Source organism: Actinoplanes sp. NPDC049118, assembly GCF_040648555.1.
Taxonomy (GTDB): Bacteria; Actinomycetota; Actinomycetes; order Mycobacteriales; family Micromonosporaceae; genus Actinoplanes.
In genome coordinates, this window is sequence record NZ_JBEZDY010000030.1 from 57,672 (window position 1) to 114,483 (window position 56,812).

General features: G+C 72.2%; 48 protein-coding genes and 1 pseudogene (2 of these 49 only partly in view). 12 read left to right on the plus strand and 37 right to left on the minus strand.

Features of this window, described 5'->3' with window-relative positions:
* On the minus strand, positions 1-207 hold the 5' portion of the coding sequence (locus AB0B58_RS34995; protein ID WP_360232914.1) for a class I SAM-dependent methyltransferase. Its footprint begins 591 nt before the window's first position; 207 of the gene's 798 nt are visible here — the first part of the coding sequence; the start codon lies at positions 205-207; the stop codon falls past the left edge of the window.
* A 160-nt stretch (positions 208-367) separates the two neighbouring features.
* Between AB0B58_RS34995 and AB0B58_RS35000 the strand changes: the two genes are divergently transcribed.
* A complete protein-coding gene (locus tag AB0B58_RS35000) occupies positions 368-1,894 on the plus strand; it encodes a serine/threonine-protein kinase (protein WP_360232917.1) in 1,527 nt (508 codons plus the stop codon).
* An 89-nt stretch (positions 1,895-1,983) separates the two neighbouring features.
* Here the strand turns inward: AB0B58_RS35000 and AB0B58_RS35005 are convergent, their stop codons facing one another.
* From AB0B58_RS35005 to AB0B58_RS35020, 4 genes are all read right to left on the minus strand, one after another.
* Positions 1,984-2,961: a LacI family DNA-binding transcriptional regulator gene (locus tag AB0B58_RS35005; protein ID WP_360233053.1), complete on the minus strand. Its 978-nt coding sequence runs from the start codon at positions 2,959-2,961 to the stop codon at positions 1,984-1,986.
* Between the two features lie 82 nt (positions 2,962-3,043).
* Complete coding sequence (locus AB0B58_RS35010) at positions 3,044-3,943, minus strand: carbohydrate ABC transporter permease (protein ID WP_360232920.1); 900 nt, start codon at positions 3,941-3,943, stop codon at positions 3,044-3,046.
* A complete protein-coding gene (locus AB0B58_RS35015) occupies positions 3,940-4,875 on the minus strand; it encodes a sugar ABC transporter permease (RefSeq protein ID WP_360232923.1) in 936 nt (311 codons plus the stop codon). Before AB0B58_RS35015 ends, AB0B58_RS35010 begins: the two co-directional genes overlap by 4 nt.
* 11 nt (positions 4,876-4,886) lie before the next feature.
* The gene (locus AB0B58_RS35020) at positions 4,887-6,197 is read right to left on the minus strand and encodes an extracellular solute-binding protein (protein ID WP_360232926.1); all 1,311 of its coding nucleotides are present in this window, start codon (positions 6,195-6,197) and stop codon (positions 4,887-4,889) included.
* Positions 6,198-6,360: 163 nt separating this feature from the next.
* On the opposite strand from AB0B58_RS35020, the gene AB0B58_RS35025 reads away from it, so the two are divergent.
* Together AB0B58_RS35025 and AB0B58_RS35030 are read left to right on the plus strand one after the other, a co-directional pair.
* Entirely contained in the window at positions 6,361-8,340 is a 1,980-nt protein-coding gene (locus AB0B58_RS35025; RefSeq protein WP_360232929.1) for a beta-galactosidase, read from the plus strand.
* A gap of 8 nt (positions 8,341-8,348) precedes the next feature.
* Positions 8,349-9,896, plus strand: coding sequence for an arabinogalactan endo-1,4-beta-galactosidase (locus tag AB0B58_RS35030; RefSeq protein WP_360232932.1), 1,548 nt, complete (start codon positions 8,349-8,351; stop codon positions 9,894-9,896).
* Between the two features lie 61 nt (positions 9,897-9,957).
* On the opposite strand, the gene AB0B58_RS35035 is transcribed toward AB0B58_RS35030, so the two are convergent.
* The 4 genes from AB0B58_RS35035 to AB0B58_RS35050 all read right to left on the minus strand — a co-directional run bounded on the left by AB0B58_RS35035 (position 9,958) and on the right by AB0B58_RS35050 (position 11,906).
* The gene (locus AB0B58_RS35035; RefSeq protein ID WP_360232935.1) at positions 9,958-10,401 is read right to left on the minus strand and encodes an SRPBCC domain-containing protein; all 444 of its coding nucleotides are present in this window, start codon (positions 10,399-10,401) and stop codon (positions 9,958-9,960) included.
* Positions 10,402-10,439: 38 nt separating this feature from the next.
* Positions 10,440-10,793: a metalloregulator ArsR/SmtB family transcription factor gene (locus tag AB0B58_RS35040; RefSeq protein ID WP_360232938.1), complete on the minus strand. Its 354-nt coding sequence runs from the start codon at positions 10,791-10,793 to the stop codon at positions 10,440-10,442.
* Positions 10,790-11,239, minus strand: coding sequence for an SRPBCC family protein (locus tag AB0B58_RS35045; RefSeq protein ID WP_360232941.1), 450 nt, complete (start codon positions 11,237-11,239; stop codon positions 10,790-10,792). The genes AB0B58_RS35040 and AB0B58_RS35045 overlap by 4 nt, the downstream gene beginning before the upstream one ends.
* 100 nt (positions 11,240-11,339) lie before the next feature.
* A complete protein-coding gene (locus AB0B58_RS35050; RefSeq protein WP_360232944.1) occupies positions 11,340-11,906 on the minus strand; it encodes a TetR/AcrR family transcriptional regulator in 567 nt (188 codons plus the stop codon).
* A 78-nt stretch (positions 11,907-11,984) separates the two neighbouring features.
* Between AB0B58_RS35050 and AB0B58_RS35055 the strand changes: the two genes are divergently transcribed.
* A complete protein-coding gene (locus AB0B58_RS35055; protein ID WP_360232947.1) occupies positions 11,985-12,566 on the plus strand; it encodes a dihydrofolate reductase family protein in 582 nt (193 codons plus the stop codon).
* Positions 12,567-12,605: 39 nt separating this feature from the next.
* Here the strand turns inward: AB0B58_RS35055 and AB0B58_RS35060 are convergent, their stop codons facing one another.
* The 15 genes and pseudogenes from AB0B58_RS35060 to AB0B58_RS35130 all read right to left on the minus strand — a co-directional run bounded on the left by AB0B58_RS35060 (position 12,606) and on the right by AB0B58_RS35130 (position 28,003).
* On the minus strand, positions 12,606-13,106 hold the full coding sequence (locus AB0B58_RS35060; protein ID WP_360232950.1) for a DUF4265 domain-containing protein: 501 nt from the start codon (positions 13,104-13,106) through the stop codon (positions 12,606-12,608).
* Positions 13,107-14,477, minus strand: a complete 1,371-nt coding sequence (locus AB0B58_RS35065) for a glycosyltransferase (RefSeq protein ID WP_360232953.1) — start codon at positions 14,475-14,477, stop codon at positions 13,107-13,109.
* On the minus strand, positions 14,470-14,652 hold the full coding sequence (locus AB0B58_RS35070; protein WP_360232956.1) for a hypothetical protein: 183 nt from the start codon (positions 14,650-14,652) through the stop codon (positions 14,470-14,472). The genes AB0B58_RS35065 and AB0B58_RS35070 overlap by 8 nt, the downstream gene beginning before the upstream one ends.
* Positions 14,653-14,742: 90 nt before the next feature.
* A complete protein-coding gene (locus AB0B58_RS35075) occupies positions 14,743-15,327 on the minus strand; it encodes a TetR/AcrR family transcriptional regulator (RefSeq protein WP_360232959.1) in 585 nt (194 codons plus the stop codon).
* Positions 15,328-15,379: 52 nt separating this feature from the next.
* On the minus strand, positions 15,380-16,435 hold the full coding sequence (locus AB0B58_RS35080) for an aldo/keto reductase (RefSeq protein WP_360232962.1): 1,056 nt from the start codon (positions 16,433-16,435) through the stop codon (positions 15,380-15,382).
* Positions 16,436-16,472: 37 nt separating this feature from the next.
* Complete coding sequence (locus tag AB0B58_RS35085) at positions 16,473-16,718, minus strand: SulP family inorganic anion transporter (RefSeq protein WP_360232965.1); 246 nt, start codon at positions 16,716-16,718, stop codon at positions 16,473-16,475.
* Positions 16,719-16,965: 247 nt separating this feature from the next.
* Positions 16,966-19,116 (minus strand): NAD-dependent DNA ligase LigA, encoded by a 2,151-nt coding sequence (gene ligA, locus AB0B58_RS35090; RefSeq protein WP_360232968.1) that lies wholly within the window; start codon positions 19,114-19,116, stop codon positions 16,966-16,968.
* A gap of 215 nt (positions 19,117-19,331) precedes the next feature.
* Complete coding sequence (locus AB0B58_RS35095) at positions 19,332-20,666, minus strand: tannase/feruloyl esterase family alpha/beta hydrolase (protein ID WP_360232971.1); 1,335 nt, start codon at positions 20,664-20,666, stop codon at positions 19,332-19,334.
* 4 nt (positions 20,667-20,670) lie between these two features.
* Positions 20,671-22,605: a GAF domain-containing protein gene (locus AB0B58_RS35100; RefSeq protein ID WP_360232974.1), complete on the minus strand. Its 1,935-nt coding sequence runs from the start codon at positions 22,603-22,605 to the stop codon at positions 20,671-20,673.
* A complete protein-coding gene (locus AB0B58_RS35105; RefSeq protein ID WP_360232976.1) occupies positions 22,590-23,354 on the minus strand; it encodes a 3-hydroxybutyrate dehydrogenase in 765 nt (254 codons plus the stop codon). Before AB0B58_RS35105 ends, AB0B58_RS35100 begins: the two co-directional genes overlap by 16 nt.
* Before the next feature lie 125 nt (positions 23,355-23,479).
* Positions 23,480-24,415 (minus strand): annotated as a pseudogene (locus AB0B58_RS35110) (branched-chain amino acid ABC transporter permease); the annotation flags it as partial.
* Positions 24,412-25,284 carry a branched-chain amino acid ABC transporter permease gene (locus AB0B58_RS35115; RefSeq protein WP_360232978.1) on the minus strand — a complete coding sequence of 291 codons (873 nt, stop codon included), beginning with the start codon at positions 25,282-25,284 and terminating at the stop codon, positions 24,412-24,414. The gene AB0B58_RS35115 and the pseudogene AB0B58_RS35110, both read right to left, overlap by 4 nt.
* Complete coding sequence (locus AB0B58_RS35120; RefSeq protein WP_360232981.1) at positions 25,281-26,534, minus strand: ABC transporter substrate-binding protein; 1,254 nt, start codon at positions 26,532-26,534, stop codon at positions 25,281-25,283. The genes AB0B58_RS35115 and AB0B58_RS35120 overlap by 4 nt, the downstream gene beginning before the upstream one ends.
* 31 nt (positions 26,535-26,565) lie before the next feature.
* Complete coding sequence (locus tag AB0B58_RS35125; protein ID WP_360232984.1) at positions 26,566-27,261, minus strand: ABC transporter ATP-binding protein; 696 nt, start codon at positions 27,259-27,261, stop codon at positions 26,566-26,568.
* Complete coding sequence (locus AB0B58_RS35130; protein ID WP_360232987.1) at positions 27,248-28,003, minus strand: ABC transporter ATP-binding protein; 756 nt, start codon at positions 28,001-28,003, stop codon at positions 27,248-27,250. Before AB0B58_RS35130 ends, AB0B58_RS35125 begins: the two co-directional genes overlap by 14 nt.
* Before the next feature lie 288 nt (positions 28,004-28,291).
* Here AB0B58_RS35130 and AB0B58_RS35135 point away from each other — a divergent pair, with 288 nt between their 5' ends.
* Complete coding sequence (locus tag AB0B58_RS35135; RefSeq protein ID WP_360232990.1) at positions 28,292-30,040, plus strand: VWA domain-containing protein; 1,749 nt, start codon at positions 28,292-28,294, stop codon at positions 30,038-30,040.
* A gap of 75 nt (positions 30,041-30,115) precedes the next feature.
* Here AB0B58_RS35135 and AB0B58_RS35140 read toward each other — a convergent pair whose 3' ends face one another.
* The 6 genes from AB0B58_RS35140 to AB0B58_RS35165 form a co-directional block, all read right to left on the minus strand.
* On the minus strand, positions 30,116-31,426 hold the full coding sequence (locus tag AB0B58_RS35140; RefSeq protein WP_360232993.1) for a PHB depolymerase family esterase: 1,311 nt from the start codon (positions 31,424-31,426) through the stop codon (positions 30,116-30,118).
* A gap of 68 nt (positions 31,427-31,494) precedes the next feature.
* Positions 31,495-32,919, minus strand: a complete 1,425-nt coding sequence (locus AB0B58_RS35145; RefSeq protein ID WP_360232996.1) for an endo-1,4-beta-xylanase — start codon at positions 32,917-32,919, stop codon at positions 31,495-31,497.
* Between the two features lie 71 nt (positions 32,920-32,990).
* Positions 32,991-33,503 carry a DJ-1/PfpI family protein gene (locus tag AB0B58_RS35150; RefSeq protein WP_360232999.1) on the minus strand — a complete coding sequence of 171 codons (513 nt, stop codon included), beginning with the start codon at positions 33,501-33,503 and terminating at the stop codon, positions 32,991-32,993.
* Positions 33,500-34,738: an SGNH/GDSL hydrolase family protein gene (locus AB0B58_RS35155; RefSeq protein WP_360233002.1), complete on the minus strand. Its 1,239-nt coding sequence runs from the start codon at positions 34,736-34,738 to the stop codon at positions 33,500-33,502. The genes AB0B58_RS35150 and AB0B58_RS35155 overlap by 4 nt, the downstream gene beginning before the upstream one ends.
* Complete coding sequence (locus AB0B58_RS35160) at positions 34,735-37,707, minus strand: glycosyl hydrolase 115 family protein (RefSeq protein ID WP_360233005.1); 2,973 nt, start codon at positions 37,705-37,707, stop codon at positions 34,735-34,737. Before AB0B58_RS35160 ends, AB0B58_RS35155 begins: the two co-directional genes overlap by 4 nt.
* A gap of 13 nt (positions 37,708-37,720) precedes the next feature.
* The gene (locus AB0B58_RS35165) at positions 37,721-38,992 is read right to left on the minus strand and encodes an SGNH/GDSL hydrolase family protein (RefSeq protein WP_360233008.1); all 1,272 of its coding nucleotides are present in this window, start codon (positions 38,990-38,992) and stop codon (positions 37,721-37,723) included.
* A gap of 302 nt (positions 38,993-39,294) precedes the next feature.
* Between AB0B58_RS35165 and AB0B58_RS35170 the strand changes: the two genes are divergently transcribed.
* On the plus strand, positions 39,295-40,392 hold the full coding sequence (locus AB0B58_RS35170) for an endo-1,4-beta-xylanase (RefSeq protein ID WP_360233011.1): 1,098 nt from the start codon (positions 39,295-39,297) through the stop codon (positions 40,390-40,392).
* Between the two features lie 79 nt (positions 40,393-40,471).
* Positions 40,472-41,515 (plus strand): LacI family DNA-binding transcriptional regulator, encoded by a 1,044-nt coding sequence (locus tag AB0B58_RS35175; protein WP_360233056.1) that lies wholly within the window; start codon positions 40,472-40,474, stop codon positions 41,513-41,515.
* On the opposite strand, the gene AB0B58_RS35180 is transcribed toward AB0B58_RS35175, so the two are convergent.
* The 3 genes from AB0B58_RS35180 to AB0B58_RS35190 form a co-directional block, all read right to left on the minus strand.
* Complete coding sequence (locus AB0B58_RS35180) at positions 41,493-42,401, minus strand: carbohydrate ABC transporter permease (RefSeq protein ID WP_360233014.1); 909 nt, start codon at positions 42,399-42,401, stop codon at positions 41,493-41,495. The two genes, AB0B58_RS35175 and AB0B58_RS35180, sit on opposite strands and share 23 nt — an antisense overlap.
* On the minus strand, positions 42,401-43,246 hold the full coding sequence (locus AB0B58_RS35185; RefSeq protein ID WP_360233059.1) for a sugar ABC transporter permease: 846 nt from the start codon (positions 43,244-43,246) through the stop codon (positions 42,401-42,403). Before AB0B58_RS35185 ends, AB0B58_RS35180 begins: the two co-directional genes overlap by 1 nt.
* A gap of 74 nt (positions 43,247-43,320) precedes the next feature.
* A complete protein-coding gene (locus AB0B58_RS35190) occupies positions 43,321-44,661 on the minus strand; it encodes an extracellular solute-binding protein (RefSeq protein WP_360233017.1) in 1,341 nt (446 codons plus the stop codon).
* Positions 44,662-44,981: 320 nt separating this feature from the next.
* On the opposite strand from AB0B58_RS35190, the gene AB0B58_RS35195 reads away from it, so the two are divergent.
* The gene (locus AB0B58_RS35195; RefSeq protein ID WP_360233020.1) at positions 44,982-47,357 is read left to right on the plus strand and encodes a glycoside hydrolase family 3 N-terminal domain-containing protein; all 2,376 of its coding nucleotides are present in this window, start codon (positions 44,982-44,984) and stop codon (positions 47,355-47,357) included.
* A 48-nt stretch (positions 47,358-47,405) separates the two neighbouring features.
* On the opposite strand, the gene AB0B58_RS35200 is transcribed toward AB0B58_RS35195, so the two are convergent.
* The gene (locus AB0B58_RS35200; protein WP_360233023.1) at positions 47,406-47,972 is read right to left on the minus strand and encodes a DUF2087 domain-containing protein; all 567 of its coding nucleotides are present in this window, start codon (positions 47,970-47,972) and stop codon (positions 47,406-47,408) included.
* A 50-nt stretch (positions 47,973-48,022) separates the two neighbouring features.
* Positions 48,023-48,319 carry an SCO0607 family lipoprotein gene (locus tag AB0B58_RS35205; RefSeq protein WP_360233026.1) on the minus strand — a complete coding sequence of 99 codons (297 nt, stop codon included), beginning with the start codon at positions 48,317-48,319 and terminating at the stop codon, positions 48,023-48,025.
* A gap of 597 nt (positions 48,320-48,916) precedes the next feature.
* Here AB0B58_RS35205 and AB0B58_RS35210 point away from each other — a divergent pair.
* From AB0B58_RS35210 to AB0B58_RS35220, 3 genes are read left to right on the plus strand one after another with little or no spacing between them, the layout of a single operon-like run.
* Positions 48,917-50,710: a stealth family protein gene (locus tag AB0B58_RS35210; RefSeq protein ID WP_360233029.1), complete on the plus strand. Its 1,794-nt coding sequence runs from the start codon at positions 48,917-48,919 to the stop codon at positions 50,708-50,710.
* Positions 50,703-52,247, plus strand: coding sequence for a stealth family protein (locus AB0B58_RS35215; RefSeq protein ID WP_360233032.1), 1,545 nt, complete (start codon positions 50,703-50,705; stop codon positions 52,245-52,247). The genes AB0B58_RS35210 and AB0B58_RS35215 overlap by 8 nt, the downstream gene beginning before the upstream one ends.
* A gap of 1 nt (position 52,248) precedes the next feature.
* Positions 52,249-54,354: a glycosyltransferase family 4 protein gene (locus tag AB0B58_RS35220; RefSeq protein ID WP_360233035.1), complete on the plus strand. Its 2,106-nt coding sequence runs from the start codon at positions 52,249-52,251 to the stop codon at positions 54,352-54,354.
* 40 nt (positions 54,355-54,394) lie between these two features.
* Here AB0B58_RS35220 and AB0B58_RS35225 read toward each other — a convergent pair whose 3' ends face one another.
* Together AB0B58_RS35225 and AB0B58_RS35230 are read right to left on the minus strand one after the other, a co-directional pair.
* Positions 54,395-55,276, minus strand: coding sequence for an LLM class F420-dependent oxidoreductase (locus AB0B58_RS35225; RefSeq protein ID WP_360233038.1), 882 nt, complete (start codon positions 55,274-55,276; stop codon positions 54,395-54,397).
* Positions 55,277-55,308: 32 nt separating this feature from the next.
* Entirely contained in the window at positions 55,309-55,986 is a 678-nt protein-coding gene (locus tag AB0B58_RS35230) for a DUF2064 domain-containing protein (protein WP_360233041.1), read from the minus strand.
* Between the two features lie 291 nt (positions 55,987-56,277).
* On the opposite strand from AB0B58_RS35230, the gene AB0B58_RS35235 reads away from it, so the two are divergent.
* Positions 56,278-56,812, plus strand: the beginning of a protein-coding gene (locus AB0B58_RS35235) for a lytic polysaccharide monooxygenase (protein WP_360233044.1). The gene runs 560 nt beyond the window's last position; 535 of the gene's 1,095 nt are visible here — the first part of the coding sequence; the start codon lies at positions 56,278-56,280; the stop codon falls past the right edge of the window.

A 56,812-nucleotide genomic window follows, 5' to 3' on the forward strand; every position in this document is an offset into this window, starting at 1 on the left:
CAGCTCGCGGGCGCGCCCGATCGCGGGCGCCGAGACGTCGACGCCGAGCGCGCTGCCCGCCCGGGCCGCCCGCGCGGCCCACCGGGTCGTCTGCCCGGCGCCGCATCCGATGTCAAGGACATGGTCGTGCGGCCGGACGCCGGCCGCCCGGCGCAGCGCCTTGTCGTGCCGCCGTAGTTCGGCGTCGTAGCCTGCGGCGAGTCCCATCGCGGTCCCTTCACGATCCGGACACCGGCATCCATCATGATTGCTCCCCCGCGGATCGGCCCGGCGTGCGGACGTGCCGCACGCCGCGACCGGGTTCGCCGGGACCGCGTGCACGCGATACTGTGCCCTCGGCGTGCCGTGGAGCGTGGGGAGAACGATCTTGTCGAGCCTCCCATTGCGTCCCGGGGATCCGGAGCGGCTCGGGGACTACGAGATCGCCGGGCGCCTCGGCGCCGGCGGCATGGGCACGGTCTTTCTCGGCCGCTCGGCGCAGGGACGGCCGGTCGCCATCAAGGTGGTGCGGACGGAGTTCACCCGCGACGAGGAGTTCCTCGGCCGGTTCCGCAGCGAGGTGAACCGGGCCCGCCAGGTGCCGCCGTTCTGCACGGCGGAGGTGCTCGACGCCGATCCCGACCACGACCCGCCGTACCTGGTGGTCGAGTACGTCGAGGGGCCGAACCTGGCCGACGTCGTACGCGAACAGGGTCCCCTCTCCCCCGCCGCCCTGCACAGCGCGGCGCTGGGCATCGCCACGGCGCTCACCGCGATACACGGCGCCGGGGTCATCCACCGCGACCTCAAGCCGGGCAACGTGCTCTTCGCCCTCGGCGGGGTCAAGGTGATCGACTTCGGCATCGCGCGACCGCTGGAGGTGACCAGCCGGCACACCCGTACCGATCAGATGGTCGGAACGGTCGCCTACATGGCGCCGGAGCGCTTCGACGAGGCGCCCGCGCAGCGGGTCAGCCCGGCCGCGGACATCTTCGCCTGGGGTGCCGTGGTCGCCTTCGCCGGCACCGGGCGGACACCGTTCGCGGCCGACTCGGCGCCGGCCACCGCGATGCGCATCCTGACCCAGCCGCCGGAGCTGGGCGGCCTGCCGGCTCCGCTGCGCGGGATCGTCGCGCGGACCCTGGCCAAGGATCCGGCCGACCGGCCGACGGCGCGCGAGCTGCTCGACCTGCTGCTGGCCGGGGGCGAACAGGCCGGCTGGCCGGCGCCGCGTCCGGTGCCGGACGACCCCGCGGTCCCGCCTCAGGCCCGACCGGCGCGCGGCCGGATGGTCAGGCGCGCCGCGATCGCCGTCGCCGCGATCGCCGCGGTGGCCGTCGTCGCCGTCCTCGGCCGAGGCCCGCTGGCCGTCGACGGCAGTGGTGGTAGTGGTGGTCCAAGCCCGCAGGCGGGCGGCGGCCCGGGCAGCAGCGCCGCCTCGGCCGGGCCCGCGCCCGCGCCGACCGGCAACGCCGCCATCCTGGCCGGCACCCGGCGCACCCTGATCCACTTCGCGGAGATCGACCGTGACCTGGCGATGCCGTACCCCGACGAGGTGGTCGCCTCGGACGGCACCGGCAAGGACGCCCTGTTCGTGCTGGTCCCGACGGGCGTCGACTTCCTGATCAAGTCGGTGCGGCCCACCGAGGGCGAGCAGCCCTGCCTCGGGGTCAAGGTGATCCCGGAGGGCTCGGCCGAGCTGGTGGCCACCGAGTGCGCCGCGACCAAGGCCACGCTCTTCTCGATCAGCGCCACCGGCGACACCGACGACAAGGGCCGGCCGACCTACACCCTCTACAACGACGCACACGGCCTGGTGCAGTGGTACGAGGCGAAATCCGAGGTCTACGTCGAGCATCCCGGCGACGCCCCGCCCGACACGACGTTCAGCTTCGTCGACCGCGGCCCGGCCTAGAAGCGACCCGGCCCGGCCTAGAAGCGACCCGGCCCGGCCTAGAAGCGACCCGGCCCGGCCGCAGCCGCCTCGGCCCGGCGTGGGCGTGCTCAGGCGGAGTCGCGGACGACCAGCTCCGTCGGCAGGATGACCGCGGCGTGCTCCGCGCCGTCGATGTGCGCCAGCAGCAGGCGGACCATCTCCGCGCTCTGCCGGGCCCACGGCTGCCGGATGGTGGTCAGCAGCGGCGTGGTCGTGGTCGCGATCCGGTTGTCGTCGAAGCCGCCGACCGCGACGTCCTCCGGCACCCGCCGGCCCGCGCGCTGCAGCGCCGTGATGGCCCCGGCGGCCATCAGGTCGGAGCAGACGAAGACCGCGTCCAGGTCCGGCGCCTGGCTCAGCAGCCGGGTCATCGCCGCCTCGCCGGACGCCTGGGTGTAGTCGCCGGTGGCGACCAGGTCCGGGTCGCCGGCGCCCACGATCTCCCGGTAGCCGGCCAGGCGGTCGACGCCGCCCGGAGTGTCCAGCGGGCCGGTGATGATGGCGATCCGGCGGCGGCCGGTCGAGCGCAGGTAGCCGGTCATCTGGCGGGCGCCGTCTCGGTCGTCGGAGGCCACGTAGGTGACGTCGCGTTCCTGGCCCAGCGGGCGGCCGCAGACGACGAACGGCAGCCCGCGCTCCCTCAGCTCGGCGATCAGCGGGCTGCCGAGGTGGTTGGAGACCAGCAGCGCGCCGTCGACGTGGCCGGCGGTGACCCAGCGGCCGATCCGCTGCCGGTCCTGCGCCGTGGCGGCCATCGTCAGCAGCAGCGTGATGTCGTGCTCCGCCAGCACCTGGGTGCAGCCGCGCAGCAGGTTGTTGAAGTTCGGATCCTCGAAGAGCTTGTCCTGCGGCTCGGAGAGGATGAACGCGACCGAGCCGGAGCGCTGGGTGACCAGGCTGCGGGCGTGCTGGTTGACCACGTACCCGGTCTTGCTGATCGCCCGCTCGACCGCCGCGAGCGCCTGCCGGCTCACGTTGTGGCCGCCGTTGAGCACCCGGGAGACCGTGCCGCGGGAGACGCCGGCCATCGCGGCGACGTCGTCCATGGTCGGGCGGGAACGGAGGCGGCTGGGCTCGGTCACGGTGACATTGTCCTGCCCGGCCGCGGCCCGGTGCAGGGCGGCCCCATCAGCCCTTCACCGCCCCGGACACCAGGTCGAGCCGCCAGTACCGTTGCAGGGTGAGGAACAGGGCGATCAGCGGCAGGATCGACACCAGCACCCCGATGATCACGACGCTGTACAGGGCCGGCACGGTCTGGCCCTGGTTGAGCAGGGTGAACAGGCCGACGGTGACCGGGAACCGGCCGTCGGAGGAGATCATCACGAACGGCAGCAGGAAGTTGTTCCAGATGGCCACGAACTGGAACAGGAACACCGTCACCAGGCCGGGCATCATCATCGGCAGCGCGACCCGGCCGAAGATGCGCAGCTCACCGGCGCCGTCGGTGCGGGCGGCCTCCATCACCGTGTCCGGCACCGCCGCGGCCGCGTAGATCCGGGCCAGATAGATCCCGTACGGGCTGATGATGCTCGGCAGCAGCACCGACCAGTAGGTGTCGGTGAGCCCGACCTCGGCGAGCAGCAGGTACTGCGGGATCGCCAGGGTCACGCCGGGCACCAGCACGCCGGCGAGCAGCACGTTGAAGATGACGTTGCGGCCGGCGAACCGGAACTTGGCGAGGGTGTAGCCGGACAGCCCGGAGACGAACGCCGAGGCGACGCCGCCGACGCCGGCGTACAGCAGGCTGTTGGCGAGCCAGCGCCAGTAGACGCCGCCGCCGTAGGTCGACAGGTCGGCCAGGTTGCCGAGGAGGTCGCCGCCGGGCGCGAACGTGAACGTGGTGAACAGCGACGAGCCGCTCTTGGTGGCGGCCGCGACCACCCAGGCCACCGGGAGCAGGCAGTAGACCGCCCCGATGAGCAGGACCGCGGTGGGCAGCCAGGCGGTCCGCGTGCGCACCCGGCGGCGCGGCGTGCCGGGATCGAGATCGGACCGCGCGGGTACGGCGGAGGTCAGCGTCGTCATCGGTTCTCCCCACCGAAGGCCTGCCGCTGCACCAGGCGCAGGAAGCCGAAGGAGATCACGAGGGTGACCCCGGCGATCAGCACCGAGGTGGCGGCGGCGGAGTAGATGTCGTTCTGCGCGAACGCGTCGCTGTAGATCTTCATGAGCGGGGTCCAGGTGGACGAGATGGAGTTGGTCAGCGAGCGCACGGTCAGCGGCTCGGTGAACACCTGCAACGTGGCGATCAGCGAGAAGACGGTCGTCATGATCAGCGAGGGCAGCAGCAGCGGGATCTTGATCCGGACGGCGAGCTGGAACTCGGTGCAGCCGTCCAGGCGTGCGGACTCGTAGATCTCTGCCGGGATGGCCCGCAGCGAGGTGAACAGCACGATCATGTTGAAGCCGACGCCGCCCCAGACCGCGATGTTGACGATGGCGAAGAGCACCGAGTCGCCGGTCAGCGGGTCGGGCGCGGGCAGGCCGAGCCACTCGGCGAGGTTCGTGAAGGGGCTCACCGCGGGCAGGTACAGGAAGCCCCAGAGCATGCTGGCGATCAGGCCCGGCACCGCGTACGGGAGGAAGATCGCCAGGCGGGAGAAGCGCGCGAGCCCGACCCGGGGGCGGTCCAGCAGCAGCGCGAAGAGCAGCGCGAGTCCCAGCATGATCGGCAGCAGGATCGCGCCGTAGGCGAGCACCCGGCCGGCGCTGCTCCAGAGCTCGGGGTCGGACAGGGCGTCGCGGTAGTTCTCCAGCCCGGCGAAGATCTCCTTGCGGGAGTTGCGGCCCAGCCCGAGGCCGCTGACCTTGACCTTGCGCAGGCTCAGATAGATCGCGTACCCGATGGGCAGCACCACGAATAGCGTGAAGAGCACGATGGCCGGTGCGAGGAAGAGGTACGGCACCCGGCGGGATGCCGCACCTCGCCGCGACCGGCCGGTGACGGCCGATGACATTGCGGGTCCTCTCAGCCGGTGACCGTGAAGCCGTTCTTCCGCATGTCGGCCACCGTGGCCGACTGCATGGTGTCGACGGCGCCGGAGAACGGCGTCTTACCGGTGATCGCCTTGCCGAAGGCGTCCTTGTAGGTGTCGTAGGCGACGTTCACGTTCGGGCCCCAGACGAAGCCGACCGCGGTGTCCGCGATCGCCTTGGCCTCGGCGTAGAAGTCCTTCTGCTGCGCGAAGAAGGCCGGCGGCGTATGCAGCAGCGGGCTGGCCTGGGCGTCGCGGGCGGCCGGGTAGATCGCGCTCTCCTTGATGAGCAGGTCGGTGGCGGCCGGGTCGGTGTTCATCCAGGTCGCGAACCTCACCGCGGCGGCCTTGTTCCTGCCGGCGGCGGTGACGCCGGTGGACGAGCCTCCCCAGCTGCCGGTCCTGTTCTCCCCGGCGGCCCACTGCGGCATCGGCGCCATGGCCCACCTGCCCTTGGTCGCGGGCGCGTTGCCCTCCAGGACGCCGGGCGCCCAGATCGCGCTCGGCCAGGCGATCAGCGTGCCGTCGTTGAGCGCCTTGTTCCAGGCGGGGGTGTACATCGGCTTGCCGTCGATCACGCCCTCGTTGACCAGCGCGCCCCAGTAGTCGGCGACCTTCCTGGTGGCGGCGTCGTTGACGCTGACCTTCCACGACTCGCCGTCGATGCCCCACCAGGCGGCGCCGGCCTGCTGCGCCAGGCCGGTGAACCAGCCCGGGTCGTTGGCCGAGAACGTGGTCAGGAACTTCTTCGGGTCCTTCTGCCGGACGGTACGGGCGGTCTGTGCGAACTCGTCCCAGGTCTTCGGCACGGTGAGGCCGAGCTTGTCGAAGAGGTCGGCGCGGTAGTAGAGCATCATCGGGCCGGAGTCCTGCGGGATCGCGTACACCGCCTCGGTGCCGAGGGTGACCTGCTGCCAGACGCCCTCGGCGAACTTCGCCTTGGCCGGTTCGGCGTCCTTGGCGATGTCGGCGAGCACGTCGTTGCTGACCAGGGTCGGCAGCGACTGGTACTCGACCTGCGCGAGGTCCGGCGGGTTGCCGGCCTTTGCCGCGGTCAGCAGCTTGGTGACGATGTCGCCGCCGCCGGCCTGCTTGCTGAGCGTCACGTGGATGTCGGGGTTCGCCGCGTTCCAGGCGTCGACGGTCTTGTCGATGTTCGGCGCCCACGACCAGAAGGAAAGCTCGACCTTGCCGCCGGGCTGCGCGGGCTGGTCCTCGTCACCGGAATCGCTGCTGGTGCAGGCGGCGCTCAGGCCCGCGGCCAGCACCACTGCGAGCAGCTTCGCGCCGAACTTGGCTCTCATCGTCGTACCTCTCTTCAGACTCATCCAGGTCACTGTGAGCGCTCACAGCCTTATCGCCAAGGTGTGGGGTGTCAAGAGGTCGCGATCTCGTCAACTGGCGAGGTAAATGGTGTGCAATCATGCCGGTACGAAGTTGGGAGCGCTCACAGTTTGGAGCCCGTACATGCCGCTCATCCCGCGGATGGACCGGATCGCCTACGGCGGGGACTACAACCCTGAGCAGTGGCCCGAAGAGGTCTGGACCGAGGACGTCTCGCTGATGCGCGAGGCCGGCGTCAACCTCGTCAGCGTGGGGATCTTCGCCTGGGCGATGCTCGAGCCCGCGCCCGGCGAGTACGAGTTCGGCTGGCTGGACCGCAGCCTCGACCTGCTGCACTCCGCCGGGATCGCGGTGGACCTCGCGACGCCGACCGCCGCGCCGCCGCCCTGGTTCCTGCGCCGGCACCCGGACGCCGCACCGGTCACCCGCGAGGGCGTGCGCCTGGGCGGCGGCGCGCGGCAGTCGTTCTGCCCCAGCTCACCCGCGTACGCGGCGGCCTCGGCGGGCATCACCGAGCAGCTGGCCCGGCGCTACGCCGGGCACCCGGCCCTGGTGCTCTGGCACTCGCACAACGAGTTCGGCGGCGCCAACGCCCACTGCTACTGCGAGGCCTCGGGCGCGGCGTTCCGCAACTGGCTCCGCGACACCTACGGCGACCTCGGCAAGCTCAACGACGCCTGGGGCACCGCGTTCTGGAGCCAGCGGTACGGCGACTGGGACGAGATCGAGCCACCGATCATCGCGCCGACGACCGTCAACCCGGCACAGGAGCTGGACTTCTTCCGCTTCTCCTCGGACGCGCACCTGGCCAACTTCCGCCGCGAGCGCGACATCCTGCACCGCCTCTGCCCCGGCGTGCCGGTGACCACCAACTTCATGCTGGCCAACTGCAAGAACATCGACTACTGGAAGTGGAGCCGCGAGGTCGACGTGGTCTCCAACGACCACTACCTGCAGGCCGAGCGGCCGGACAACCACATCGAGCTGGCCATGTGCGCCGACCTGACCCGGTCGGTGGCGCGCGGCCGCCCATGGCTGCTCATGGAGCACTCCACCGGCCCGGTCAACTGGCAGCCCCGCAACCTCGCCAAGACGACGGGCGAGCTGCGCCGCAACAGCTTCCAGCACCTGGCGCGCGGCGCCGACGGCGTCATGTTCTTCCAGTGGCGCGCCTCGCGGTACGGCGCGGAGAAGTTCCACTCGGCGATGCTGCCGCACGGCGGCACCGCGACCCGGACCTGGCGCGACGTCGTGGCCCTGGGCGGGTCGCTCGGCGAGCTGGGCGAGCTCCGCGACAGCCGGGTCGTCGCCGACGTGGCCCTGCTGTGGGACTGGGAGTCCTGGTGGGCGCTCGAGCTGGCGTGGCGCCCGGCGGAGCTGAGCTTCCGGGACCGGCAGGAGGAGTTCTACGAGCAGCTCTGGCGCGCGCACCGGACCGTCGACTTCGCACACCCCGAGGCGGGCCTGGACGCCTACCCACTGGTGATCGCGCCGAGCAGCTACCTGCTGAGCCCGGCCGCGGCCGACAACCTGCGGCGGTACGTCGCCGGGGGCGGGACGCTGCTCGTGTCGTACTTCTCCGGGATCGTGGACGCGCACGACGCGGTGCACCCCGGCGGGCACCCCGGCGCGCTCGGCGGCCTGCTCGGCCTCGCCGTCGAGGAGTTCGAGCCGTTGCGGGCGGCCGAGACCGTACGGCTCGACGACGGCCGGGTCGCGGACACCTGGACGGAACGTCTGGAGCTGCGGGGCGCGACGGCCGTCGCGTCCTATGCGGACGGCCCGGCCGCCGGCCTGCCCGCCGTCACCCGGCACGGCCGGGCCTTCTACGTCTCCACCCGGCTGGACGCCGCGGGTACCGCGGCGCTGCTGGCCACCGTCGCCGAGGCGGCCGGGCTGCCCGCCGCACCGGAGCTGCCCGAGCAGCTCGAGGTCGTCCGGCGCCGCACCGGCAGCGGCGGGTACGTCGTCGCCATCAATCACGGGGAGACCGACGCCGTAGTGCCCGGAAACGGCGTCGAGCTGCTGACCGGCGAGCGGGTGGCCGACGGCCTCCCGGTGCCCGCCGGGGAAGTCCGGGTCCTGAGAGAGAACCCCCGATAGGAGCTCCCATGCTTCGCACACCCCCTGTCCTCGCCGCCGCAGCCGCGGTGGCCCTCCTCGCCTCGGCAGCCCCCGCACACGCCGCCCCCGCCGGCGACGTGCACAACCCCGGCTTCGAGGCGGGCGCCGCACAGGCACCCGCCGGCTGGTCGGAGCGGGGCTCGCGCGCCGCGAGCTTCACCGAGGCCGGCGGTCACACCGGCGCCTACCGGCTCACCCATTACTCCGACGCCGCGTACCGGGTGGAGACCACCCAGACCGTCACCGGCCTGTCCCGGGGCAGCCACACGCTCAGCCTGCGGGTGCGCTCGGACGGCAACCAGCGCGACGCCTACGTGTCGCTGCGCGACTGCGGCGCGGCCGAGGAGCGGGCCACGATCCCCCGCACCGGTCCCGAGTGGGTGCGCCTCGCCGTGACGGTCCGGGTGACCGGCGGGCGCTGCACGATCGTGCTGCACTCGGAGGCCGCGGCCGGGCAGTGGACCAACTTCGACGACATCGCGCTCGGGCCGTCCGCCGGGCGGCCCGGCACCCCGCTGGCGGTCATCGGCGCGGACGTGTCGCACGTGACGAAGAACGAGGACCACGGCGCGGTGTACCGCGACGCGTCCGGCCGGCGCCGAGACCCGCTCCGGCTGCTGGCGGAGAACAACGTCGGCTACCTCCGGCTCAAGGTGTGGGTCGACCCGGCCGACGGCTACGACAACCCCGCGGACGTACTCGAGAAGGCGCGCCGGGCGCACCGCGCGGGGCAGCGGCTGCTTATCGACTTCCACTACTCGGACGCCTGGGCCGACCCCGGCAAGCAGATCAAGCCGGCGGCCTGGGCGGCGCTGAGCTTCGACGACCTGTCGCGGGCGGTGTACGACCACACCTACGCGGTGCTGCGCGACCTGCGCGCGCAGGGCACCCCGGCGGCGATGGCCCAGATCGGCAACGAGATCAACGGCGGCCTGCTCTGGCCGGACGGCCGCTGGGACGACTGGGACGGGCTGGCCGCGCTGCTCACCTCCGGCGCGAACGCGGTGCGCGCGGCGTCGCCGGGCACCAAGGTGGTGCTGCACCTCGCCGAGGGCGGCAACCTCGGCGGGCACCAGTGGTGGTTCGACCAGGCGACGTCGCGCGGGGTGCCGTTCGACGTGATCGCGGTGTCGCACTACGTCTACTGGCACGGCTCGCTCGGTGCGCTGCAGGCCAACCTGATGAACCTCGCCGCCCGGTACGGCCGGCCGGTCATGGTCGCGGAGACCGCCTACGGCTTCACCACCGCGGAGAACGACCACGAGACGAACATCTTCAACGCCGCGCTGGCGCAGGCAGGCGGCTACCCCGCCTCTCCCCGCGGTCAGGCGGACGCGCTGCGGGACATCCTGACGGTGGTCGCGGGGGTGCCGGAAGCACTTGGCGTCTTCTACTGGGAGCCGACGTGGACGGCGGCCGAGGGTGCCGGCTGGGATCCGGCCGATCCCTCGTCGGGTGACGGCTGGGAGAACCAGGCGCTGTTCGACTACCGCGGCCGCGCCCTGCCCGGCCTGTCCGTGTTCCGGCGCTTCTAGCGCGCCCGGCGCCCGCCTGCACCGGCAACGTGTCGCCGCTGCCGGTGCAGGCCGGCGATCGTCAGTTCCAGTCGTCGATCTTGACGTCGTCGGGTGCGGGGGCGCCCTTGCCGGTCTCGATAAGCGATTTCAGGCTCATCAGGAAGACCGCCCACTTGGTGCTGCAGTGGTGCATGAACTCCACCGGCTCCCGCCAGCCCCGGTGCCTGAAGAGGACCTTGGCGTATTCGCCGGCCTGACCGAGCTCCCAGTCCACCTGCGTCCCGATCCACTCCTCGGGCCCGTCGACGACCTCCCACAGCACCCGCCTGCCCGAGTCGAGCTCGACGATCTTCATGTCGAACCCGCCGACCTCGAACCGGAACTGGAGCACGCCGCCCAGGTTGTCGCCGTCCCCTCGGGTGTCGGTCGTCCACCAGCCGGCGAGCCCCTCGGTGGTGGTCAGGGCCGTGTAGACCTCGTCAACGGACGACCTGATTCCGACGCTGTGCAGGATGTCCACCATTTTCGATACCTCTCTCCGATGTCGATTCCCGTTTCACTTCATCGCGGTGCGCCGCGCTGGTCCCTTCCGCGCTGCACGGCCTCGGCGATCCGCTTGATACGCCGGAGCCGGGCGTCCCACGCCGCACCCACCGAGGACAGCTGCGCGACCGCGCGGGCGAGCTGCGCCTCGTCCACCCGGTAGCGCCGCTCCCGGCCGGCCGGCGTGGCATGCACCAGCCCGGCGCGGTCGAGCACGCCGAGGTGTTTCGCGATGGCCTGCCGCGTCACCGGCAGCCGCGCGCTGAGGCCGGTTGCCGTGCCGTCGCCGTCCGCCAGCAGCAGGTCGAGCATCCGCCGTCGGGTCGGATCCCCCACCGCGGACCACAGGTCGTCGTCGACGGCGGCGGTCACGGTGCCGACACCAGCCGCGCGACGTACTCACCCAGCCGGGGCACGAAGGTGTCCCAGCCGGTGCTGTGGTCGCGGTACCACTCCTCCAGCTTCGCGGCCTCCCAGCCCATCTCCCGGAACCCGGTCTCGGTGAGCCGGATCCTGGTGCCCGCGCCCGCCGGGGTGAGCTCGAAGGTGACCAGCAGCGACTCGGCGGAGTCGATGTCGCCGTCGGCATGGCACCAGCGGAACGAGAACCGCCGGGGCGGGTCGGCCTCCACCACGGTCATCGGCACGACCTGCGCCCGGTCGCCCCAGACGAGCTCGCCGACCGCGCCCGGGGTCGCCTCGAACCCGGCGTCGTCGGTCCACCACTGCGAGATGTGCTCGGGGCTGCTGACGACCTCGAAGACCACCTCGGGCGCGGCGTCGACGTGGATCTCCCGTTCGATACTGCCGTACTCCATGCTCGTCACGCTTCCTCGATATGCAACGTTCGGTTGCACATCAAGCTAGCCGACCATCCCCTAACACGCAACCACTGGTTGCATGATGGAGGTTCGGTCGTCAGCGGATGAGGCGGTCGACGAACGCGACGACCGCGTCGTCGGGCGTGAGGTCCGCGCCGATCGACGTGGTCAGCATGTCGAGCAGCAGCCCGTCCAAGGCGTAGTGCAGCAGGGCTATCTCGAACGCCCCGCCCGGCAGCCCCGTCGTCTCGTGGAAGGCAACGTCGTCGCGGTAGCCGCGGCGCAGCGTGCCGCCGAGGATCTCGGCGAGCTCGGGCCGGCGGGCCGCCTCGAGACGCAGCTCGATGAGCGCCCGCGTCAGGTCGGGCTGCGCGGTGGTGCGCTCCACGATGTACCGCAGATAGTCGGCGAACAGCTCGCGGCTCGGCTCCCGCCGGGCGAGCGCGGCGAGCACCGCCTCGTCGGGCGCGAACCGCTCCATGATCCGTTCGCCCAGCGCGCCGAGCAGCGCATCGCGCGAGCGGAAGTAGTTGGAGGCGGTGCCGATCGGCACGCCCGCACCGGTGTCGACCGCGCGGTGGGTGAGGCCGCGGGCGCCCGACTCGGCGAGCACCAGCAGCCCCGCGTCGGCCAGCAGGCGCCGGCGCTCGGGATTCCTTGCCATGCGGAAATGCTAGCGCATCAACCACTACAGATGATGTACTCTCATCCACGACAACGATAGTGGTTCAAGGGAGTCAAGATGCGAAAGCTCGTGTACTACGTGGCCGCCGGCCTCGACGGTTTCATCGCCGCACCGGACGGCAGCTGGGACTTCTTCGGCCCGATGGACCCCGACCTGGCGGCGTTCATCGCGCAGCGGTACCCGGAGACCCTTCCCACCGCACTACGGGAACAGCTCGGCATCACCGCGCCCAACCAGGCCTTCGACACCGTCGTCATGGGACGCGGCACCTACGAGCCGGCGCTGGCGGCCGGCGTGACGAGCCCGTACGCGCACCTGGATCAGTACGTCTTCTCCCGGACGCTGGACCCGGGCGTCGACCCCGCGGTGACCGTGGTGGCCGAGGACCCGGTGCCGTACCTGCGCAAGCTCAAGCGGCAGCCCGGCGGGGACATCTGGCTCTGCGGCGGCGGCACGTTCGCGGCCGCCGTCCGGCATGAGATCGACGAGTTCGTGGTCAAGCTCAACCCGGTGCTCACCGGGGACGGCATCCCGCTCGTCGGCGGCCCGTTCGACCCGCAACGGCTCACGCTGCTCGACGCGACGCCGGCCGGCACCGGCGGCGTCCTGGTCCTGCGCTACGGCACGGCCGCAGGATGAGCACCCCGGCGCGCGGCCGGGCGTCGCCCGGTCGCGCGCCTATGCGCTGCGCCACGCCTCGGTGACGCAGCCCTCCTCGAACTCCCACCAGCCGTCCGCCCTGCCCCGCTCCAGCAACCGCTTGATCGCGGTCAGGTCGGCGTCCGCCGGCACATCGAACGCCACCAGCGGCAACGCCTCGCTGAAGACCTCGCCGCCCAGGCCGAAGCTGGCGAATCGCTCGTGGACCGCCGCAGCGCTCGGCCCGAGCGGGCCGCGGGGCGCCGGCAGCACCCGGACGGTGCAGTTGCCCGACGCCTCGACCCGCCCCACCGCCCAGCGCAGGCCGTCGCCGTCGACCCGGAAGCGCACGACGTCACCCTGGGCGACGCCGTCCTGCAGGAACGGGGCGTTCGCCACCCGGGCCGTGTCCGCGTCGACCGGCTCCGCCCACAGCCCCTCGGTGTCGAAGGGAAGCCAGCCCTCCCGCGGCACGAACCGGAACCAGACCTTGACCAGGCTCCCGCCCCCGGGCGCGGGCCTGCCGGGTGCTGCCGCCATCTACCGTGCGCCTCCCGTGGATACGACCTCGACCTTCCTGCGGGTTCCCCACTCCATGTTCCAGCAGGTCATCATCGCCCAGATGCGGCAGCCACGCAGAAACGTCGTCGCCCAGAGCACCGCGATCGGCGCCATGAGGAAGGTTCGGATCTGATACCTGGTCGTCTCGTCGCTTCGCCGCAGGGTCAGATACCGCAACATGACGCCGTAGTAGATTCCGAACTGGATCACGAACAGCAGCACGATCGTCGCCGGGTCGGTGAGGTCGTAGGTCAGGAACACGCCGACGGTCGCCACCGAGGCGACGACGTACTGTATCCACTTCGCCAGATGGCCCCAGAAGGCGAACCTGGCCACCGGAAGATACCGGAAGCGCCACCACGACCGGATGAAGCTGCCGCGCATCCAGCGGATCTGCTGATTCCTGTGGTGCCGGAAGCTCGTCGGCATGTACGTGAACGCCCAGCAGGTTATCTGCTGAACCGTCTTCCCGCGCAGGAGTGCGTACAGGGTCAGCAGGCTGTCGTCGCTGATGCGCATCTCGCTGCCGAAGAACCGCTCGCTGAGGTATCCGCCGAGGTTGTCCGTCACGATCTCCGCTCGGTAGAACGCCAGGGCGCCGTAGTTGACCAGCACGGACCTGAAGCGGGACATCACCGACCGGTCCGAGAACTGCAGCGAGACGTACCACAGATCCATGACGCGGGTGAACAGGTTCTGCCTGACGTTCGCGGCGGCGACCATCGCGGCCACGGACTGGATCTGCGGGTCGGCGAAGGGTTTGAGGCCCTCCTCCGTTGCCTTGGGATCCAACACCGTGTCGCTGTCCACCAGCGCGAGGATGTCCGCGTCCGGCACCAGCCGGACCGCGGCCGCCTGCGCGTGGCGCTTACCGGCGTTCTTCTGACGGGTCCAGTGCCCGCGGACTCCGGCCGCCGCGGTCGCCCGGAGAAACCAGCGGCGGGTCTCGGCGTAGTCGAACTGGGGCGAGCCGTCGTCGGTGATGCTGATCGCGTGCAGCTTCCTGGTCTGCCGGAGAAGGCTCTCGACGGAGTCCCGGACGATCTGCGGGTCCTCGTTGTACAACGGGACGATGACCGCCACCTTCAGCTCGTCGAGCCGGCGTCGCTGGCCCGGCGTCGGCTGCAGCGGCCTCTCCAGATAGCTGTAGAACAGCTGCCACACCAGGAATACGAAGAGAATCACGTACAGACATGCCAGCCCCGGCCGGCCCGAGGTGGCGGCGCCGCGCAGGACGATGACGTGATGAAGGGCCCAGACGACGAGAAGAGCGAAGACCACCGCCGCACCCAGGACCGCGCGCCGCCGCACGTACCTCGCGGTCAGCGGCGCCGGGCCGGCGTCAGCCATCGCTGACGGACTTTCGGCGCCGGAAGGTCGTGCGCACGACGACGACGGCGACGAGGAGCAGAGCCACCGCGACCGCCGCGATCACCAGAGGCAGCGGCACACCGGTGCCGGCGGTGCCGACGCTGAACGCGGCAAGGGCGAAGCCGCCCTTGGGCATGACAGATCCGTACCCCATCGTCGTCTCCTGTTATCCACTGGGGGAAGCCAGATCTGATCATGACCCGTCGCGTCGTTTCGCGGGTGGCGAATCCACAAGCGTCGGGAACTATGCCGGGTCGAAGATCATGTCGAGGTGCGCGTCGAGCGCCCGCAGCGCCACCTCCGGCGTGAAGTGCCCGCCGAGCAGATAGACGCCGAGTCCCTCCATGGCCGCGAGCAGGCCGGCCGCGGCGGCGTCCGGATCCTTCGCCGCGCCGCCCGAGCGGACCAGGCCGGCCACGAAACCGAGCAGCTCCCGGGTCTGCTCGCGCAGCGGGGCCGCGGCCTCGGCCCGGACCGCCGTGTACGCCAGGAAGGCCAGCGCGACCCGCCCGTACGCCCGGCTCTCGTCGTCGAGCGGCAGCACCCCGGTGAGGAGCGTGCGCAGCATCGGGCGCGGGCCGGGGTCCGCGCCGAGCCGGGCCATCCGCTCGGTGATCCGGGCCTGCTGGCGCTCCTGCACGACGGCCATGGCGAAGGCCATCATCTCGTCCTTGGTGCGGAAGTAGTGCTGCACCATGCCGGTCGACACCTCGGCGGCGGCCGCTACGTGCCGCAGGCTGACCGCCTCAAGGCCCTGCTCCGCGGCGACCCGGAAGAGCGCGTCCGCGATCTGGGTGCGCCGCGCCCGATGGTCGACCTGCTTCGGCATGCGGCCATGATTTCACGGTGCGGTCGTACCGCCGCGCCGGCCGGGGCGCGGGTCAGTCCCCGATGTGCGGGCCCAGCAGGGTCAGGTCCGCGGGCGAGAGCCGGTCGCGGGCGGTCTTGGCCTGGTGCCAGTACGGGTACAGCAGCGGCGGCGCGCTCGCCTCGTCGAGCCGGGCCCGCTCCTCGTCGGAGAGCTTCAGGTCGGCCGCGGCCAGGTTGTCGGCGAGCTGCTCGCCGGTGCGCGCCCCGATCACCAGCGAGGTGACGGCGGGCCGGCCCAGCAGGTACGCGAGGGCCACCTGGGCCGGCGAGACGCCCCGGTCGGCGCCGATCGACACCAGCACCTCGACCGTGTCGTAGAGCCGCTCCTGGTCGTACACCGGCGGCTCGTTCCACTCGGTGAGCTGGCGCGAACCGCCGGACGGGCGCACGCCGCGCCGGTACCGGCCGGAGAGCAGGCCGCCGGCGAGCGGGCTCCACACGAGCACGCCGAGCCCCTGGTCGACGGCGGCCGGGATCAGCTCGTACTCGGCGTCGCGGGACTGCAGCGAGTAGTAGATCTGCTGGCTGATGAAGCCCGGCAGCCCGCAGCGGTCGGCGGTGCCGAGCGCCTTCATCAGCTGCCAGCCGGCGTAGTTGGACGCGCCGACGTAGCGGACCTTGCCGGCCCGCACAAGCGAGTCGAGGGCCGCGAGGGTCTCCTCGAGCGGCGTCTGGCCGTCCCACTCGTGCACCTGGTACAGGTCGATGTGGTCCATCTGAAGCCGGCGCAGGCTGGCCTCGCAGCCGGCGACGATGTGATGCCGCGAGAGGCCGGCGTCGTTGGGCCCCGGCCCCATCGACATCCGCACCTTGGTCGCGACGAGGATGTCGTCGCGGCGGCCCCTGAGGACCTCGCCGACGATCTCCTCCGAGAGCCCGCTGGAGTAGACGTCGGCGGTGTCGATCAGATTGACGCCGGCGTCGAGACACAGGTCGACCTGGCGGCGGGCCTCCGCCACATCGGTCGAGCCGACGTCGGCGAAGTCGCCCTTGCCGCCGAACGTCATGGTGCCCATGGTGAGCACGGAGACACGTAGACCGGACCTGCCGAGCGCACGATATTCCATACCGCCACCCTAAGGCGGCCGCGGCCGGGCGGCGCGCTCAGCGCAATTCCGTCACGGCTTCGGCGACCCTGCCGCGCAGCTCCTCCGGCAGCGGGGCGTAGCCGACCCGGGCCGCCTCGGCCTGGCCACGCGGGCTCACTCCGGCGATGGTCGCGTACGCCAGCGCCTCCGGCACCAGGATGGCGCACACCGTCAGACCCGCGATCAGGTCACCGCGCAGCCATCCGGCCCGGTATCCGCGCAGCGACGTGAGGACCGGCAGGCCCCCGACCCCCGCCCTCAAGGCGTGACGATGGGGAACGCCGGGTCCGGGGTCTCGATCACGGTTCGATCCTCGAACGGCAAGTCGATCATCGTCTCCCCCACCGGCGGTAGTGATCCGGGCGGCATCCCGCATGGACGCGCGGCGCACTCCGGCGAAGCATCGATCCGGATGGCCGAACCCATTTGCGACGATACCGGCCCAATCAGGCGCCGGCGCGGCAGTAGCCGATGTGGTCGGGAATCCGGATCCGGCCGGCGCCCGCGGCTCAGTCCAGGAAGTCGGCCAGGGCCGGCGAGTCGCCGGCGTCGTGCGCGGCGAGCAGCTCCGCGAAACGCTCCGACGCCATGATGCGGACGCCGAGCTGCTCGGCCTTCGCGGCCTTCGACCCGGCGCCCGCGCCGACCACCACCAGGTCGGTGCGCGCCGAGACCGAGCCCGACGACCTGCCGCCGAGATGCTCGACCGCCTCGTTGCCCTCGTTGCGGGTCAGGCCCGGCACCGAGCCGGTGACGACGACGGTCATCGGCTTTCCGTCCTCCCGGCGCAGCGGCAGCGGCGCGGACTCCGCGCCGGCCGGGGCGGCGGTGCGCCCGGCCGGGCCGGGCACACCGGGCTCGGTCATGTTGACGCCGCGCTCGGTGAGCTTGGCGATGACCGGGGCAAGGTCGATCAGCTCGGCCGCGATGGTCGCCGCCCGCTCCGGGCCGACGGCCTCCACCTGCTGCAGCTCCTCGACCGTCGCCGACGTCAGCGCCGCCATCGAGCCGAAGTGCCGGGCGAGGCGGCGTGACATCGAGCGGCCGGTCATCCGGACGCCGAGGCCGGTGAGCACCCGGGACAGCGGCTGCGTCTTGGAGGCCTCGATGTTCGCGACCAGCTTGGTGGCCGAGGTGCGGCCGAGGCGGTCGAGTTTCGCGCACGCCTCGGCGTCCAGGTCGTAGAGGTCGGCCGGGTCGGTGACCAGGCCCGCCGCCACCAGGCCGGCGATGACCTTGTCGCCGAGGCCTTCGATGTCCATCGAGTCGCGGGCCGCGAAGTAGGCCAGCGACTCCCCCGCGCCGCAGGCCCGACCCTGCAAGCAGCGCCAGCGCTTCTGGCTGCGGTCGATCTCGCCGCCGCAGCGCGGGCAGAGCTCGGGCGGGGTGAACGGCTGCGCGTCCGCGGGGCGCTCGTCGAGTTTCGCGCCGGTGATCTCCGGGATGACCTCGCCGGCGCGGCGGACGAACACGGTGTCGCCGACGCGGACGTCGCGGCGGACCAGGTCGCCGAAGTTGTGCAGCGTCGCCGAGGTGACGACCACCCCGCCCACCTGCACCGGCTCCAGCACCGCGACCGGGGTGATCACGCCGGTGCGCCCGACCTGCACCTCGATGGCGGCGAGCCGGCTGGTGCGGGTGTCCGCCGGGAACTTGTGCGCGATCGCCCAGCGCGGCGCCCGGCTGGACGAGCCGGCCCGGTCGCGGTCGGCCGGGTCGTCGGCCTTGACCACGGCGCCGTCGATGTCGAAGCCGAGGGTGCCGCGGGCCGCGCCCATCGCCGCGATCGCGGCCACCAGGTCGTCGATCGTCGCGCACCGCGGCATGCCCGCCGGCGAGGCCGCGGTCGTGGCGACGCCGAGGTCGCCGATCGCGGCCATCGCGGCGGAGTGGGTCAGCCCCTCGCCGCCGGGCAGGTCGTGCACCGCGTAGGCCAGGAAGGACAGGGGCGCGTCGTAGGCGCGGTCCTGGGCCCGCAGCGTGCCGGCCGCGGCGCTGCGGGGGTTGGCGAAGGGCTGGCCGCCGTGTGCGACCCGCAGCTCGTTGGCGCGGGCGAAGTCGGCGTCGGTCATGAAGACCTCGCCGCGGACCTCGACGGTCGCCGTGCTCGTGAGGGCGGCGGGCAGGCCGGCGACCAGGCGGGCCTGCGAGGTGACGTCCTCGCCGGCCCGGCCGTCGCCGCGGGTGGCGAGCTGGCGCAGCCGGCCGTCGACGTAGCGGGCGGCGACCGCCATGCCGTCGATCTTGGGCTCGACCGTGTAGCCGTGCACCGGGTGGCCCAGCACCCGGTCGAGGCGCGCCGCCCAGGCCCGCAGCTCCTCGGCGTCGAAGACGTTGTCGAGGCTGAGCATCGGGGTGCTGTGCTCGACGTCGCCGCCCGCGATGCCCGCGCCGACCGCGGTGGTCGGCGAGCCGGCCTCGGCCCAGCTCGGCTCCGCGCGCTCGGTGGCGGCGACCCGGGCCAGCAGGGCGTCGTAGGTGGCGTCGTCCATCGCGAGGTCGCCGCCGGCGTAGTAGACCTCGGCGGCCGGCCGGATCCGGGCGATCGCCTCGCGGTACTCCCCGACCGTGTCGAAGCGCGCGGCCTTGGCCGCGTCGACGACCGGCGCGACCTCGTGGTCGGTGCCGTCCGGTCCGGCGGAGGGGCGCTTGGTCGGCATGCGGGACTCACTTCCTCAGGACGCGGAGAGACGATCTCCGGGGAGACGTGTCCTTGATACCGCACGGGTACGACAGAACCCGTCGGGGCGCGGCGGAGGCCGGGCCTGGAAAGCGCCCGCCGCGAGCCGCGGACCCCGCCGGGTCCGTTGAATCCCGGCGGGGTCCGCGTCGGAACCGGGCCCGCCCCGCCGCGTGCGGGGCGGGCGGGTCCCGTTCAGCCGGCGAGCGCGCAGGTGTTCGCCAGGTCGCCCGACGCCGGGCGGGCGACCGTGCGGCTGGGTGCCGGCGCCTGCCACCGCTCGACCCAGCCGGTCAGCGCGGTGAAAGCGTCGCGGAAACACGGCAGGATCGGCCGCAGCCGGTCCGGATAGGTGTCGTAGAGGCCGTCGACGTGGTTGCCGCCCTCGATCCGGTAGTACCGGAAGATCCGGTCGCGGTGCTGCTCGCGCACCATCGCCGCGTACACGTCGGAGTCCTTGCCGATCGGCAGCAGCGCGTCGAGGGTGCCGTGCAGGGTGATCAGCGGCCGCCCGATGCGGCCGGTGAGCGCGATCCGGCCGATGGCCGCGCGCACCGCCGCCGGGCGGGCCGCGTAGTCGTAGTCGGCGTCGCAGGCGGGGGTGCCCGGCGCGCAGAACGGCGTGCCGGCCTCGGCCGGGCCGTCGTAGTCCGGGTCGAGTTCCTCGCGGTAGATCCGCTGGGTGAGGTCCCAGTAGACGCGGTGGTGGAAGTCCCAGAGGAATTCCGAGCCCGGTGCGAACCCCGCGGCGATGACCTCGGCGGGCCGGTCCTGCGGGTACGCCCGCAGCACCGGGGGCAGGAAGGTGAGCAGGTTGGGCCGGTCGGGATGCCAGAGCGTGCCCTCCCAGTCGACGCCGCCGTCGTACAGCTCGGGATGGTTCTCCAGCTGCCACCGCACGAGGTAGCCGCCGTTGGACAGGCCCGCGGCGTAGGTGCGCAGCGGTGCGTGTCCGTAGCGTCGCGCGACCGTCGCGCGGGCCGCCCGGGTCAGCTGGGTGACCCGGTGGTTCCACTCCACGATCGCGTCGCCGGGGCGGCGCCCGTCGCGGTGGAAGGCGGCGCCGACGTTGCCCTTGTCGGTGGCGGCGAAGGCGTAGCCCCGTGCGAGGACCCAGTCGCTGATGGCGAAGTCGTTGGCGTACTGCTCGCGTACGCCGGGCGAGCCGGCCACCACCAGGCCGCCGTTCCAGCGGTCGGGCAGGCGCAGCACGAACTGGGAGTCGTGGTTCCAGCCGTGCGTGGTGTTGGTGGTCGAGGTGTCCGGGAAGTAGCCGTCGATCTGGATGCCGGGCACCCCGCTCGGGTTGCGGGCGCCGGCCGGGGTCAGCCCGGCCCAGTCGGCGGTGTCGGTGTGGCCGCCGGCAACGGTGCCGGCGGTGGTCAGGTCGTCCAGGCACGCGGCCTGTTGCCGTTCGGCGCCCGGGACGGTGGGCGCCGGCCGGCCGGCACACGGGGCCGGGTGCGACGGCGGTACGGGTACGAGGACGGCCGCCAGCAGGACGGCAGCGGCGCTGAGGGAAGGCAGCATCCCGTCATGCTCCGGCGCGTTCGTCGTCCGGACCATGGCCGTCGACCACACTGTCGGAGCGCCCGTCATGGGTGGCGAGCCGGTGCAGGCGCAGGGCGAGACGGAGCTCGAGGCCGCGCTCGGGCTGCTGCCACCCGTCGCCGAGCACCTGCCCGATGCGGGCGATGCGCTGGGTCACCGTGTTGACGTGGATGTGCAGCACCTCGGCGGCCCGTACCGCGTTGGCGCCGGCGTCGAAGTAGGACTCCAGCGTCCGCACCAGGGCCGTCCCGCGCCGGCGGTCGTACTCGAGCAGCGCGCCTATGGTGTCGGTGACGAACGCGCCGACGTCGCGCTCGGCGCCCACCAGCAGCCCGACGAAGCCCAGCTCGGCGGCGCTCGCGCCGTCGCCGGCGCGGCCCAGCGCCTGCAGCGCCGAGGCACAGCGGCGTGCCTCGGCGAAGGCGGCGGGCACCGGCCGGATCCCGGTGATCGGCCCGGTCCCGCCCCCGGTGACCGGCCCGCCGAGGTAGGCGCCGAGCTCGCGGACCACCCGGCGGGCGGCCTCGCCGGGATGGTCGCCGCCGACCAGCAGGACCACGTATCCGTCGCGCTGCGCGGCGAGCCCGCCGCAGGCCGCCGCGTGCGCGGAGCTCCACTGCGCGGCCCGCTCGCGGTGCCGGGCCGGGCAGGAGACCACGACCAGGACGTGCGCGGCGTCGAGGTCGACGCCGAGGCGCCGGGCCCGCTGCCGCACGGTCACCGGGTCGTCCACCCGCCGGCTCAGCAGGTCCTCCAGCAGCTCGCCGCGCACCCGGCCCTCGGCCTGCGCGAGGCTTCGCCGGAAGAGCAGCAGCAGCGCGGTCACCACCCCGGCGCGTTCCAGGATGCGGGTGTCGGTCTCGCTCAGCTCGCCCGGCGCGCGCAGCACGAGGGTGCACAGCGCCTCGTTGCCGGCGCCCGCGGCGAGCAGCCAGTGCTCGCCGTTGCGGGTCGCCCGGCCCAGGCCGCGGCCCGCCACCGCCGCCGCGGCCAGCGAACCGACCCCGTCGATGTCGCCGACGGCGGCGAGGCAGTGCCCGTCGGCGTCCAGGATGGCCAGCTCGCCGCCGAGCACCTCGGCGACGACGGCGGCGAGGCCGTCCAGGTCGCCGCCGCGCAGGATCACCTCGGCCATCCGGTCGTGCGCCTCCGCGGCCCGCTCCAGCGACTCGCTGTGCCGGCGGACCACGGTGTTGACCGCGCCCAGCTCGGCGAGCGCCGCCCGGGTCTCGCCGAGCAGCCGGGTGTTGTCCAGCGCGACGGAGGCGTGCGCGGCGAGCGAGCCCAGCAGCGTCACCTCCTCGCGGGTGAAGGGCCGGGCGCTGCGGTTGGCGGCGAAGAGCACGCCGAGCACCCGGCTGCCGAGGCGCATCGGCACGCCCAGGATGGCGACCAGCCCCTCCTCGGTGACGCCGCCGTCGATCTCGGCGGTGTGCTGGAAGCGCGCGTCGGCCGCGTAGTCGGCGGTGACGTACGGCGCGGCGGTCTGCGCGACCAGGCCGCCCAGGCCGGCGCCGAGCGGCAGCCGGAGCCGCTGGAAGCGTGCCGACACCGAGCCGTAGGTCACCCGCATGTAGGTGTCGCCGCGCTGCTCGTCGTTGAGGGTCATGTAGGCGACGTCGGCGTCGAGCAGCTCGCGGGCCCGGCGCACGATCGCCTCCAGTACGGCGTCGAGGTCGCGCAGGGTCGCCAGGTCGCCGACGGTGTCGACAAGCGCGCTGAGCTCCGCCTCGCGGCGCCGCCGGCGCTCCAGCAGCGCCCGCACCTGCAGCGCCAGGGCCCGCAGCTCGTCCAGCTCGGCCAGCTCCGCCGGCGGGCGGCCCTGCGCCCGGGCCTCCAGCAGCGGACGCTCGAACTCGACCGCGGCGGCCTCGCGCAGGAGCAGGTCGAGGAACGCCGCGGTCAATGTGCGGTCCATCCGCCGTCCATCACGACCGAGGTGCCGGTGACGTAGGACGCCTGCGGCGAGCACAGGTACGCGACCAGGTCGGCCACCTCGGCCGGCTCGACGAGGCGCTTGATGGCCACCGGCGTCAGCATCACCTGCTCGACGACCTGCTCCTCGTCCAGGCCGTGCCGGGCCGCCTGCGCGGCGATCTGCGCCTCGACCAGCGGCGTCCGCACGTACGCGGGGTTGACGCAGTTGGACGTCACCCCGTGCTCGGCGCCCTCGAGCGCGATCACCTTGGAGAGGCCCTCGAGGCCGTGCTTGGCCGAGACGTACGCCGCCTTGAACGGCGAGGCACGCAGCCCGTGCACCGACGAGATGTTGACGATCCGGCCCCAGCCCCGCGCGTACATGTGCGGCAGGCTGCGCCGCACCAGCCGGAAGGGCGCCTCCAGCATGAGCCGCAGGATCAGCGAGAACGTCTCGGGCGGGAACTCGTGCAGCGGCGCGACATGCTGGAGCCCGGCGTTGTTGACCACGATGTCGACGTCCGGGTCGATGCGGTCCACCGCGGACAGGTCGGAGAGGTCGACGGTCTCGGCGATGCCGCCGATCTTCTCGGCGACGCGGGCCGCCGCGTCGCCGTCGCGGTCGATGACGACGACCCGGGCGCCGGCCGCCGCCAGCCGTTCCGCGCAGGCCCGCCCGATGCCGCCGGCCCCGCCGGTGACGACGGCGGTCCGTCCGGCCAGGCTGTCGCCGGCAGTGCTGGTGTCCATGATGCCCCTCAGCGCGAAGTCGTCGACGTGGTGTGAACGGGTGCGGCCGGCGCGTCCCCGGCCGGCGGGGGTGGCTCGGCGGCAGGCCTTCGCGCCGCGCGGGACACGGCGGCGCCGAGCTGCCGCGCGGCGCCCCAGAGGCCCTGCCGGAACAGCAGGACCACGAGCACGAAGACGGTGCCGGTGACCAGGCCGATGCCGTTGAAGCCGGAGGTGGAGAGGTAGTCCTCGAGGAGCACGACCAGGGCGGCGCCCAGGGTGCTGCCCCAGAGCGTGCCGATGCCGCCGAGCACGACCATCATCACGGCCTTGCCGGAGGTGGTCCAGTAGACCTCCTGCAGCGACGCGAAGCCGTGGCTGATCGCGAACAGGCCGCCGGCGAGGCCGGACAGGGCCGCCGAGAGCACGAAGGCCAGCAGCTTGTAGCGGTCGACCGGATAGCCGATCGCCCGGGCCCGGGCCGGGTTGTCGCGGATCGCGACCAGCACGTGGCCGAACGGCGAGTGCACGATCCGCCACAGGCAGAAGAGTCCGAAGAGGATGATCGGCAGCCCGGCGTAGTAGAAGACGAACGGATCGCTGAGGTCCGCGCCGAAGAGCTCGCGCGGTATGCCCTGCAGGCCGTTCTCGCCGCCGGTGACGTCGCGCCACTGGTTGGCCACGAAGTAGACCATCTGCGCGAACGCCAGGGTGACCATCGCGAAGTAGATGCCCGTGTTGCGCACGCAGAGATAGCCGATGGGCAGGGCGAGCGCGGCGGCGAGCGCCGCGCCGCCGAGCACGGCCACCGGGAACGGCAGCCCGCTGTGTATGGCGATCAGGCCGGAGGTGTACGCGGCCGTGCCCCAGAACGCGGCGTGGCCGAAGGAGAGCAGGCCCGTGTAGCCGAGCAGCAGGTCCACCGCCGCCGCGAACAGCGCCCAGGTGACGATGTCCATGGCCACCGGCGGGTAGATCAGCCAGGGCAGCGCGAGGGCGAGCGACAGCCCGGCGGCCAGCAGCAGCCAGCGCAGCGGTCGGCGGCCGGCGGGTTCGGTGTGGTGCAGCAGCAGCCGGATCACGTGCGGGCCTCCTCGCGTCCGAACAGCCCCGCCGGCCGCCACAGCAGCACGCAGGCCATGATGATGAAGATCAGTGTCTGGGACAGCGCCGGCACGTACAGGTTGCCGAGGGACTGCGCCACGCCGATCGCGAAGCCGGCCACCACGGAGCCGAACACCGAGCCGAGGCCGCCGATCACCACCACGGCGAAGACGGCGATGATCAGGTCGGCGCCCATCAGCGGGTTGACCGCCCGCATCGGCGCGGCCAGCACGCCGGCCAGGCCGGCGAGGGCGACGCCGAACGCGAAGACCGGCGTCACCCAGCGGCCGACGTTGACGCCGAGCGCGCCCGTCAGCTCGGGGCGCTCGGTGGCGGCCCGCACCACCATGCCGACCCGGGTCCGGGTCAGCACCAGCCAGACCAGGGTGCACAGCACGACCGCGGCGGCGAGCACGAACACCTGGTACGCCGGGTAGTCGAACAGGCCCAGGTCGATCGAGCCGGAGAGCTCCGCGGGGCGCGGGTACGGCTGGGACTGCACGCCGTACTCGCGCTTGACCGCGTCCTGCAGCACCAGGGTCAGCCCGAAGGTGAGCAGGAAGTTGTAGAGCGGATCGAACGGGGTCAGCCGCCGGATCAGGGTGCGTTCGAGCAGCATGCCGAGCAGGAACAGCGTCGCCGGCACGAGGAACAGCGCCGCCCAGAACGGAATGCCGAGCTCGGCCAGGGCGAGGTAGGCGCCGAACGCGCCGAGCATGAAGAACGCGCCGTGTGCGAAGTTGACCACGCCGAGCATGCCGAAGATGACGGCCAGGCCCAGCGCCAGCAGCGCGTAGAAGCCGCCGCTGACCAGCCCGTTGAAGCACTGCTGCAGGAAGCTGGTCACAGCGTGCAGCCGCCCGCGGACTCCGGCCGGAACGCCTCGGCCGCCGGGATGGTGCGCAGGATCCTCTCGTAGTCCCAGTCGGTGGTGACCTCGCTCTTCGGCTTCACCTCGGCCAGGTAGACGTCGTGCACGACCCGGTGGTCGCCGGCCCGGACGGTGGCGTTGCGGGCGAACACGTCGTCGTACCTGTAGCCCTCCAGCTGCCCGACGACGGCGTCCGCCGCGTCCGTGCCGGCCCGCTGCACCGCCTCCAGGTACTGCAGGGCGGCCGAGTAGTTCGCCGCGTGGGCGAACGACGGCCGGGTCTGCGTCTTGGCGGTGAACCGGTCGGCCCACTGCCGGTTTCGGTCGTCGAAGTTCCAGTACCAGGCGTCGGTGAAGGTGGTACCGGCGAACGCGTCCGGGCCCAGCGAGTGGATGTCGGTGATGAACATGAGGCCGACCGACAGCTTGATGCCCTGTTCCCGCAGCTTGAACTCGTTGTACTGCTTGACCAGGTTGACCAGGTCGCCGCCGGCCTGCATGGCGCCGAGCACGTCCGGCTTGGGCTTGAGCCCGGGCGCCTTGAGCAGGAAGGTGGAGAAGTTGTCGTTCGGGAACGGCGTCGGGTCCTTGGCGACGACGGTGCCGCCGGCCGAGCCGATCGCCGTGCTGAACGATTTCTCCATGTCCTGCCCGAACGCGTAGTCCGGGTAGACGATGTACCAGTTCTTGCCGCCCTCCCGGGTGACCGCCGACCCGGTGCCGTTGGCGAGCATGTACGTGTCGTACGCGTAGTGGAACGTGTACTTGTTGCACTGCTTGCCGGTGAGCTCGGTGGTGGCGGCGCCGACGTTGAAGTAGAGCTTCTTCTTCGCCTTGGCCACGCCGGCGACGGCGAGCGCCGCGGAGGAGGTCGGCACGTCGAGGATCGCGTCGGCCTGCTGGCGGTCGTAGAGCTCCTGTGCCTTGGAGTTGGCGATGTCCGGCTTGTTCTGGTGGTCGGCGGAGACGACCTCGATGTCGGAGCTGACCGCCTTGTCGCCGTACTTCGCCTGGAAGTCGGCGACGGCCATCTTGACCGCCTCGATGCTGTTCTTGCCGGACAGGTCGGCGTAGACGCCGGACTGGTCGTTGAGCACGGCCAGCACGATCTTGTCGTTGCTCACCTTGGCGCCGGCATCGCCGCCGGGGCCGCCGCGGCCGCAGCCGGCGACCAGCAGCGTGCCGGCGGCCAGAGCGGCGGTGAGCGCTCTGGTGGTCTTTCGCATGGGGAATCTCCTTGGGGGCGTGGAGGAGGGGTCAGATGCCCAGGTACGCGAGCAGTTCGTGTTCTCGTTGCCGGACCGCGCCGTTGTCGAGCGTCTCGACGACGCGGCCCTCGGACAGCAGGTGGTGTCGGTCGGCCACGGTGGTCGCGAAGTGCAGGTTCTGTTCGATGAGCAGCACGGTGACGCCGGCGGCCTTGATCTCGCGCAGGATGTCGCCGATCTGCTGCACCAGCAGCGGCGAGAGGCCCTCGGTCGGCTCGTCGCAGAGCAGCAGCCGGGCGCCGCTGCGCAGGACCCGCGCCAGGGCGAGCATCTGCTGCTCGCCGCCGGAGAGCTGGGTGCCCGCGAAGCGCCGCCGCCGCGCCAGCACCGGAAACGTGTCGTAGATCCGGGTCAGCGGCCAGGGTTCCGGCCCGACCACCGGCGGGAGCAGCAGGTTCTCCTCGACGCTCAGGGTGGCGTACACGCCGCGGTCGTCGGGCACGTACCCGATGCCGGCGCGGGCCCGGCGGTACGCCGGCCGGGACGCGAAGGCGGTGTCGCCGAGGAAGGCGAGGCGCCCGGAGGAGTGCGCGTGCAGGCCCATCAGGCAGCGCAGCAACGTCGTCTTGCCCGCGCCGTTGCGCCCGACGAGCGTGACGATCTCGCCCTCGGCGACGGCGAGATCGACGTCCCGCAGCACCTGAGCCTCGCCGTACCAGGCGCTGAGTCCCTCAACGGTCAGCATGGGATTCTCCGAGGTAGGCGGTGATCACGCGGGGGTCGGCGCGTACCTCGGCGTAGCCGCCCTCGACCAGGACCGTGCCGTGGGTGAGCACGGTGACCCGGTCGGCGAGGTTCGCCACCACGCGCATGTTGTGCTCGACGAGCACGACGGTGCGGCCGGCGCGGACCTGACGGATCAGCGCGATGGTGCGTTCGACGTCCTCGGCGCCCATGCCGGCGGTGGGCTCGTCGAGCAGCAGCACCCGCGGGTCGAGGGCCAGCGCCACGGCCAGTTCCAGGGCCCGTTTGCGGCCGTAGGCCAGGGCGGCGGCGGGCACCTCGGCCGCGTCGGCGAGCCCCACGTCGTCCAGCAGGGTGAGCGCCCGTTTCCGGAACCGGCCCAGGCGGCTCTCGGAGCGCCAGAACCGCCAGCCGAGACCGGTCGGCGCCTGTAGCGCCAGCTCGACGTGCTCGCGGGCGGTGACCTGCGGGAACAGGGTGGTGATCTGGAACGAGCGCGCCACTCCCAGCCGGGCCACCCGCTCCGGCGCCAGCCCGGTGACGTCGTTCCCGTCGAGGGTGATGCTCCCCCGGCTCGGGCGCAGGAAGCCGGTCAGCAGGTTGAACAGGGTGGACTTGCCGGCACCGTTGGGCCCGACGAGCGCGTGCACGCTGCCGGCCGCGATGTCGAGGTCGACCCCGTCGACGGCATGGAATCCGCGGAACTGCTTGGCGAGCCCGCGGGCCTGGAGTATCGGCGGCAACCTGACCCCCTCCGGAGACCGGGGCGACGGCGACGCCCTGTGATGCGCAACACTATTGGCGGAACGACAGCACACGCCATGTGGAATACGCACACATCTGAACGCAATTCAGTGGGGGACGTCACCACGTCGCGTAACCCGCTGTTCACCAAAACGGCGCCCGAAATGGGCGATCCAGTGTGGTCTCGGCACATGTGGAAGTTTAGTTCCGGCATAAGTTTGCAGCGGACATGAATATTCGTCCGAACATCCATGGCAATCCGATCTTCGCTTGCGGACCATGGAGCGGTGTCCGGACGCCACCGTAGAACCTTCAGCCTGACCGTGATCCTCGCCTCGGCCCTGGCCGCCGTCGTCCTCGTCGGCGGCGGCTCCTGGCTCGGCTACGAGCAGCTCTCCGCAAAGGACTGTTCCGGCCAGGTGAGCCTGGACGTCGCCGCGGCCGCCGAGATAGCCGCGGCCGTCCGGACGGCCGCCGACGCGTGGGTCGAGCAGGACGCCCAGGTCGACGGCGTCTGCGTGGCGGTGAAGGTCAAGGAGCTCGAGCCGGCCACCGGCGCCGCCGCCATCGCGCAGCGGCACGGCGTCACGCTCACCGGGCTCGGCGGCGCGCCGGGCCAGGCCGAGGTGCCGGACGTGTGGATCCCGGACTCCTCGTCCTGGCTGCTGCGGGTGAGCGCCGAGGCCCCAGGCTTCTCGCCGACCGACCGGGAGCCCGTCGCCGAGAGCCCCGTCGTGCTGGCCATGCCGGCACCGGTCGCACAGACGCTCGGCTGGCCTGCGAAGCAGCTGACGTGGCAGGAGATGCTCGCCGCGCTGACCGGCGGCAAGACCCTGCGCCCCGGCATCGTCGACCCGACCCGGGACTCCGCCGGCCTGTCCGGCCTGCTCGCCCTGGGCGCCGCGGCCGGCGACGACGCCGCGGGCACCAAGACGAAGGTCGGCGCGCTGCGGGCGCTGGCGGCGAACAGCTCGAGCATCCGCCAGGACCTGGTGGAGAAGTTCCCGGGCTCGGCGCAGGACGTGACGACCGCGCTGAGCGCCGCCCCGCTGTCGGAGGAGGACGTGGTCGCGTACAACGCGACCAAGCCGCCGGTCCAGCTCGCGGCGCTCTACCTCGACCCGGCGCCGGCGGCGCTGGACTACCCGTTCGCGATCATGCCGGAGGTCGACCCGCAGAAGGCGGCGGCCGCCGCCGCCCTGCACGGCGCGCTGCGCGGCGCGACCTTCCGCAACGCGATCGCCGCGGCGGGGCTGCGCAATCCCGACGGCTCGGCCGGCGCCGGCTTCGCCGCGCCCGAGGGCGCGCCCCAGGCGGCCACCCCGGTCGTGCAGGCCTCGCCCGACGCCAGCCAGGCGGCCGCGATCGCCAGCAAGACCACCGCCGCGATCAGCCAGGTGCTCGGCAGCTGGACGGCGATCACGCAGCCGGGCCGGGTCCTCGCCGTCTTCGACGTGTCCGGCTCGATGCTGACCAAGGTGCCGACCGCCGGCAACCTCACCCGCAACGAGCTCACCAAGCGCGCCGCGGTGGAGGGGCTGTCGCTCTTCGACGACCGGTGGGCGGTCGGCAACTGGATCTTCTCCACCGACATGGTCGGCAAGCGGCCGTGGAAGGAGCAGGTGGCGATCAGCCCGCTGACCTCCGCACGCAACAAGCTCAGCGAGGCGATCCAGAACATGGAGCCCAAGCGGGACGGCGACACCGGCCTGTACGACACGGCCCTGGCCGCGTACGAGAACGTGCAGCAGAGCTGGCAGCCCGGCCGGGTCAACTCGGTGCTCCTCTTCACCGACGGGGTGAACGAGAACCCCGGCGGCCTCACCCGGGGCGCGCTGCTCGCCAAGCTGAAGAAGCTGCGCGACCCGAAGCGCCCGGTCCGCATGGTGATCATCGGCATCGGCACCGGCGTCGACCGCGACGAGCTCACCGCGATCACGAACGCGACCAGCTCCGGCGGCGTGTTCATCGCGGAGGACCCGGCCAAGATCGGCGACATCTTCCTGCGCGCGATCGGCAGCCGCTCCGGCGCCTGACGAGCCATCGGGTGATGGTGCGCCTGCTGCCCCGGCTCACCCGGACCGGGGCAGCAGGCCGTCTCAGGGCCGGCGTCAGGCGATCGCGCAGGCGACGCCGTTGAGCGTGAACGCCGTCGGCCTGCCGCTGTCGCCGGTGTGCGTCGCCTGCAGGCCGATGCCGGTCGAGGCGCCCGTCGCCAGCGCGCCGTTGTACGAGACGTTGCGGGCGGTGACGGCCCCGCTCGACGGCGCGTACGTCGCGTTCCAGCCCGAGGTGATGACCTGCCCGGCGGGCAGCGTGAAGCCGAGGGTCCAGCCGGTCAGGGCCGGCCCCGTGTTGGTGATGGTGATCGACGCGGTCAGCCCGGTGTTCCAGGCGTTGACCGTGTAGCCGACCCGGCAGTCACCCGCCGGCGGCGGCGTGCTGGGCGAGGGCGGCGGCGTGGTGGCCGAGCCGCTCGGGTCCGGCACCGTCGGCGCGTCGAGGCCGAAGAACGCGATCGCGCGCTCGGCCATGCCGCTGGTCGGCAGCGAGTGCCCCACCCCGGCGGCGCTGATCGCCTCGACCGGCGCCGCCGTGCCCGAGGACCCGTACCGGGTGCGGGTCCAGCCGGACTGCGGCGAGTCGGTGAGCACCGGCGTCTGGCTGACACCCAGCACGTTCGTCCACTGCTTGATCTCCTCGGCGAAGTTCGGATAGCGCAGCGTCGCGTCCTCGGTGCCGTGCCAGAGCTGCATCCGCGGCCGGGCACCGGAGTATCCCGGGTACGCGGCCCGGACCAGATCGCCCCACGCCTGCGGGGTCTTGGTGACCTGCCCGTTGGCGCAGGCGCTGTTCCAGCCGGAGCCGTCGGTGGTGGCGAAGCAGCCGAACGGCACGCCCATGAACGCCGAGCCGGCCCGGAACACGTCCGGGTAGTCGCCGAGCAGGACGTTTGTCATCATCGCGCCGGACGAGGCGCCGGTGACGAACGTGCGGGCCGGGTCGGTGCGGTAGCGGTTCTGCACGTAGCGGACCATCGAGACGATGCCGACCGGATCGCTGTTCCCGTCGTGGCGCAGCGCCCCGGGCGAGGAGACGTCGAAGCAGTTGCCCGACCTCGTCGCCGACGGATAGACGACGATGTAGCCGTACCGGTCCGCCAGGGACGCGAACTGGGTTCCAGAATGGAAGGCCGGGCCGGAGCCGGTGCAGTAGTGCACGGCCACGAGCAGCGCCGGGTTGCTCGGCAGCCGGTCCGGGACGTACAGGTGCATCCGCAGGCCGGTCGGGTTGGTGCCGAACCCGGTGACCTCCTGCAGCGAGGCCGCGGCCGCCGGCGTGGCCGGCAGCAGGGTGGTCGAGGCGACGATCGCCGCCGCGGCGGTGGCCACCGCCAGTAACGCGTGAGCGAGTCTCTTCATGGCATTCCTCAGATCCGGGGGCGGGGCCCCGGCGCGGGGGGATGGCGCCCCGCGCCGGGGCGGTCTGGTCAGGACGCGGCGCAGGACGGGGTGGCGCTTGGCCCGGTTCCGGTGCCCTGGAAGCCGAACTCCGTGTTGCCGCCGGCCGGGATCCGCGGGTTGTAACTGGCGTTGGCGAAGCGGACCGTCCCGCTGCTGCCGCCGGCGACCGCGTTCCAGGTGTTGGTGACCGTGGCGCCGGACGGCAGGGTCAGCGTCACCGCCCAGCCGTTGACCGCGGCGGAGCCGGCGGTGACCCGGATCGCGGCCGTGAAGCCGCCGTTCCACTGGTTCAGGGTCACGCTCGCGGTGCAGCCGCCGCCCGTCGGCGGGGTGGTGGGCGGCGAGGTCGGCGGGCTGGTCGGCGGAGTCGTCGGCGGCGTGGTCGGCGGGGTGGTGGGGTTCGTCGGCGGTGCGCCGTTCAGGGCGTCCAGCGCGGCGGTGTACGCGGCCTTCTTGTTCCCGCTGCCGTCGAACAGCAGCGGGGTGCCGCTGGACCGCCACGAGTCGGTGTCCCGGATGCCCCAGACGGTGATGCCGATGCAGCGCGGGACGGCGATGCAGTCGGTGACGACGTTGCGGTAGGAGGTGGCCTGCGCGGTGCCGGATCCCTCGATGTCCAGCTCGGTGATCGCCACGTCGACGCCGAGGGCGGCGAAGCTGGACAGCGTGGTGCGGTAGTTGCTCGGGTACGGCGAGTTGCTGTTGAAGTGCGACTGGAAGCCGACGCAGTCGATCGGCACGCCGCGGGACTTGAAGTCGCGGACCATCGTGTAGACGGCCTGCGTCTTGGCGTGGCTCCAGTCGTCGGTGTTGTAGTCGTTGTAGCAGAGTTTCGCCGCGGGGTCCGCGGCGCGGGCGGCGCGGAACGCGGCCTCGATCCAGTCGTTGCCGGTGCGCTGCAGGTTGGAGTCGCGGCGGGCGCCGCTGCTGCCGTCGGCGAAGGCCTCGTTCACCACGTCCCAGGCGGACAGCTGGCCGCGGTAGTGGGTGGCGACCTGGGTGACGTGGTTGAGCATCGCGTTGCGCAGCGCGGTGCCGGACATGTTCTGCATCCAGCCGGGTTGCTGCGAGTGCCAGGCGAGCGTGTGGCCGCGGACCTGCATGCCCTGCGCCTTCGCGTGGCTGACGATCCGGTCCGCATTGGTGTAGCTGAACTGGCCCTGCGACGGCTCGGTCGCGTCGATCTTCATCTCGTTCTCGGGCGTGACGCTGTTGAACTCGCGGTTGAGGATGCCCACATAGGTCGAGTCCGACAGCTTGTTGGCGGCCACGGCGGCGCCGAAGTACCGGCCCGACGCCGCCGCCGAGGCGCCCAGCGTGGTGGCGGCGTCGGCGGAGGACGCCAGCGCCACCGCGGCGCCGGCCGCGACGACGCTCGCCGCTATCAGGGTGGTGGCCACCCGGAGCGGGGATCTCCGGGTGGCACTTGCGGGGACGGAGAACTGGTTCATGCGGTGCGCCTTTCTCAGTTGGGAGCGCTCCCAGATACCGGACGGGGACAGCGGGGACGGAACGTGACGGATCAGAGGGTGCGTGCGATGGCGGCGGCCGCCGCCGCGCCGTGGTACTTGCGGACCAGGTGCAGGCACAGGTCCAGGCCGGCCGGCCCGTCGGCCGCCGTGAAGATCGGATCGTCGTCGACGTAGCGCACGCCGGCCGCGGTACGCACGCGCGGATAGCGGCGCCGCAACTCCTCGGCGTACGCGGGGCAGGTCGACACCCGCCGGCCGTCGAGCAGGCCCGCCGCGGCGACGGTCAGGACGGCCTCGCCCACCGCCAGGATCCGGCAGTTGCGGCGGGCCGCGTCGCGCAGCGTCCCGGCCACCTCCGCGCCGTCGTGGTGCGCGTCCCGGGTGGACGGCGCCACCGCGAGGATGTCGGCCCGCGCCAGCAGGTCACGCCCGGCGAAGGGCAGGCCGACGGCGGCGAACGAGAGATCGAAGACCGGGCCGCCGAACACGGCACGGTACGTCGCCAGCCCGGCCCGCCCGCCGCTGGGCGGCACCAGCACCGCCACGTTCGTCATGGTCGTCATCGGCGGAACAGCCGATCGGGCACGGAGTCGGCGATCGCCTGATACCCGGCGGGGTTGAGGTGCAGACGGTCGCCGGTGTCGTACGCCGGCAGCAGACGCCGCCGCCCGATCGGGTCACGGACCGCCGCGTCGAAGTCGAGCACGGCGTCGAAGCGCCCGGAGCGGCGGATCCAGTCGTTGACCGTGCGGCGGGTGCCCTCGCGCAGCCCGTCCGCGTCGTCGTAGTTGGTGTTGCCGCCGAACGGGGTCACCGTCGCCCCGTACACCTCGATGCCGCGCGCGTGTGCCCGGGTGACGATCTGGTCGAACGCGGCCACCAGGTCCTCGCCGACCTGGCGCTGCGCGTCCACCGTGGCGACGGCCGTACCGATGTCGTTGACGCCCTCGAAGACGATCAGCCGGTCGGCGCCGCCCAGCGCGAGCACGTCGCGGTCCAGCCGGCCCAGGGCGTTCGGCCCGAGGCCGTCCTGCAGCACCCGGTTGCCGCCGGCCGCCTGGTTGAGGACCGCGACGTGCCGCAGCCGGGCCTTGAGCCGGTCCGGCCACCGGTCGTTGCCGTTGGTCGTCGAGCCGCGCCCGTCGGTCAGCGAGTCGCCGAGCACCACGGTCGCCGTGCCGGCGGTGCGCACCTCCACCCCGCTGAGGAAGTACCAGTGGTCCACCGGGGTCGCGCCCGGCAGCTCCGCGGCGGCGAGATGCTCGCCGCGCAGCAGGTGCGAGGTGGTCCGCGAGCCGGGGTGCGAAGTGATGGCCGCGGAGGCCTGGCCGGTGGCCAGGTAGGCGGTCACGGTGAGGTTGGTCAGCGCGGGCACGTCGAGGTCGATCGGGTCCGAGACCACCTGGGCGCCGACCGGCACCGAGGCGCCCGGCCGGCCCGAGAAGGTGACCACGCGAGCCGAGCCCGGCACGATCGCGCTCGCACCGGCCCGTCCGTCCAGCGGCAGCGCGACGGTGACGCCGGTGATCGGCAGGACCGCGCCGCCGAAGGCGTTCGAGAAGCGCACCCGCACGGACGAGCCGGCGATCGAGGTGTGCACGGTCTGCCGCAGCGTGGCGTCGGCCAGCACCACGCCGTCGGCGTTGAACGGCGCCGGCGGCATGTTGCCGGGCTCGGTCAGCTGCGGCATCGACACCCAGGTGTGCAGCCAGTCCCTGGGCCGCGGCCGGTTGTGGTGAATCGTCGCCGCCGAGGCGGCCGCCGCCGCACCGAGGCTGAGCAGCGATCGGCGGTTCATCGGACCCTCCGGCTCTCGGGCGGGCCGAGGTAGCTGTACCTGACTCCCCCGGTGTCGACGATCAGGCGCTGCACGATCACGGTCGGATCCACCATCCAGAACTTGAGGGTGTGCGTGCCCACGGCCGCGACCGTGTGCGTCGTGGTCGTGACGTTGGCGTTGTCCGAGGTGTTGCGCTCCCACTGCCGGTTCATCGTGGTGTCGTTGGCGCCGGTCGCCGTCGTGATGTTCACCGTCTGCGGTGCGTCGCCGTCCAGCGAGACCGCGTACTTGAGCCCGTCCGTCGGGCGCACGTTGTTGCGCGGCGACAGCACGGCCGTGACCTTGACCGGGCCGGTGCTGGTCAGCGTCATCGCGTACTCGAGGCGGGCACCGGTCCCGCCCAGCGGCGTCATGCCGTTGCCGGTCTTGCCGATGCCGGGCAGCAGCCGCCAGTCGCCGACGGCACGGCTGTAGTGGTCGGCCTCCATCGCGACGTAGCCGTTCGCCTCGACGAAGCCGCGGGGGCGCAGCACCGGGTTGTCGATCGGCGCCTGCACCACGGTGCTCGCGCCGCCCGGCCCGGTCACCGTGATCGGCACGGTGGTCCGGCCCTTCGGCGCCCGGGACCAGTCGACCCGCACGGTCGCCCGGATCTCCTTCTCCACCCGGCCGGCGGCCGGCGTGACGTGCACCCACGGCACGGCCGGGCTGATCCGGTACGCGAACGGCGTCGTTCCGGTGTTGTACACGTCGATGTACTGCGCGGGCTGCGCCTGGTACGGGCTGAACGCGGGCAGGGTGACCGGGTCGCCGCCGTCGAGCGCGACGCCCATCCCGGCCGCCGCGGGCAGCTCGATCCGCTTCAGGTACGGGTAGATCTCGTCCGGCAGCGCCACGTTGTCCTTCTCCGGCTGCTGCCACGGCGCGTTCGGGCCGTACCGGGCCACGTTGCCGTACCCGATCTTGGGTTGGAGCTGCCAGTCGCGCCACTTCCCGCCGGCCAGGGCGGTGTTGTAGTACGCGTTGAGCGCCTGGTCGTCGGCGAACCGGGCCTCGGCGACGTCGGCCAGGTCGTTGGTGGCGGCGCGGCCCTGCGCGGCGTACCTGATGTTGGTGAACTCCGCGCGGCGCAGCGCGTACAGGTTGGCGGTCGCCTTGACCTGGTAGTAGACCAGCTGGAAGTAGGCGTCCTGCCAGGCCGCGGGCACCGCGGCCTTGATCCGGTCCGCGCGGGCGCCGAGCCGCTGCCACTCGGCGGTGACCCGGTCCAGCTCGCCGTAGTCGGTGAGGCTGAACGGGCTCGCCTCGTCGTCGTAGTTGATCTGCGCGGTGGCGGGGTCGATGGTGATCCGCCGGTTCAGCAGCTCGGGCTTGCGCCGCGACTGCAGGTGGCCGTAGTCGCCGAGCAGGTCCGCGATCGGGGCGGCGAGCCCTGGACCGAAGTTCTGCGCGGCGTACTGCCGCTCCCACTCGCCGAGCCGCGAGAGCGGCCAGGCGGCGGGGTTCCAGGCGTAGTCGAGGAAGAACTGGGTCGGCTGCTCCTCGTTCTTCAGGTCGCCGACGTTGACCATCCACAGCCGGTCCACCCCGGAGCGGTACGCGAGGTCGAGCTGCTCCCAGGTGTTGGTCAGGTTGATCGTGTCGACCCACTTGTAGTTGCGGCCGCCGCCGACGTAGTCGAAGTGGTAGTACATCCCGTATCCACCGCCGCGGGGCGGCAGCGAGGCGTCCGGCAGCTTGCGCAGGTTGCCCCAGTTGTCGTCGCAGAAGACCACGGTCACGTCGTCCGGCGGCCGGTAGCCGCCGTCCCAGTAGCGCTGGACCTCCTTGTAGAGGGTCTGCACCTGCGGCGCGCCGATGAGTCCGGTGTCACGCAGGATCCCGCGCTGCGTGTCGATGATCGAGTCCATCAGGTCGATGCCGTCGCCGTCGGGCAGGCTCACGTCGCCGTTGCCGCGCATGCCGAGCGTGATGACGCCCTCGATCCTCTGATCGGCCATCCGCTGCGCGCCGTCGCGCCAGTACGCCTTGATGGCGTCCGGGTTGCGCCGGAAGCTCCACTCGCCGGTACCGGTGGGATGCCGGTTCCACTCCTCGATGCCGCGCATCATGGGCGCCTCGTGCGAGGTGCCCATGACGACGCCGTAGTACGAGGCCGTGGCGTGGTTCTGCGGGTCGTCCTCGGCGAACGCGCGCCCCCAGACCGCCGGCCACAGGTAGTTGGCGCGCAGCCGCAGCATGGTCTCGAAGACCCGGGCGTAGTAGGCCGCGTTCAGGCCGCCCGGGTAGCCCGGCGCCTTGCCGGGCCCGAAGTAGCCGGGCGCCCAGGTGCCGGTGGCCGGGTTCTCGTCGTTGATGAAGAAGCCGCGGTACCTCACCGCCGGCGTGCCCTGGGTGTGGCGCCCGGGCAGCACGCAGACGGCGTCGGAGTGGCGCACCGGCACGTCGTCCCAGAACCGCCACGGCGAGACGCCGATGCGCTTGGACAGGTCGTAGGCGCCGTAGATGGTGCCGCGCTGGTCGCTGCCCGCGATGACGAACGCCCGGCGTACGCCCGGCAGCGGGTTGTCGACGACCTGCTCGACGGTGGTCTCCCAGCGGCCGGCGAGGCCGCGGACGTCGAGCTTGCCCGCGGCCACGAGGCGGTCGATCAGCGGGCTCTTGCCGACCGTGCCGACCAGCACCGGATCCCGTCCGCCGGGGATCCGGTCGTGTGCGACCACCGGCGTGACCCCGGTGACCGCCGCGATGTCGGTCTGCAGGTCGTCCAGGACGCGGATGACCCCGGCGTGGTCGCCGGCGCTGACCACCAGCGGGGCCGCGCGGCCGTCGGCGACGAGCGGGAAACGGCCGCGGCCGGGCAGCGCGGAGACGTAGCCGCCGCGGTCCGCCGAGGCGAGAACGTCCTCCGGTGCGGCCTGCGCGACGGCCGGCACCGCTACGAACAGCGGCGCGGCGAGGGCCGCGAGGGCGAGAAGAGCCTTCATGGGTACGCCGTTCCTATCGAAGGAGTCGCAGCGGGACCGCGGCCGCCAGCACGGCCATGCCCGCATCGTTGGGATGCAGGTGGTCGCCGCTGTCATAGGCCGGGGCCAGCCGCAGGGGGTCGGTGCGGTCGCGGATCGCGGCGTCGAAGTCGATCGCCGCGTCGTACTCGCCGCCGGTGCGGATCCAGCGGTTCAGCGTCGCGCGTTTCCGCTCGTTCTCCGCTGAGTAGAAGCCGAGGGTGTCGCCCTTGAACGGCAGGACCGTGGCGCCGTACGCCGACAGCCCGGCCTCGTGGGCGCGGGCGATCAGCTGCCGGTGCCCGGCGATCAGGTCGTCCGCGGTGACCGTCTCGTCGGCCGGCGCCGCCGTGCCCGGGTGGCCGAGGTCGTTGACGCCGAGCAGCACGATCAGGAAGCGCGCACCGGGCTGGGCGAGCACGTCGCGGTCGAAGCGGCGCAGCGCGCTCTGTCCGAAGTACGCCGCGTAGGCCTCGGCGCCGCTGCCCGCGGGCGGGTTGGGGTCGTGCAGCAGCCGGTTGCCCGAGACGCCGAGGTTGACCACCCCGCGGTCGATGCGGGCGTCACGCAGCCGCCGGGCGAGCAGGTCGGGCCACCGGTGGTTCAGGTTCGCGACGGTGTCGGCGCCGTTGGTGATGGAGTCGCCGAGCGCGACGGCCGCCCCGGCGCGGCGCTCGACGCTGACGCCGGAGAGGAACAGGTTCTGCGCGAGCACGGCCGTCGGCGTGACGGTCGGGGCCGCGGTGACGTTGCCGGCCGCGATCACGTTGTCCTGATAGGCGAACGCGGCGAGGGTGGTGACGGGGGTACGCCGCGGCAGGTAGAGGCTGATCGCCAGCTCCGTGCCGGCCGGGACGTGCAGCCGGACCGGGTCGCTGACCAGCGGCGCACCGGCCGGGATCGTCGCGGCGGCACGTCCACCGAAAGTCACCCGCCGATCGGTGCCGGGCAGGGTGTCGGTGCTCGCGCCGTCACCGGACCGGCGGGCGACCCGCACCTCGCCGACGAACAGCGGCCGATCGCCGAACTCGTTGGTCAGCCGGACCCGTACCCGCTCGCCGCCGGCGCTGACGTGCACGACGTGGCGAACGGTCCGGTCCTCGAGGACGGTCGGCGCGCCCGGCGGGATCGTGGTCGGCACGGCCGCCCAAGTCGCGGTCCAGCCCGCCGGTTCGCGGCTTCCGCCCGCCGCCGCGGCCTGCGCGGGGGCCGCCGCGGCGAGCGCGGCGCCCGAGGCGAGCGCGAGCACTTCGCGTCTGGTGGACATGCGTCTCCTTCGTCGGCCATGGCGTCGTGGCGGGACGGAGTTCCGGAAGTTTCGGCAATACTCCAAGCGATTTCTCGTAACATAGAGGCAGGTCGAAGTCTCGTCAAGAGACTGTTACGTCCCAGATCACCGCGTTGTTTTCATTGATCTTCACGGCTGTCCGTCCACGTTGTAGCCGGTTGACCGAGGCGCAGCACTGGCCTATCTTCCGGACACGTAACGGAATTTCTCGGAATCTTCGAAACCCCTGCGCCGCGGGTCCCCACGGCCGCCTGCGCAGGTCTGGGAAGGACGGTCCGACAGTGAGAATCCACAGAATTGCGAGTGCGCTGGCGCTGGCGTCGCTGGCGCTGGTCGCCGCCTCCCCCGCGGCGGCGACACGACCGGCGGCCACGATGGAACAACCGGCACCCGCTCGGGCGGGCGCACCCGGCGGCGACGCCGGACTACGGGTCGCCGCCGACCGGGCCGGCCTGCGGATCGGCACCGCCGTCGACACCACCGCGCTGGCCGACGACGCGCCGTACCGCGAAGCGACGGCGCGCGAGTTCAACTCCGTGACGCCGGAGAACGTCATGAAATGGCAGCTGGTGGAGCCGGTGCAGGGCACCTACGACTGGGCGGCCGCGGACGGGCTCGTGGACTTCGCCCGCGCGAACGGCCAGAAGGTGCGCGGCCACACGCTGGTCTGGCACAGCCAGAACCCGTCCTGGCTGACCGAGGAGGCGTTCACCCCCGCCGAGCTGCGCGCGCTGCTGCGCAAGCACATCATCGACGAGGTCTCGCACTTCAAGGGCCGGGTCTACCACTGGGACGTGACCAACGAGATCTTCAACGACGACGGCACCTGGCGCGACACCATCTGGCTGCGTAACCTCGGGCCCGGCTACGTCGCGGACGCGTTCCGCTGGGCGCACCAGGCCGACCCACGCGCCAAGCTGTACCTCAACGACTACAACAACGAGGGCGTCAACGCCAAGAGCGATGCGTACCACCGCCTCGTGAAGGAGCTGAAGGCGCAGCGGGTGCCGGTGCACGGCTACGGCGTGCAGGGCCACCTCGCCGTGCAGTACGGCGTGCCCGGCGACACCCTGACCAACCTGCGCCGGTTCGAGGCGCTCGGCCTGGAGAGCGCGCTGACGGAGGTCGACGTGCGGATGCCGCTGCCGACCGATCCGATCAAGGTGCAGGCGCAGGTGTCGGGCTTCAACTCACTTCTGCAGGCCTGCCTGCTGGCCCGGCGCTGCGTGTCGTACACGCTCTGGGGCTTCACCGACCGCTACTCCTGGGTGCCCGGGGTCTTCTCCGGCGAGGGCTCGGCCACCCCGCTGGACGAGGACCTGGTGCGCAAGCCGGCGTACTACGCGATGCGCGACACCCTGACGCTGGCCGGGCGCTGAACCCCCGGGCGGAGCCTGTGCCATACTCCCGGAACCGGGTCCGAAACTTCCAGCCCGGGAGGGCTCGGAAGCGAGGATGATGGCGATGACCCAGGACGGCAGGCGGGTGACCATCGCGGCCATCGCCGACGCCGCCGGCGTGTCCGTTCCGACGGTGTCGCGGGTGCTCAACGGGCGTACGGACGTGTCGTCGGAGACGCGTGAGCGGGTCGAGCAGCTGTTGCGCGAGCAGGGTTACCGGCGCCGGAACTCTCGGCAACCCGGCCGCGCGCAGCTGATCGATCTGGTCTTCAACGACCTGGACAGCCCGTGGGCGGTCGAGCTCATCCGCGGCGTCGAGGACATCGCACACGCGGCGGGGGTCGGCACGGTCGTCTCGGCGGTGCACCACGAGGCCACGGCGACCCGGCAGTGGCTGGCGAACCTGCGGGCGCGCACCTCGGACGGCGTCATCTTCGTGATGTCCGACGTGAACTCGCCGGTCCTCGCCCAGATGCACCGCCTGCACATCCCGGCCGTGGTGATCGACCCGGCGAACGGCGCGGGCGCCGACGTGCCGACCGTCGGCGCGACGAACTGGGCGGGCGGGCTCAGCGCCACCGAGCATCTGATCGCCCTCGGGCACCGCCGGATCGGCCTGGTCGCCGGCCCCAGGGACCTGCTCTGCAGCCGGGCCCGGCTGGACGGCTACCGGGCCGCGCTCGACGCCGCCGGCATCGCCGTCGACGACGCGCTGATCGTGCCGGGCGACTTCCACCACGAGTCCGGCTTCGCGGCCGGCGGGCGGCTGCTCGATCTGGCCGACCCGCCGACGGCCGTCTTCGCCGCCAGCGACCAGATGGCGCTCGGCGTGTACGAGGCCGCGCGCCGGCGCGGGCTACAGGTGCCGGCCGACCTGAGCGTGGTCGGCTTCGACGACCTGCCCGAGGTGCGCTGGTCCTCGCCGCCGCTGACCACCGTGCGGCAGCCCCTCGCCGAGATGGGCGGGCTCGCCGCGCGCACGATCCTGCGGATGGCGCGCGGCGAGACCCTTCAGGCCCCTCGCGTCGAGCTGGCGACGGAGCTGGTGGTCCGGGACAGCACCGCCGACGCCGACCTGGTCACTTCCCGAAGCCCGCGGTGAGGCCGCTGAGCAGCTGACGCCGGCCGACGGCGTAGCAGATCAGGATCGGCAGCGTGGTCAGCACGACGGAGGCGAGCACGGCCGGCACGTTGACGCCGTACTGACCCTGGAAGCTCCACAGTCCCAGCGGCAGCGTGCGCTGGTCGGGACTCTGGGTGAGGATCAGCGGCAGGATGAACCCGTTCCAGACGCCCAGTCCCTGATAGATGGTCACGGTGACCAGCGCGGGGCGGGTGAGCGGGAAGGCCAGCCGCCAGAGGGTGCCCCACTCGGTGGCGCCGTCGAGGCGCATCGACTCGAACAGCTCCTTCGGCACGTCCCTGATGAAGTTCGCGAGCACCAGCACCGACAGCGGGATGGCGAAGGCGATCGACGGCAGAATGATCGCCATCAGGGTGTCGTACATCTGCATCCGGATGATGATTAGGTAGATCGGGATGACCACCGCCTGCAACGGGATCGCCAGGCCCATCAGGAACAGGCCGTTGACCGAGCGCAGGAAGCGGCTGCCCGCCCCGCCGCGCACGATCGCGTACGCCGCCATGAACGAGATCAGCACCGCCGGCAGCGTCGCACCCGCCGTGACCGCCAGGCTGTTGGTGAAGTACCGCGCGAAGTCGGCCTCGAAGACCTGCCGGTAGTTCTCCAGGGTGGGATCGGCCGGCGGGACGAGCGGGTTCTGCGCGTAGTAGTTCGCCCGCGTCTTGAAGCTGGTGATGACGATCCAGTAGATCGGCAGCATCACCACCAGCAGCCACAGCCAGCCGAAGCCGCCGCCGAGCCAGTTCCAGCGCCGCAGCACCGACGGCCTGCGCCGCGGCCCGCCGTGCCGGGTGGGTGCCGGCCCCGCGGGTTTCGGCAGTGCCGGCCGGGTCGAGATGGCCATCAGGCACCTTCCAGTTGGCTGTCGGTCGCGCTGCCGCCGCCGATCCGGCGCAGCAGCAGGGCCAGACCCAGGCCGACGAGCACCAGGATCACCGCGATGGCGCTGGCCGGTCCCATCAGGTTCGCCTTGAACCCGGTCTGGTACATCTCGAGCGCCAGCACCCGGGTGGCGTCGCCGGGCCCCCCGGCGGTGAGCACGAAGATCAGGTCGAAGAAGGTCAGCGACCCCACCACCATCAGCGTCGACGAGGTGATGATCGTGTACTTGAGCTGCGGCAGGGTGATGTGGAAGAACGTGCGTACCCGGCCGGCGCCGTCGATCTCCGCCGCCTCGTACATGGACCTGGGTATCTGCCGCACGCCGCCCTGGTAGATCAGCGAGTGGAACGGGATGAACTGCCAGGACACCACGAACACCACCACGCACAGGGCCAGGTTGCCCTGGCCCAGCCAGTCCTGGTTGAGCAGCGGGATGTTCAGCCCGGCGCCCAGCCCGAAGTTCGGGTTCAGCAAGGCGCTGTAGGTGATCGCGATGGCCGCCGAGCTCAGCAGCAGCGGGATGAAGTACAGCACCGCCAGCAGCCCGCGGTACCGCTTGTGCGAGGCGAGGAAGACGCCGATGAGCAGGCTCAGCGGCGTCTGGAAGAGCCAGGAGAGCGCCATCACCAGGAACGTCACCCAGACGGCGTGGGCCAGCCCGGGCTCGGTCAGCACGTGCCGCCAGCTGTCCAGGCCCGCCGGGTGGATGTCGCCGATGCCGTCCCACTGGGTGAAGCTCAGGCCGAGCACGCCCAGCAGGGGCACGACGCCGAACGCCACGAACATGGCGAGCGCCGGCAGCACCATCCAGGACACGGACCTGCTCCGCCCGCCGGTGGAGGAGCGTCCCGCCAGTGCGTCCGGGGGCGGAGCAAGGGCCGTCACTTGCCGATGACCTGGTTCATGTTGGTGACCCACTGCTGGGGCGTGACCTGCAGCTGGAACAGCTTGGCGATGTTGTCCAGCAGGGCCTCGGCGGCGGTCGGGCTCAGCGCCTGGTCCCACGACTGCGCGAAGACCTTGGCGTTGACGGAGGTGTCGTAGACGTACTTGAGGAACGCGGCGTCCGGCGAGGCGCCCAGGATGGCCTCGGTGCCCTTGGCTACCGGTACCGAGCCGCCGTCGTTGATCCAGGCCTTGGTCTCGTCCGCGTCGAGCACGCCGCTGGTGAAGAACTTCTTCGCGGTCTCCTTCTGCTCGGCCGTGGCCTTGGACGAGATCGCGAGGTACTGCCCCGGGTTGCCGACCGTGTTGGTGGGGTCGCCCTTGCCGCCGGCGACCGGCGGGAAGTTCATCCAGCCGAGGTTGCCGCCGGAGACGAAGTTGCCGCCGTCGTTCTTCATGCTGCCGTAGGTCCAGCCACCGTGCAGCATCATCGCCGCCTTGTCGGTGTAGAGCAGGGCCTGGTCGGCGTTGCCGGCGGCGTCGACCGAGGAGAAGCCCTTGCCGAACGCGCCGTCCTTCACCATCTGCTGGATCTTGGTGAGCATGTCCAGCACGGCCGGGTCGGACCAGGCGTCCTTCTCGCCGTCGAAGACGCTCTGGAAGACCTCGGGGCCGCCGATGCGGTCGAGCAGGAACTCCAGCCACATCATGTTGGTCCAGCGGGACTTGCCGGCCAGCGAGAACGGCGCGACGCCGGCCGCCTTGAACTTCGGCACCAGCGCCATCATGTCCTCGAACGACTGCGGCGGCTGCGCGCCGGCCTTCTCGAAGACCTTCTTGTTGTAGTACAGGATGATCGGCTGCACGGTCTCGCACGGCATCGCGTAGATCTTGCCGCCGATGGTCGCCGGGCCGAACGACGACGGGAACAGCCGGTCCTTGACCGCGGCGTTCTCGCCGAACCAGCCGGTCAGGTCCTCGACCTGGCCCGCGTCGACGTAGCTCTTCAGGCCGCCGCCGCCCCAGCCCCAGATCAGGGTCGGCGCCTGGCCGGCGCCGATGGCCGTCTTGATCTTCTGCTTGTAGGCGTCGTTCTCGAACGCGGTGAACTCGAGCTTGTTGTTCGGGTTGGCCTTGTTGAACCGCTCCGCCGCGGTCTGCCGGATTCCCTCACCGGGCTGTCCGGTGAGGAACCAGTAGCTGGCCGTTCCGGCCTTGTCGCCGCCGTTGGAACCACCGCCGGGGCCGGAGCTGCCGCAGGCGGCCAGGGCGGCGCCGGCGCCGGCGGCGGCGGTGAGGCTGAGGAAGTTGCGACGGGATATCGGGCTGCGCTCCACGCTGATCTCCGTACTCGAGAGCCGCACGGATGCGGCGAGTCGATGGCTGAGGGGGTGACGGTCGATCCCGGCCCCAGGATTCTGGAACTTTCGATCGACAACCGCAAGTTACCGAGAGATTTTGTTAACGTAGGATTTCGCGATTGACGTGTCAAGGCCCTTGAAAGACTCGTGCTTTACCAGCGAGAGTGGACCCCATCGCAGCGCGTGAAGCACCGACTGACGGCCCCCCAGGTCACGATCCGGTCGCGGCCAGATCTCACTGAAAGTCCGAAAGTTTCGGAGCCTCGGCGCCCGTCCGGCTCGTAAGGAGAACCATCGTGACGACACCTGACTGGCACGACCCCACGTTGCCCGTCGCCGACCGGGTCAGCCTGCTGCTGGCGCAGATGACCCTCGAGGAGAAGGTCGCGCAGCTGGGCAGCCGGTGGGTGCGCAACGCCATGGAGGAGGCCGGCCGGACGGACGCCGATCCTGAGGCCACCCACAACGTCGCGCCGATGCAGGACGTCTTCGCCGCCTCCGGCACCGTCTCGCTGGAGGACGCGAGCCGGCACGGGCTGGGCCACCTCACCCGGGTCTACGGCGGCATCCCGGTCACCGTCGAGGAGGGCGCGGCCGAGGTGATCCGCCAGCAACGCGTCGTGATCGAGGGCAGCCGGCTGGGCATCCCGGCGCTGGTGCACGAGGAGTGCCTGACCGGCTTCACCACGTACGGCGCGACGGTCTATCCCGCGGCGATCGCCTGGGGCGCCACCTTCGACCCGGATCTGATCGGGCGGATGGCCGCGGCGATCGGCCGGGACATGGCCGCGGTCGGCGTGCACCAGGGCCTGTCCCCCGTCCTCGACGTGGTCCGCGACTACCGCTGGGGCCGGGTCGAGGAGACCATGGGCGAGGACCCGTACCTGGTGTCGATGCTCGGCGCCGCGTACGTCCGGGGCCTGCAGAGCGCCGGCGTCGTTGCCACCCTCAAGCACTTCGCGGGCTACTCGGCCGCCCGCGCCGCCCGCAACCACGGCCCGGTGCCGATGGGACGCCGCGAGCTGATGGACATGATCCTGCCGCCGTTCGAGGCCGCGGTGAACCTCGCCGGCGCCGGCTCGGTGATGAACTCCTACTCCGACGTGGACGGCGTGCCGGCCGCCGCCGACCCGTGGCTGCTCACCGACGTGCTGCGCGAGCAGTGGGGCTTCACCGGCACCGTGGTCTCCGACTACTGGGCCGTGCCCTTCCTCGCCACCATGCACCGCGTCGCGGCGGACACCGGCGAGGCCGGCGTGCTGGCACTCACCGCCGGCATCGACGTGGAGCTGCCGGACACGCTCGGCTACGGCGCCGCCCTGGTGGAGCGCGTACGCCGCGGCGAGGTCGCCGAGGAGCTCGTCGACCGCGCCGCCCGGCGGCTGCTCACCCACAAGGCCGAGCTCGGCCTGCTCGACCCGGACTGGACCCCCGAGGGCTCGGTGGCGCGCGCGGCCGGCACCGACCTCGACTCCCCCGCCAACCGGTCGCTGGCCCGCGAGATGGCCGAGCGCTCGATCGTGCTGCTGGAGGCCGGCACGGCGCTGCCGGTGCTCGGCGAGGACCGGCCGCCGCTGCGCCAGGTGGCCGTCGTCGGGCCGTGCGCCGACGACCCGCGCACGTTCATGGGCTGCTACGCGTTCCCGAACCACGTCCTGCCCCGGCACCCCGGCCTCGGCCTGGGCATCGAGGTGCCGACGGTGGTCGACGCCCTGCGGCTGGAGCTGCCGGACGTCAAGATCGTGTACGAGCAGGGCACCGGGGTGCAGGGCTCGGACCGTTCCGGCTTCGCCGCCGCGGTGGCCGCGGCCCGGGACTCGGACCTGTGCGTGGCGGTCGTCGGTGACCTCGCGGGTCTGTTCGGCCACGGCACGTCCGGCGAGGGCTGCGACGCCGAGGACCTGCGCCTGCCGGGCGTGCAGGCGGACCTGCTCGCCGAGCTGCTCGAGACCGGCACGCCGGTGGTCGTGGTCGTCGTCTCGGGCCGCCCGTACGCGCTGGGCGACGTGCACGGCCGGGCCGCCGGCCTGGTACAGGCGTTCATGCCGGGCGAGGAGGCGGGCCCGGCGATCGCCGGCATCCTCAGCGGACGGATCCAGCCCGGCGGCAAGCTTCCGGTGCAGATCCCCCGGCACGCGGGCGGCCAGCCGGGCACCTACCTGCAGCCGCCGCTGGGCGCGGACCGCACGGACATCAGCAACCTCGACCCGACGCCGCTGTTCCCGTTCGGCCACGGGTCGTCGTACACCACCTTCGAGGTCGGCGACCTGGCGATCGACGCCGCGGAGGTGCCGACCGACGGCGAGTTCACGGTGTCGGTCCGGGTCCGCAACACGGGTGCCCGGGCGGGCGACGAGGTGGTCCAGCTCTACCTGCACGACAGGGTCGCGCAGGTGACCCGCCCGGTGAAGCAGCTGACGGGCTTCGCCCGGGTGCATCTCGCGGCGGGCACGGGCGCCGAGGTCCGTTTCGCGGTGCACGCCGACCGGACCGCGTTCACGGGCCGCGACCTCGAACGCGTCGTCGAGCCCGGAGAGATCGAGATCATGGTCGGCACGTCGGCGGTGAACCTGCCGTGCCGCGGCTCGGTGCGGCTGACCGGTCCGCTGCGCACGGTCGGCGCCGGCCGCCGGCTCATCACCGGAGTAGAGGTGATCCAGGACGCCCGGTGAGAGGGGCAGTGGCGGCGGTGCCGGCTCGGCCGGCGCCGCCGTCGCCCGTCAGCCCGCCGGCTGCGGGAGCGCTCGGCCCGGTCCGTACGTGGTGCCGGCGCGGTCGCGTTCCAGCCAGCCGGTGTCGACCATCATCCGCCGCACTCCCGCCACGTCGTCGGTGACCTCGGCCAGCCGGCGGTTGATCTCGTCCTCGCCGCACAGGCCGTCGAGCGCCAGGAACCGGGCCAGCAACTCACCCAGCAGCGGGGTGCGTTCGCTGAGCGTCGGCGGCATGGCGCTCAGCCGCCCGTGCGAGAAGTTGGCCCGCAGCTGCGGATAGTCCGCGAGCAACGGCGCGATCGGCTGGAGGCGGTCGACGGCCGCGGCCGCCTCGCGCAGCCCCTCGGGCCGAGCCCGGTAGACCCCGTCGCCGAAGCCGGTGGCGAGCCCGAGCGCGACCAGCCGGGCGCAGGCGTCGCCGGTCTTCGGCAGCGGCAGGTCGAGCGCGTAGGTGAGCTCGGCCAGCGTGGCGCCCTGGTCTCCGCGGCGGACCAGTTCGGCGAGCGCGAGCAGCCGCGTCTGCCCGGAGAGCTGGGCGAGAACCTCGGCGGCGCGGGCGGCTTCGATGCTCATCGCGCCACCGTAGGTGCGCCGCGGTCGGCCCCGCATCCGGTTTTCGCCCGTCAGACCTCGACGATGGCGCCGGTCTCGTCGATCACGTGGGTCTTCCAGTACTCGTCCCACTCGTCGCCGACGTGCTTCGGGACCTTGCCATCGGGGAAGCGGACATAGCCGGCCGGCGGCTCCTGGTCCTCCGGGACGCAGTCGCGCCCCGTCGAGCCGACCGCCGCGACCGGGTACTCGTCGCCGCGGCAGATCGCCTCGTTCCACGAGCAGCCCGCGGCCAGCAGGGTCGCCGCCAGCGCCGTCGTGCCGAGCAGGGTGATGGTCAGCTTGCGGGTTCGGCTCGTCGATCGCATGGCGGTAAGTCTCGCCGAACCCGGACGCTCCGCCATCCGTATGCGTACTCATCGTTGCCCGCGTCCCGCAGCGGCCGTTACCGATCCGTTACCTACCGCCTGTCGCCCGGGCGGGCGAAGTCCGGCGTCCTATCTAGGCAAGCCGCACAGCGGGGGCCGAAAGTGGAGTGGAACAGATGACGGTGTCGCACACCTGACACGTCCCGTGAATGCGGGAGCCGGGCGCGAAACGAGTGAGCACGATCGGTGGACATGCACCACCGATTGCCCATTGTCATGCGCTCGACAATGGATCAATATCCCTGCCGCCGGATCTTTCTTTCCGGCGGCTTTGAGCTGCACTTTTGTGGTTAGGAACGACAGTTTCCGGGCGACTTTCGCCCGTGTGCTACACAGTGCACATCGGCCGTTCAGCCGCTGTTAACCGGCGGCAGAAAGGTCGATGATGGCCGGATATCGGTCACCGCCGAACGGTGATCTTCGTCCACCCCGGCCTTCCATGATTGCGATGATTCTCGGGGGCACGTTGTTCACGCAATTGATTGAGACGACTTCGGCGACCGGCCGGGTATTCCACCGCGACCTGGAGGCATCGGCATGATCGCGCACAAGCTGTACCGGCTGCTGCCGAAGAGCCGCCGCCTGCAGATGCTCGAGGTGCTGCCGCCGGACCGTCGCCTGTGGCTGGTGCGCCGGCTGACCCGGCAGCGGGCGCTGGGATCGCCGGCCGCGGCGGGAGACCTCGTCACGGCCCGCGACCGGGGCGCCGCCGTGCGGGCCCGCGTCGCCGTCGCCGCCACCCCCGCCGGTGCCTGGCGCCGCAATCTCGACGCGGTCGTCGCCGTCCTCGACGCCGCGGAGATCGACTACTTCTGCCTGCGCCCGCACGGCTACCAGCACAGCGCCATCGCGGTGTCCGTCGAGGACCGGGCCCGTACGCTCGCCGCGCTGCACGGCGCCCCCGAGCTGGCCGAGGCGCAGGTCCGCGTCGGCGACGTCACCGACCGGGGCTTCCGGGCCGGCCGGACCGCGCGCAGCGGCATCCAGGTCTACTTCCCGGTCACCGACCCGCGCGGCACCACCGTGCTGGGCAGCGGATCCGCCTGCGAGATCGAGTTCTGGCGCCGGGTGCCCGGCGCCGGCGGCGCGCCCGACACGATCGCCGGGCCGCGCGGCAACCAGGTGGCCACCGCGCTGCCGGCCGAGGCCGAGGTCCGGCACGTTCCCGCCGTGACGCTGAGCCAGTTCATGCCGCTCACCGAGACCGGGCCTCGGTACCGGACCCGGGAGGAGTTCGCCGGGACCCCGGCGGGCCACGTGCGCTTCCCCATCGACGCCGTGTACACCTGGGTGGACGGCGGCGACCCGGACTGGCTGCAACGCAAGAACGCGGCCCTCGCCTCCCTCGGCCAGCAGCAGATCAACACCATCGCCACGAACCAGTCCCGGTTCATCAGCCGTGACGAGCTGCGGTACTCGCTGCGCTCGATGGCCGCGTTCGCGCCCTGGATCCGGCGGATCTTCCTGGTCACCGACGACCAGATCCCGCCGTGGCTGGACGAGTCCGCACCGCGGCTGACCGTGGTCAGCCATCGTGAGCTGTTCGGCGACACCGGCGCGCTGCCGACCTTCAACTCGCACGCGATCGAGTCGCGCCTGCACCGCATCCCGGGGCTGGCCGAGCACTTCATCTACTTCAACGACGACATGTTCTTCGGCCGCCCGGTGCTGCCCACCGCGTTCTTCCACGCGAACGGCATCGCCAAGTTCTTCCAGTCGACGGCGCAGCTCGAGGCCGGGCCGGCCACCGTGCACGACGCGCCGGTCACCGCGGCGGGCAAGAACAACCGCCGGCACATCGAGGAGCACTTCGGACTCAGCATCGCGCAGAAGATGCAGCACGTGCCGTACGCGCTGCAGAGGAGCGTGCTGGAGGAGATCGAGCAGACCCTGCCGGACGAGGTGGCGCGGACGGCGGAACACCAGTTCCGGCACCCGGGCGACCTCTCGATCCCGTCCTCGCTGCAGCACTACTGGGCCTTCCTGACCCGGCGCGCGGTGCCCGGCTCGATCAAGTACACCTACGCCGACCTGGCGCACCCCTCGACGCCGGTACAGCTCGCGTTCCTGCTGGCCAAGCGGCACTGTGACGTCTTCTGCCTGAACGACACGGACTCCGCGGAGGTGGCGCTGGCCGAGCAGGCCGCGATGATGGCGGACTTCCTGCCGCACTACTTCCCGTTCCGCTCGCCGTTCGAGCTGCCCGACGAACAGGCCGCGGAGCGCAGCGGCTTCAGCGCGACCGAGCTGGCCCGGGCGGCGGCGCGGCCGGGCAAACGCCTCGTGCCGCGGCAGGCCACCAAGGAGTACGTGCGGGACCACCGTGGCTGAGCGACGCGTCAGGATGACCATCGACCTGCTGCCGCGCACGGTGCACGTGCACGAGCGGCTCACCCCGCTGCGGGCGCGAGCCCTCAACCTCGCCGCGGTGACCGGGGCGCTCGAGGCCGCCGGGCTCGAGCACTTCGTCGTCCGGGGCACGCAGGACTGCGCCTCCGTGGTCGCGGTCCGCGAGGACCGGCGCGCCGAGGTGCTCGCGAGCCTGCGGGCCCTGGGCGACGCCTCCGCGGCGTACGTGGCCTCCGTGCTGCCCAGGCCCCCGGCCCGGGACCTGTTCGGCGAGGCCGGCGAGCCGGGCTCCTGGCGCAGGCCGGGTCAGGCGAAGGTGCTGCGGCTCTTCTGGTTCCGCACCGACACCGCACAGGCACTCGTCCACGACCGCGAGTACGGGTGCGACGTCGAGTTCTGGGAGGCGGGCGACGACGGCATGCTCACCGCGCCCCGCCCGAACAGGGTGACCGGCCGCGTGCCGGCCGGCGCCGCCGCGGTGCCGGCGCCGGCCGGGCTCTTCACCCGCCTCGGCGGTGACGCTCAGGCACCGGCGCGGGTGCGCACCAGGCCCGAGATGACGGTGACGCTGCCGGACGACGTCGGCTTCCCGATCGACGTGGTCTACACCTGGGTCGACGGCACCGACCCTGACTGGCAGCGCCGCCGGGCGCAGGTGACCGGCGAGACCTACCACGAGGAGTCGGCCAGCGCGGCCCGCTTCCTGAGCCGCGACGAGCTGCGGTACTCGCTGCGGTCGGTGCACGCGAACGCGCCGTGGGTGCGCAACATCTTCATCGTCACGGACGACCAGACGCCGGAGTGGCTGGACACGAGCCGGCCGAACCTGCGGGTGGTCAGCCACAAGGAGATCTTCAGCGACCCGAGCGTGCTGCCGGTCTTCAACTCACACGCCATCGAGAGCCAGCTGCACCACATCGACGGGCTGGCCGAGCACTTCGTCTACTTCAACGACGACATGTTCCTCGGCCGTCCGCTGATCCCCCAGGCGTTCTTCCTCGCCAACGGGCTGTCCCGCTTCTTCCTCTCACAGGGACAGGTGCCGCTCGGCGGGATCTCGCCGGAAGACACCCCCGTCGACGCGGCCTGCAAGAACAACCGCCGGCTCCTGGAGGAGCGGTTCGGCGTCACCATCACCCAGGTCTTCCAGCACGTGCCCTATCCCCTGCGGCGCAGCGTGCTCAGCGAGATCGAGGCGGAGTTCCCGCGGGAGTACGCGGCCACCATGGCGTCGCGGTTCCGCAGCCGGCAGGACCTCTCCACCGTCTCCAACCTCTACCACTACTACGCGTACCACAGCGGGCGGGCGCTGCCCGGCGCCGTACGGTACGGCTACCTCCAGCTCGCGGTGCCCGACCTGGCCGCGCGGCTCAACCGGGTCCTGGCCCGCCGCGACTGGGACGCGTTCTGCCTCAACGACGCCTACTCGGAGCCGGAGGAGCTGGCATACCAGCACGCGGTGCTGCTGCCGTTCCTGGAGAGCTACTTCCCCGTCGCCAGCCCGTACGAGCTGAGCTGACGTGCGGATCTCATTCCTCGTGCACAACGTCTACGGCGTCGGGGGCACGATCCGCACGGTGATCAACCTGGCCCGGGAGCTGTCCGTGCGGCACCACGTCGAGATCGTCTCGATCCTGCGCCGGCTGGACCGCCCGATGCTCGACATCCCGTCCCGGATCTCGGTGGTGGGGCTGGTCGACCTGCGTCCCGGCACCGCGGACTCCGAGGACCCACGCGGCCGGGAGCTGTCGACGCTCGTGCCGGTCCAGGAGGAGTTCTTCCGGTTCTACAGCCGGCTCACCGACGAACGCATCGCCGGCTACCTGCGGCAGACGACCGCGGACGTGGTCGTCGGCACCCGCTCGGCGCTGAACCTCTGCGTGGCCCGGCTCGCCCGCCCGGACCAGGTGCGGATCGCCCAGGAGCACATGACGCAGGACTCGATCCCGGCGGCGGTGCGCGAGGAGATGCGCCGGCACTACCCGGCGTTGTCGGCGGTGGTCACCGTGACCGAGGCCGACGCGCTGGCGGTACGCGCCCGCCTGCCCGCCGCCGACCTGCCGATCCTGCCCATCCCCAACAGCGTGCCCGACCCGGGCATCGCCCCGGCGGACGGCGGCAGCAGGATCGTCGTCGCCGCCGGGCGCCTCGCCACCGTCAAACGGTACGAGCTGCTCGTGCGCGCGTTCGCCAAGGTGGTCGCCGAGCGGCCGGACTGGAGCCTGCGCATCTACGGCGGCGGCGGGCAGGCCGCCGGGCTCGCCACCCTGATCGCCGACCTGGACCTGCACAACCACGTCTTCATGATGGGCGCGTACACGCCGCTGGAGGCGGAGTGGACCAAGGGCTCGATCGCGGCGGTCACCTCGAGCAAGGAGTCGTTCGGGATGACCATCGTCGAGGCGATGCGCTGCGGGCTGCCGGTGGTGAGCACCGCCTGCCCGGTCGGCCCGGCGGAGATCATCAAGGACGGCGTCGACGGGCTGCTGGTGCCCACCGGCGACGTCGACGCGATCGCGGCGGGCCTGCTCCGGCTGATCAACGACGACGGGCTGCGGGCCGCACTCGGCCGGGCGGCCCGGGAGAACTCCCGGCGCTACGACCCCGCACCCGTCGCGGCGCGGTACGCCGAGCTGTTCGCCCGGCTGCACCCCGGCGGGGGCGCGCTGACCCGGACGGCCGCGGGCCTGGCCGCGCCGGTGCGCCGGCTGCGCGCCGAGGGCGAGCTCGCCCTGCTCCGCGCCCTGCCCGGACGGTGGCGGCCCGCCGGGGCTCAGGAGCGGCACACCGGCGACTGCCGGATGCACGGCAGCCGGGTCGTCGTCGAGGTGCCGCACGACCGGCTCGCCCGGACCATGACCCACCTCGTCTTCCGGCCCCGGGGAGCCGAGCCGGACCGCGGGCTGGTGCGGCTGCCGCTGGTGGGCGGGAAGCCGCACTGGGAGGCCTCCTTCCCCGCCGACGCCCCGCTGCTGGACGAGGGGCGCTGGGACCTCTTCCTCGCCGACCGCCGCGGTCGGCGGTACCGGCTGCGCGCGGGCCGGCTCGACGTTCGCGGCCTGCTCGGCGGGTGCGCGGAGACCGCGCCGTTCACCCGCAACGTCCCGTACCCGACGACGGACGGCTTCCTCGCCGTCGCCGCCTGGCGGCGCGAGCGGCACGCCGAGGCGGACCGGATCCGGTACGGCGACGGGGCGGTCACCGTCACCGGCCGGCTCGTCGCCGGGGCGTTCGGCGACCGGGTGCCCCGGCTGCGGCTGGTCCGGCGCGGCGACCTGCCGGGCGAACTGACCGTCCCGGGCACCAGCAGCGGCGGCGCCGACTTCGGCTTCGACGTGCCGCTGCGCCTGCTGGCCGGGCGGCGGCTGCTGCGGCTCGAGGACTGGGACGCCGAGGTGAGCGCGGGCGACGACGGCACGCCGGCACCGCTGGCCCGGCTGATGGACGACGTCGTCGAGCGCAAGAAGACCTACGTGTACCCGGCGGTGCGGGTGGACGAGGACGCGCCGGCCGGGCTCCACGAGGAGTACCCGCCGGCGGAGATCTGGGTCAGGCCGTACTTCACCGTGCAGAGTGGCCTGGCGTTCGCGGTCTCCGACCGGGAGGACGAGCCGGTGAGGCGGTAGGACCGGGTGGCCGCCCACGCCGTCGTGGGCGGCCGCCCGGCTACGCGAACTGCGGGATCACGTCGCGGGCGAGGCGGAGCATCGGCTCGTGGTCGTAGGCGACCCGTGGCACGTACACGATCACGTAGTCGGCGCCGGCCTCGACGATCCGCTCGATCCGGGCGATGGTGTCGGCCGTGGACTCCTTGAGGTCCAGTTCCAGCCCGGTGGACTTGATGATCCGGTCGTAGTCGCGGCCCAGGTCGTCGCAGTGCCGGCGCAGCACCTCGAGCTTCTGCCGGATCAGCTCGGGGTTCCCGCCGCCGACGTTGCAGGCATCCGCGTACTGCGCCACGAGCTTCAGGGTGACCTTCTCGCCGCCGCCGCCGAGCCAGAACGACGGATGCGGCTTGCGGACGCCCTTGGGCTCGTTGATCGGGGCGTCGATCGAGTAGTGCCGTCCCGAGAAGACCGGCCGCTCCTCGGTCCACATCCGGTGCACGATCTCGACGGCCTCGCGGAATTCGCCCATCCGCTGCGGCACCTCGGTCCACTCGTAGCCGTAGGCCTTCCACTCGTGCTCGTACCAGCCCGCGCCGAGCCCGGCGTAGAGGCGGCCGTGGCTGGCCACGTCGACAGTGGACGCGATCTTGGCGTACAGCGAGGGCTGGCGGTAGCCGTTGCAGCCGACCATCTGTCCGATGTTGACCCGGGTGGTGTCGCGGGCCAGCGTCGAGGTGACCGTCCAGCACTCGAAGGTGGTGTTGATCGTCGGCTCGGGAATGGTGTGGAAGTGGTCGTAGACCCACACCGAGTCCCACGGGCCGGCGTCCGCGGCCCTGGCGACCGCGGTCATCGCCTCGTACTGCTCGATCGGGTCGGCGATCTCGACCAGGTCCTGCTTCCATCCCTGCGGCACGAAGACTCCGAAACGCACGCTCATGCCGAGCAACGTACCCGATCTTGGCGGGCCCCTCAGCCTTGCGGAAGGGCGTTGTACGCCAGCCGCGCGACGGCGGCGGCGAACAGGCTGCCGGCCGGGCAGTGCGCGGCGACCGGCCGCACGTCGGCGCCGGTGCTGAGGCCGTGCAGCGTCGGCAGCATCGCCACCCGCAGGCCGAGCCGCAGCGCCGCGACGGTCAGCGAGCCGAGGCCGGTCGACGCGCCGAGCACGGCGTGCGCCGGCTCGCGCAGGCCGAACGCCCACCAGCCGTCCCCGGTGGTGGGCCCGAGCACCGCGTCGAAGTCGCCGAGCAGTCCGATCGCGCCGCTCAGCAGGTCCGGGGAGAGCTGCGGGACCTCTGTCGAGACGAGCAGGGCCGGTCCGGACCGCCGGCGGGTGCCGGCGAAGGCCCACTCCAGCGGGACGGCCGCGCGGGCACGGCACGGCACGGCCCGCACGGCCCGGATCGTGTCGGCGGCGGCCGCGCTCGCGAGCGTCGTGGCCTGCTCGCACGAGTACTGCGGGCGGAGCCGGTCGGCGGGACCGGCGAGGCCGGTCACGAGTTCCACGCCGACCCCGCCGGCGCCGGTCGCCGGCCGGGGCCCGCACGGCCGCACCCGGCCGGCGTCGGGCCGCCGCCCGCCGGCGGGGCTGTCCCGGGTACGCCGCCGGGCCGGGCCGCCGGCGTGCGGAGCGCGAGGTGGAGTCATGGCACATCCATTCGCAAGACGCGGACGGTCACCCCGCCCACCGGGTAGGTGGCCGGAACGCGGCGAATGGTTGCCAGGATCCGGAAACTTTCCTTGGCGAGCGGGGCCGGGTCGTCACGCCGGACCGGGTGGCACGCGTGGAATTGACATGGGCCGATTGCTCGGCGAGGCTGAGCGCGCATCCCGTCGGGCCACGCGGCGGGCGGAAGCCATGGGCAGCTTTCGCCGTACCCATCTCGACGCGTGCCCTTTTCCTCGAGGGCCACCGATCCCACGGAGTGCTGATCCCCCATGTCCTCTTCGCTACGAATCCGCATTCTCGTCAGCGGGCTCGTCGGAGCCGTCGTCGCCGCCCTGGCGATGACGGTGCTTCCGGCCGGGCCCGCGTCCGCGCACGGCAACGTCACCGGGCCGGCCTCGCGCAACTACGGCTGCTACGAACGGTGGGGCAGCAAGTTCCAGGACCCCACCATGGCGACCGCGGACCCGATGTGCTGGCAGGCCTGGCAGGCCGACCCGAACGCCATGTGGAACTGGAACGGCCTGTTCCGCGAGGGCGTCGCCGGTAACCACCAGGCGGCCATCCCCGATGGTCAGCTGTGCAGCGCCGGCCGCACCCAGAGCGGGCGGTACAACGCCATGGACACCGTCGGCGACTGGAAGGCGACCTCGGTCGGCAACACCTTCAACGTGCGGCTGTTCGACGGCGCGCTGCACGGCGCCGACTACATCCGGGTGTACGTGACCAGGCCGGGCTTCAACCCGGTCACCACGGCGCTGAAGTGGTCCGATCTGGAGCTGGTCAGCCAGATCGGCAACACGCCGG

What these genes read in the sequence shown, in the direction of transcription:
- AB0B58_RS35020 (WP_360232926.1), bottom strand. Translation starts at nt 6,197, where the DNA reads ATGAGAGCCAAGTTCGGCGCGAAGCTGCTCGCAGTGGTGCTGGCCGCG.
- AB0B58_RS35060 (WP_360232950.1), bottom strand. Translation starts at nt 13,106, where the DNA reads ATGGCGGCAGCACCCGGCAGGCCCGCGCCCGGGGGCGGGAGCCTGGTC.
- AB0B58_RS35120 (WP_360232981.1), bottom strand. Translation starts at nt 26,534, where the DNA reads ATGCGAAAGACCACCAGAGCGCTCACCGCCGCTCTGGCCGCCGGCACG.
- AB0B58_RS35180 (WP_360233014.1), bottom strand. Translation starts at nt 42,401, where the DNA reads ATGGCCATCTCGACCCGGCCGGCACTGCCGAAACCCGCGGGGCCGGCA.
- AB0B58_RS35210 (WP_360233029.1), top strand. Translation starts at nt 48,917, where the DNA reads ATGATCGCGCACAAGCTGTACCGGCTGCTGCCGAAGAGCCGCCGCCTG.
- AB0B58_RS35070 (WP_360232956.1), bottom strand. Translation starts at nt 14,652, where the DNA reads ATGGGGTACGGATCTGTCATGCCCAAGGGCGGCTTCGCCCTTGCCGCG.
- AB0B58_RS35105 (WP_360232976.1), bottom strand. Translation starts at nt 23,354, where the DNA reads ATGGACACCAGCACTGCCGGCGACAGCCTGGCCGGACGGACCGCCGTC.
- AB0B58_RS35155 (WP_360233002.1), bottom strand. Translation starts at nt 34,738, where the DNA reads ATGAACCGCCGATCGCTGCTCAGCCTCGGTGCGGCGGCGGCCGCCTCG.
- AB0B58_RS35050 (WP_360232944.1), bottom strand. Translation starts at nt 11,906, where the DNA reads ATGGCAAGGAATCCCGAGCGCCGGCGCCTGCTGGCCGACGCGGGGCTG.
- AB0B58_RS35150 (WP_360232999.1), bottom strand. Translation starts at nt 33,503, where the DNA reads ATGACGACCATGACGAACGTGGCGGTGCTGGTGCCGCCCAGCGGCGGG.
- AB0B58_RS35145 (WP_360232996.1), bottom strand. Translation starts at nt 32,919, where the DNA reads ATGAACCAGTTCTCCGTCCCCGCAAGTGCCACCCGGAGATCCCCGCTC.
- AB0B58_RS35225 (WP_360233038.1), bottom strand. Translation starts at nt 55,276, where the DNA reads ATGAGCGTGCGTTTCGGAGTCTTCGTGCCGCAGGGATGGAAGCAGGAC.
- AB0B58_RS35100 (WP_360232974.1), bottom strand. Translation starts at nt 22,605, where the DNA reads ATGGACCGCACATTGACCGCGGCGTTCCTCGACCTGCTCCTGCGCGAG.
- AB0B58_RS35175 (WP_360233056.1), top strand. Translation starts at nt 40,472, where the DNA reads ATGGCGATGACCCAGGACGGCAGGCGGGTGACCATCGCGGCCATCGCC.
- ligA (WP_360232968.1), bottom strand. Translation starts at nt 19,116, where the DNA reads ATGCCGACCAAGCGCCCCTCCGCCGGACCGGACGGCACCGACCACGAG.
- AB0B58_RS35015 (WP_360232923.1), bottom strand. Translation starts at nt 4,875, where the DNA reads ATGTCATCGGCCGTCACCGGCCGGTCGCGGCGAGGTGCGGCATCCCGC.
- AB0B58_RS35165 (WP_360233008.1), bottom strand. Translation starts at nt 38,992, where the DNA reads ATGTCCACCAGACGCGAAGTGCTCGCGCTCGCCTCGGGCGCCGCGCTC.
- AB0B58_RS35025 (WP_360232929.1), top strand. Translation starts at nt 6,361, where the DNA reads ATGCCGCTCATCCCGCGGATGGACCGGATCGCCTACGGCGGGGACTAC.
- AB0B58_RS35045 (WP_360232941.1), bottom strand. Translation starts at nt 11,239, where the DNA reads ATGGAGTACGGCAGTATCGAACGGGAGATCCACGTCGACGCCGCGCCC.
- AB0B58_RS35030 (WP_360232932.1), top strand. Translation starts at nt 8,349, where the DNA reads ATGCTTCGCACACCCCCTGTCCTCGCCGCCGCAGCCGCGGTGGCCCTC.
- AB0B58_RS35005 (WP_360233053.1), bottom strand. Translation starts at nt 2,961, where the DNA reads ATGGACGACGTCGCCGCGATGGCCGGCGTCTCCCGCGGCACGGTCTCC.
- AB0B58_RS35140 (WP_360232993.1), bottom strand. Translation starts at nt 31,426, where the DNA reads ATGAAGAGACTCGCTCACGCGTTACTGGCGGTGGCCACCGCCGCGGCG.
- AB0B58_RS35185 (WP_360233059.1), bottom strand. Translation starts at nt 43,246, where the DNA reads ATGGTGCTGCCGGCGCTCGCCATGTTCGTGGCGTTCGGCGTCGTGCCC.
- AB0B58_RS35065 (WP_360232953.1), bottom strand. Translation starts at nt 14,477, where the DNA reads ATGGCTGACGCCGGCCCGGCGCCGCTGACCGCGAGGTACGTGCGGCGG.
- AB0B58_RS35035 (WP_360232935.1), bottom strand. Translation starts at nt 10,401, where the DNA reads ATGGTGGACATCCTGCACAGCGTCGGAATCAGGTCGTCCGTTGACGAG.
- AB0B58_RS35095 (WP_360232971.1), bottom strand. Translation starts at nt 20,666, where the DNA reads ATGCTGCCTTCCCTCAGCGCCGCTGCCGTCCTGCTGGCGGCCGTCCTC.
- AB0B58_RS35125 (WP_360232984.1), bottom strand. Translation starts at nt 27,261, where the DNA reads ATGCTGACCGTTGAGGGACTCAGCGCCTGGTACGGCGAGGCTCAGGTG.
- AB0B58_RS35010 (WP_360232920.1), bottom strand. Translation starts at nt 3,943, where the DNA reads ATGACGACGCTGACCTCCGCCGTACCCGCGCGGTCCGATCTCGATCCC.
- AB0B58_RS35230 (WP_360233041.1), bottom strand. Translation starts at nt 55,986, where the DNA reads ATGACTCCACCTCGCGCTCCGCACGCCGGCGGCCCGGCCCGGCGGCGT.
- AB0B58_RS35080 (WP_360232962.1), bottom strand. Translation starts at nt 16,435, where the DNA reads ATGGAATATCGTGCGCTCGGCAGGTCCGGTCTACGTGTCTCCGTGCTC.
- AB0B58_RS35200 (WP_360233023.1), bottom strand. Translation starts at nt 47,972, where the DNA reads ATGAGCATCGAAGCCGCCCGCGCCGCCGAGGTTCTCGCCCAGCTCTCC.
- AB0B58_RS35205 (WP_360233026.1), bottom strand. Translation starts at nt 48,319, where the DNA reads ATGCGATCGACGAGCCGAACCCGCAAGCTGACCATCACCCTGCTCGGC.
- AB0B58_RS35160 (WP_360233005.1), bottom strand. Translation starts at nt 37,707, where the DNA reads ATGAAGGCTCTTCTCGCCCTCGCGGCCCTCGCCGCGCCGCTGTTCGTA.
- AB0B58_RS35075 (WP_360232959.1), bottom strand. Translation starts at nt 15,327, where the DNA reads ATGCCGAAGCAGGTCGACCATCGGGCGCGGCGCACCCAGATCGCGGAC.
- AB0B58_RS35055 (WP_360232947.1), top strand. Translation starts at nt 11,985, where the DNA reads ATGCGAAAGCTCGTGTACTACGTGGCCGCCGGCCTCGACGGTTTCATC.